Source organism: Paracoccus cavernae (assembly GCF_042430175.1).
Taxonomy (GTDB): domain Bacteria; phylum Pseudomonadota; class Alphaproteobacteria; order Rhodobacterales; family Rhodobacteraceae; genus Paracoccus; species Paracoccus cavernae.
Genome location: NZ_JBHMDZ010000002.1, coordinates 111,228 through 166,325, shown reverse-complemented (window position 1 = coordinate 166,325; position 55,098 = coordinate 111,228). Strand labels below are relative to the sequence as shown.

Genomic DNA, 55,098 nt, shown 5'->3' with positions numbered 1-55,098 from the left:
GGCCGCCCACCTGCAGGCCGCGGGTTTCGACATCCGCGCGATCCGCCCGCCCACCGTACCAAAGGGGACGGCACGGCTGCGCATTTCGATCACCGGATCGCTTGACCCCGCCGCGATCACCGCGGCTTTCCGCACAATCGCCGCGACAAGGAGCTGACATGCCCGCAATCATCGTCACCGGAACCGATACCGGCATCGGCAAAACCCTCTTCAGCGCGGGGCTGACCCAGGCGCTGAAAGCGCGATATTGGAAGCCCGTCCAATCGGGCCTCGACGAGGAAACCGACAGCGAAACCGTCGCCCGTTTGACGGGACGCCCCGTCTTGCCCGAGGCCTACCGCCTGGCCTTGCCTGCCTCGCCGCACCTGTCCGCGCGGATGGAAGGCACCGTGATCGAACCCGCGCGCCTCGCCATTCCGCCCCATTCCGGCCCTCTGGTGATCGAGGCGGCGGGCGGGCTGATGGTGCCGCTTGCGCCTGATCTGCTTTACATCGACCAGATCGCGGCATGGCGCGCACCGGCCGTCCTTTGCGCGCGTACGAGCCTCGGGACGATCAACCATACGCTGCTGTCGCTCGAGGCCCTGAAGGCGCGCGACGTGCCGGTTCTGGGGGTGGTCTTCGTCGGCATCGCCCATCCCGAAAACGAGCGCATCATCCCCGCGCTCGGCAAAACGCGGCGGCTGGGCCGGATCGATCCGCTGGCGACGATCACCGCGCAAAGCCTTGCCAAGGCCATGACCGGGATCGATCTGGCGCCCGTCAAAGCCGCGCTGGCCGATGGGGCCGCCGCATGAGCGCCCCCCTCGCCGCCCTGCCTCGACCCGCCGCACCCGAGGAGTCCGCGTCGGGCGCGCTCGCCCCCCGTGACCTCACCCCCGAGGAATTCGACCGCCGCCATCTCTGGCACCCCTATGACAGCCCGCGCGCTCCCGCGCCCGTCCACCGCATCGCCCGTGCCGAGGGGATCATGCTGCATCTGGCCGACGGCGGCCGGATGATCGATGCGATGTCGTCATGGTGGTGCGCGATCCACGGCCATGCCCATCCCGCGATCCGCCAAGCCATGCACGCCCAGATCGAGCGCATGCCCCATGTCATGTTCGGCGGGCTGACCCATGATCCGGCGATCGAACTCGGGCGGGCACTGGTCGCGCTTTTGCCGCCGGGCCTCGACCGGATTTTCTACTCTGACAGCGGCTCTGTCGCGGTCGAGGTGGCCCTGAAAATGGCGCTTCAAGCCCAGCTCGCGCGCGGCGAGCGCCGCCGCACCGGCTTTGCCACCATTCGCGGCGGCTATCACGGCGATACATGGAAGGCGATGAGCCTCTGCGATCCGGTCACCGGCATGCATGGCCATTTCGGCTCCGCGATCCGTGTCGAGCATTTCCTGCCCGCGCCGCCGGTGGACTTTCACGAGGTCTGGCCGCCCGACCCCGCCCACAACGGTCTGGCCGAAATCGAGGCGCTGTTTTCGCGCAAGGCGCACGAGATCGCGGGCTTCATCCTCGAGCCTGTGGTGCAAGGCGCGGGCGGCATGCGCTTTTACCATCCCGCCTATCTGCGCGGGTTGCGGGACTTGTGCGACCGCTACGGCATCCTTCTGATCTTCGACGAAATCGCCACCGGCTTCGGCCGCACGGGGCGGATGTTCGCGATGGATCACGTACAGGTCACGCCCGATATCCTGTGCCTCGGCAAGGCGCTGACCGGTGGCCATATCACTTTTGCCGCGACCATCGCGACGGGGGCTGTCGCCGAAAGCATCGCCTCGGCCGCACCCGGAATCTTCATGCATGGCCCGACGTTCATGGGCAACCCTCTGGCCTGCGCCGCCGCCTGCGCAAGCCTTGCGCTGCTCGGGCAGGGAGATTGGCGCAAGGATGTCGCGCGGATAGAGGCGCAGCTTGCGGAGGAGCTCGCCCCCGCCCGCAAGATCGCAGGTGTCGCCGATCTGCGCGTTCTGGGTGCAATCGGCGTAATCGAGATGGATCATCCGGTCGACACCGCCAAGGTCCATGCCGCCGCGCCGCGCATCGGCGTCTACCTGCGCCCCTTCGGGCGGCTGCTCTATACCATGCCGCCCTATGTCACCGGCGCGAAGGATCTGTCGCGCATCACCTCGGCCATGCTCGCGCTTCTCGGCGAGGGGATATGAGGGCGCGCTGGCTCAGACGCGAGGGCGCGGAGGGACTCGTCGTGATCTTCGGCGGCTGGTCCTTGGGGCCTGCCCCCTTTGCCCATCTCTCGGGCGCGCAGGATGTGCTTTTCCTCGACGATTGGCGCGAGGTCCCGCCGGATTTGGCCCTGCCGCAGGGCTACCGCGAGCGGGTCCTTCTGGCCTTCAGCTTCGGCGTTGCGGCCGCCGGTCACTGGCTGGCGCAGGCCGGACGGGATCCCTTCACCCGCAAGGTCGCGGTCAACGGCACGCTTGCCCCCGCCTGCCCGCGACACGGCATCGCGCCCGAACAGGTGCGCGCCACGGCCGACCAGCTCTCGCCCCAAAGCCTCGCGCGTTTTGCCGCGCGCGCCGGAGCCGCGCCGCCCGAGGCACCCGATCTCGATGCGTTGCGGAGCGAGCTCCACGCCACGCTTGATCGTGGTGCCGCGCCCGAGACGCGCTTCGACCGGATCCTGATCTCAAGGCGCGACCGGATCTTCCCGCCAAGCGCCATGTATCGGGCGTGGCAGTCCCAAGCGGCCGCAATCCGCGACATCGACGCCCCGCATTGCCCTTTCGCGCGATGGTCGAATTGGGCGGAGATCGCGGAATGACCGCCCTCCCGCTCGAACGGATTGCCCGCAGTTTCCACCGCCACCGCGCGAGCTACGACGATCATGCGACGCCGCAAAGCCTCGTTGCCCGCGACCTCGCGCGCCGCCTTGATCGCGCCAGCGGCACGCGGCATTTCGATAGCGTCTTCGAATTCGGCTGCGGCAGCGGCCATCTGACCCGCGCCTTGGCCGCGCGCTTTGCCATCGGGCAACTGGCGCTGAATGATCTGGTGGCCCAAGCTTTGCCGCAAGACCTGCCCTGCCCCGCGCGCTTCCGAACGGGTCCGGTCGAGGATGCCGAACTGCCCGCGCGGATCGACCTGCTTGCCTCGGCCTCGACAATCCAGTGGTTGGCCGATCCGGCGGCCACCTTGGCGCGGCTTTGCGCGCGGGTGGCGAGGGGCGGCTGGCTTGCGGTATCGGGCTTCGGCCCCGCGCAGTTTCGCGAGCTCTCGGCGCAAAACGGTGCGGGCGCCCCCTCGCTGATGACGCCCGAGGCGATGGCGCGCCTTCTGCCCGAGGGCTGGCAGGTCGCGGATTGCGGGCAAAGGGTGTTGCGGCAATGGTTCGCCGAGCCGCGCGATCTCTTGCACCACCTGCGCAGGACCGGCGTCAACGGGCTTGCGCGGCGCGGTTGGACCCGCCGCGATCTGGCCGGCTTTTGCACCGATTTGCGCGCCGCGCATGGCGATGGAACGGGGCGCGTGCCGCTCAGCTGGCATCCGGTCTGGCTGGTCGCGCAAAAGCGGGACTAGGGCCCGACCTGTCGCCCCGAGCCCTCAAGCCAGTCGCGTCAGGTGGCGTTCCAGAACCTGCGCCGCAGCTTGCGCATCGCGGTGACGGATCGCGGCCATGATGGCGCGGTGGTCTATATCCATCCGCTTGCGCCAGCGGTCGCGATAGCTGCTCAGCATATGGCGCGCGGCCAGCATCTGGAGGTTTGCGACCTCCTCGATCAGGCGCGGCATGCCGCAGGCGGCGATAGTGGCGAGGTGGAAGGCGCGGTTCATCGCCTCCCATTCGAAAATATCTCCGGCCTCGTCGCAAAGCAGGCGCAACTCCTCGGCCCGCGCGATCTGGGCGGCATCGAGATTGGGGACCGAATGGGCCAGAGCGACCGGCTCGAGCGCCTGACGCATCACCCGCAATTCCTTTTGCGCGGCATCATCGAGCGGGGCGACGCGCATGCCCTGACGCGGACGGCTGACCGCCAAACCCTTGGCCTCGAGCCGCAGCAAAGCCTCGCGCACGGGGACATGGCTCAGCCCGAAAGCATGGGCGATATGGTCCTGACGCAGCTTTTCGCCCGGGGCAAGCTCGCCGCGCAGAATTTGCAGGGCCAGCGTTTCGGTCAGCGTATCGGATGATTTTTCGGACATGGGGCCTTCGGGATTGGGCCTGCCGGAGACGGCGCGGGCAGTTCTGGTTAGGCCATCGGCCCGCGCGCGGCAAGAAGTGCAAAGCCGCGCCGCAAATCGGCCGCGCGCCCCAACTTCGGCCCCCCCGCCCCGTTCGGGCACCAGAGCCGGTTTCAGCGCTCGGTCAGCTTCAGCTCGATCCGGCGGTTCTGGGCACGGGCCTCGTCGCTGTCTCCAGCGGCAACCGGACGGGTATCGCCAAAGCCGGTCGCAGCGAGGCGGTTGGCCGGAAAGCCCAGATCATCCACCATAAAACGCACCACCGCCAAGGCCCGCGCCTGCGACAACTCCCAGTTGTCGCGGAAACGCCCCTGCCCCGAAAGCGGCTGGTTGTCGGTATGGCCGTCGACGCGGATGATCCAGTCGATCTCCGGCGGGATCTCGCCCGAGATCTGCGACAACATCCCCGTCACATTGCGGATCTGGTCGCGCCCCGCATCCGAAAGCGTGGCCTCGCCGGTCGGAAACAGCACCTCCGACGAGAAAACGAAGCGGTCGCCCACCACCTGCACCCCCTCGCGGCCCTGAAGGATCTGCGACAGGCGACCGAAGAACTCCGAACGGTAGCGCGAAAGATCGGCGGCCTCGGCCTCGGCCTTTTCACGGGCGGCGCGTTCGAGATCGCTGCGCATGCGTTCTGCCTCGCCGCGTTTGCGTTCCTCTTCGGCGGCGCGCAGCAGCGCGATATTGAGCTGCTCGCCCAGATCGCCGATGCGCAGATCGGAGGCCTTTTTCTCTTCGCCCGCCGCATCAAGCACGGCCTGAAGCGCGCCCAACTGGCCGGTCAGCTGACCGACCTGCTGGTTCAAAAGCGCGACACGGCGCTGGTCCTCGGTCGACAGCGCCTCCTGTGTCGAAAGCTTTTGCTGAGCCAGCGCCAAAAGCGCCGCCTGTTTCTCGCTTTCGCCGAGTTCGGTCTGAAGCCGGTTGCCGAGTTCGGCCTTGGCAGCCTCGGCCGCGGCCAGAATGGTCAGGGTTTCTTCGGCCTTGCGGCGTTCGTCCTCGAGGCGCATCGTCATGGCGCTCAGCTCGGCCTGCGAGCCATCAAGGCGCTTTTGCAAAAGCTCGGCTGCGGCTGCATCGGCGAGACGCGCGGCCTCGGCCTCGGTCAGGGCGGTTTGTGCCTGACCCAAGGCGCTCGCCGTCTCGGCATTGTTCTTGCGCAGATCGGCCAGCAATGCCTCGAGCGCGGCGCGACGGCTGGCTGCAAGTTCGGCCGCGGTGGTCTGACTCTCGATCTCGGATTGCGCGGCGTCGAGATCGGCCGTGGTCGCGTTCAGGCTGTCGCGCGCTGCGGCAAGATCGCGGTCGAGCCCTTCGGCGCGGCTCTGGCTGGTCGAAAGCGCACCCGAAAGCGCCGCCAGCTCGGCGCCCAATTCGTCAAGCTGGCTACCCTGATCGGTAATCTGCTCGCGCAGCACCGCCTGCACCACCATCGCGATGGTCAGGGCAAACATGATCACCATCAACAGCGTGGTGACCGCATCGACATAGCCGGGCCAGATATTGGACGAGAACCGCCCGCCGTTGCCGCGACTAAGCCTCATCGCCCTGCCCCAAACGGCGGATGGCGCGGGTCAGCGCCGCCATATCCTCGCGCAGATCGCCGATCAGATCGGCGCGGGTCGAGGCCATTTCCTCGGAGAGCCGCGCCAACTGGTTGTCGATCGAGCGCAGATGCATCTGCGATTCGTAAAGCGGCCCTTCGGCGAAACCGGCGGTCTGATCGCTTGACGGGGCGGCTTGCGGCGCGGCGAGAGCGATCAAACGCCCCTGTCCCTCGACCAGCTGCGCCAGGGCTTGGGCGGCGACATCGCTGTCGCGCCGCGCCCCTTCGATCCGCGCCAGAAGCTGTCCGGCCAGTTGCTCCTGTCCTTCGGCCAGACGGGCGAGCAGCGCCTGATCCGCGCCGCTTTGGGGGGCCGGTGCGGCGAGCCTGTCCTCGATGGTGCCGGCAAGGCGCATCTGGCCCTCCGCCATGCGTGCCAAAGCCGCACCGGCGCCTTGCGCCTCGGAGAGGCTCGCGGCCATGCCGCTTTGGATCTGCCCGATCAGCTGGTCCTGCCCCTCGGCGAGACGCGCCAAAGCGGCTGCCGCCTGCCCGTTTTCGGCGCGACCCGCATCGAGTGCCGCAGCCTGCGCGCCGGCCAGCCGCTCGCTGCCCTCGGCAAAACGCGCCAGCGCCGCGCGGCCCTCGCTCGCGTCCTGCGCCGAGGCGCGGCTTTGTTCGAGGATCTGCGCCGCCAGCGTTTCCACGCCCTGCGTCATCGCCAGCATCCGCGCCTCGGAGGCGGCGCTTTCTGCCTCGCGCGAGGCGTCGCGGGTCAGGTAATATTCGTGCAGATCGGCCATCTGTCCGGTGATCTGGTCAAGAAAGCTCGCGACCGTCGCCTGATCCAGACTTTCGCCATCCGCCCCCGTCAGACCGACACGGGTAAAGCCCGACATCCATTCTTCCAGCTCGCGGTAAAAGCGGTTCTGGCCATGGGTCGCGAAAAGTTCGAGCAGCCCCACCACCAGCGATCCCGCCAGACCCAGAAGCGAGCTGGAGAAGGCGGTGGCCATGCCGCCGAGCTGGCCTTCCAATCCGGTCATCAGCTTGTCGAAGATCTGGAGCCCGCTTTCGCCTTCCTGCGGATTGAGCGCGCGGATCGTGTCGACCACCGCCGGAACCGTGGTGGCCAATCCGTAGAACGTCCCGAGAAGTCCAAGGAATATCAGAAGGTTGGACAGATAGCGCGTGATGTCTCGCGCCTCGTCGATCCGGGCGGCAACCGAATCGAGGATCGAGCGCGAAGAAGCCGTCGAGATCACCCGACCGACCGGCCCGCGCGCACCCAAAAGTGCGGCCAGCGGCGCCAGAAGCCGCGGCGCATCCAGCGCCTCGCCCTCGTAGCCGACCGGCACGCCGTTTTGCAGCGCGTTACGGCGGCGAGCGGCGAAACGCTCGATCCAGTTGACCGAGTTGATGAGCTGCCCGACCTGCCAGAAACAGGTCACCACGCCGAGCGCGAAGACCACGAGAATGAGCCCGTTGAGATAGGGGTTCGCGTCGAAAACCGACAGGATGCGGCCATAGGCGAACCAGCCCCCAGCGATCACCAGCCCCAGCACGATCAGCATCATCACGACCTGACGGACGGGCTGCGAGAAGGCGGGTTGGTCCGAGGGATCGGCTGTGCCGGTGCTGCCCCTGATGGCGCGGATCCTCTGGTCGCGCATCTGGCCCGCGGCCTCGTTTTCGCCGGATGTGGCAGTGCCCCGGATATCGGCCTCTGACATGATCGCGTCCCGTATCAATGCTTTGGGCATAAGTGTAGAAAGCTCGCGCCCGCTTGCCAAGCAGACCTTGAAGACAGGTCGAAGGAAAGGCGGCGGGCGGCAACAAGCATTGCCGCAGGTGCCAGTTTGCGCGCGCGACCGGCTTGCGCCGCGCTCAGCCCCCGGGTTCGATCAGCGCGCGCACCTCGCGGGCCAAAAGGTCGAGCACGGGATCGGCCACTCCGATCTGGGCGAGATGGCGCGTGGTGTTGAAGAGGTAATCGGCATTCGGGCCGCGCCCGCCCACCGCACGCGCAATAATGCGCGCCTGTTCGCTGATACCGAGCTGGCCGACATATTGGCTGTGGTCGCGCCGCATCACATAGCTGACCGCATCGACGTGACGCCCGTCGCTCAGGGTGATCGGCAGGGTTTCCTCGCTATAGGCATAGGTCGCAAGCTCCCGCTCGCGCAGGCCCGCCAAGGCCTCCGACCAGTCGCGCGGCGCGACCCGCAGCGCGAGCCCGTCGCAAAAAGCCGCCGGTTCGGCATCAAGCGCCAGCACGAGGCCGGGGTTTTCCTCGGTCCCGCGATAGACCACCGACTGCATGCAGAAGCTGCGTGAAAAGCCGTTCACCCGCCCCCTCACGCATTCCGCGACGGCAAAGCCCGGATCCCACATCAACGAACCATAAGCGAAGACCCAATGTTCGGGCTCCATGCGCAGAACCATACTTTTAGCCGTTCGAACCATCTATCTCTTTAGAGAAAGTTAGGGCAGGACTTGTAGGGTTCCAAGATGGACAGAGCGGACAGGACGGGAAAGTTGCGCATATTGGTTATTCCTGCGGCAGTTCTTGCCCTGATCGGCGGTGCCTGGTTCGGGGGCGAGAGCTATCTTGCCCGTCAGGTCCAATCGGCACTGGCCCAATCCCCCGATCTCGCCGTCGAGACGGTCAGCCCCCTGCGCGATCCGACGCGCTTCGGCCTGTCCTTGGCCAATATCAGCTTCAACGACGGCCGATCCGTGCTTACGGCACCGGAAACGCGGCTTTGGATTTCGCCGCTGTCGCCCACGACCCTGCGCGCGGACCTGCCTCCGGCTCTGGAAATCGCGCCGGTTTCGGCAGTCAGCCCCGACAGCAGCCTCTCTGGCATGAGCCTTGCGCTGAGTGACGGCACGCTTTCGGCCAAGGTTTCACCGCTTCACGACCTGCAATTGACGCGGCTTGATCTGGGGACCGGCGCGGTCGCCCTGAACGGGCGGGATCTGGCGCAGGCGCTTTCGGGGCGGGCGGAGCTTGCGGCTCTGGCCCATGATTCGCCCAAAGCGGCCGGTGCGGCCTATGATCTCGATCTGGCTTTGGCCGCGCTTGATCCCGAAGGCCTGCCCGCGCTTTCGCAGCTGCGCCTGCCCGAGGGGATGATTTCGGCCGATGTCAAAGGGCGGCTCTGGCTCGAGGATGCGATCTCGCCCCTTGGCGGGAGCGCGCCGGTTCTGGTCGGGCTGCGCTCGGATCACACGGTGCTCAGCATCGGCGATCTGAAGGCGCGCATCATCGGGCGGCTGCAAGAGGACGAGGCCGGCTTTGTCGAGGGCGCGGTCATGATCTATACCGCCGATGCGCGTCCCCTGCTCGAATTTCTCGCATCTCTGGGCGTCATTCCCGAAAAGACCATCCCGCTCGGCATGACCTTGCTGCGCGGAATTTCCCGCGCCGGTGTTGGGGCGGGCTTGCCCGCGGCAAACGACGCGGCCGACAGCACGCCGGTCGAGGCAGCGCCCGAAGAAGGCTTCCCCCTGCCCGCCGCAAACGAGATCCGCCTGCCGCTTACATTTCTCGACGGCAAAGCCATGCTCGGCCCGATCGCTTTGGGACCGGCCCCGCGTTTTCCGCGCTGAGCGGGCAATTTTGACGAAAGGCCGGTAACCGGCACGGCGCGGAAAACGCGGTGCCGGTCGCCGGAGAATCCCGCTGTTCCGCATCAAGCGGCGTAACTGCGGATTGTGCGAGGCGGCGGAGCAGGCATTGCGCCCCGCCCCGCCCGTCCCTCACTCGGCTGCCGGCGTGCTCCCTGCGGCAGCGGCAGGCGTGGCAGGCGTTGCGCTACGGCCGAAGTCGGGCGCGGCGGTGTCCTGTCCCGCTTCGATAATGCCGCGACGGATCGCGCGGGTGCGGGTGAAGTAATCGTGCAGATGCTGGCCGTCACCCATGCGGATGGCGCGTTGCAGCACGAAAAGCTCTTCGGCGAAACGGCCGAGAATATCGAGCACCGCATCCTTGTTTTGCAGGAAAACATCGCGCCACATCGTCGGATCACTGGCCGCGATCCGCGTGAAATCGCGAAACCCCGCGGCGGAATATTTGATCACTTCGCTTTCGGTCACGCGTTTGATGTGATCGGCCACACCCACCATCGTATAGGCGATGAGGTGCGGCGTGTGGCTGGTGACCGCCAGAACCGTATCGTGATGGGCGGCGTCCATCGTTTCGACATTCGCGCCGATGCCGCGGATCAGACCGGCGAGACGCTCGACCTCGGAGACATCCGCGCCCTCGGTCGGGGTCAGAAGCCACCAGCGGTTGCTGAAGAGGCTCGCGAAGCCGGCGCGCGGGCCGGAATGCTCCGTCCCCGCCAGCGGGTGGCCGGGGATGAAATGGACGTTTTCGGGGATATGGGGGGCGACCGCCTCGATCACCGCCTGTTTGACCGAGCCGACATCGGTCACGGTCGCGCCCGCCTTGAGATGGGGCGCGATTTCGGCGGCGATCTCGCCCATGGCGCCGACCGGCACGGCCAGAACCACGAGATCGGCATCCCTGACGGCCTCGGCGGCGGTTTCCGCGATACGGTCGACAAGCCCGATCTCGAGCGCGGTCTGGCGCGTTTCGGCACTGCGAGCATAGCCCACCACTTCGCCCGCAAGCCCCGCCTGACGCATCGCCAGCGACATCGAACCCGCGATCAGGCCAAGCCCGATCAGCGCCACGCGGTCATAGATCACGCTCATGCGCCCGCCCCTGCCGCAGCGGCGCGCTCGGTCATGAACATGCCGATGACATGGGCGACACGGCGGCACGAAGCCTCGTCGCCCACGGTGATGCGCAGGCAATGGGGCAGCCCGTAGCCCGCGACGCGGCGCACCAGCAGACCTTCGGTCTGGAGATAGGCGTCGCAGGCCTCGGCGGTGGCGGTATCGGCAAAGCGCGCGAGGATGAAGTTCCCGCAGGAGGTATCCGAAGGCACGCCCTTTTCGGCCAGAGCCTCGGCAAGCCATGCGCGCATCCGCGCATTCTCGCTGCGGCAGCGCGTGATGTAGTCCTGATCACGCACGGCGGCCTCGGCACCTTCCAGCGCGACATTGGACAGATTGAACGGCCCGCGGATGCGGTTGAGCACGTCGATGATCTCGCGCGGGGCATAGCCCCAACCGACGCGCAAACCACCAAGCCCGTAGATCTTCGAGAAGGTCCGCGTCATGACGACATTCGGCAGTCGGCCCGCGAGTTCCGCACCGCCGTCGTAATCGTCGACGTAATCGGCATAGGCGCTGTCGATCACCAGAATGGCCTGCGGGACGGCCCGCGCCAACCGTTCGAGATCGGCCAGACCGATCATGGTGCCGGTCGGATTGTTGGGATTGGCGACAAAGATCAGCCGCGTGCGCTCGGTCGCACCGGCAATCAGGGCGTCGATATCGGTGACGCGCTCGTGCTCGCGCACGGAAACCGGCGTCGCACCGGCGGCAAGCGCGCTGATGCGGTACATGAGAAATCCGTGCTCGGTGAAAAGGACCTCGGTTTCGGGACCGGCATAGGCTTGGCACAGAAAGTGAATGATTTCGTCCGAGCCCACGCCGCAGATGATGCGGTCGGGATCGAGGCCGTGGACCTCGCCGATGGCCTGACGCAGGCTGGCATGGTCGGTATTGGGATAACGGTGGAGGCTGTGGGCGGCGCGGATGACGGCATCACGCGCCTTCTCGCTGGGACCAAAAGGGTTTTCATTCGACGAAAGTTTGATCGCATCCGTGCGACCGGCAATTTTCGCCGCACCGCCCTGATAGAGAGCGATATCCATGATGCCCGGTTGTGGGGCGATAGCATTGGCCATTGACCAGCCTCCGATTTGCAGCCCCGATTTCATAGCGGCGCACCTCGGGCAAGGAAAGGGCCGTCAACCCTCGTCGGCCAAGGCCTTCTGCAACTGTGGCAGGAAACGGTCGGTGTAATCGTCGCGGATCAGGGGACCGGCGTGGCGGTAAAGGATCTTGCCTTCGCCGTCGATGATGAAGGTCTCGGGCGGCGCGGTCACACCCCAATCGATCGCGGTGCGCCCGCGCGGATCGGTGGCAAGCGCGTGGAAGGGGTCGCCATGTTCGTCGAGAAAGGCGATCGCGCCGCCCTCGGGGTCTTTGAGATCAACGCCGTAAACCGGCATGGTTTTCGACAGCTCGGTCAGCGTCGGATGTTCGGCGCGGCAGGGCGGGCACCAGCTCGCCCAGAAGTTCACCAGTTTCACGCCCGGCTGTTTGAGGAGCTCTGCGGTGAGCTGGGTCTTTCCGGGCAGCGTGGTTTCGGGAATGGGCGGGGCCTCGCGACCGACGAAGGTCGAGGGGATCGCATTCGGATCATCGCGGAAAAGTGCGAGCCCGACCATGCCGGCAAAGCCCACGAAAGCCACAACCGGAATGACCATGAGCGGGGAAAACTTAGCCATTCTTCTCATGCGCCTCCAACGCGCGGCGGGCACGGCTGTTCGAGACGATGGTCGCGACGACCAGCCCTCCCAGCAAAGCGAAGGTCGCGCCATAGGCCGAGAGGACGACGGCGGTATATTTGCCCAGATCAATCATGAACGGTTCTCCCGCGCCAGCAATGCGGCAAGGCGCCGCCGGCGGATCTCTGTGCGCGTGCGGATCAGCATCAGCGCGACGAACAGCAAGAAAAAGCCCAGCATCGAGAGGTAAAGCGGATAGCGGTAGACCGCCGACATCCGCTCGCCCGGCGCGACCGAAAGCGAAGCCCCCTGATGCAGACCCTGGTTCCAAAAGAGCACGGCATAGCGTGACAAAAGCGCGAAGACAGAGCCGACAAGGCAGAGAAAGCCCGTCAGATCGGCGGCATTATCGGGATCTTCGACCGCGTTCCACAAAGCCATATAGCCGATGTAGAACAGGAACAGGACGAGGAAAGAAGTCAGCCTCGGATCCCATTCCCACCATGTCCCCCACATCGGCTGGCCCCAGACCGCGCCGGTGATCAGCGCGATCAGCGTCATGACCGCGCCGATCGGGGCGGCGGCCTTGGCGGCAAGGGCGCTGACATGGTGGCGCCGGATCAGCCAGATCAGCGAGGTCACCAGCATCATCAGCCAGATGTTGATCGCCATCAGCGCGGCGGGCACATGGATGAAGATGATCTTGACCGTCGAGCCCTGCCGGTAATCGTCGGGCGTCATCAGCCCCCAGGCGACGCCGCCGATCGTGCAGATGGCAGCCGCCGCGACCGTGACGGGCAGAACCGCGCCCGACAGGCGCATGAACTTCGTGGGGTTGGCATATTCCCAGATCGACATTCGTCGTCCCTATCCTTCGCGACTTGCGCGATCAAGCCCGCGAGGGGGCGCCTTCACCGTAGATTGACCCGCAATGCGCCGGCCGCCACGAAGGGTACCAGCGCGATTGTGGCCAAAGTTATTGCCGCCAGAAAGACCAGCGGACTCGAGATATCGCTTCCTGCGGCGCTACGCCGCACGGCCTCGGCCCCGAAGATCAGGGTCGGGATATAAAGCGGCAGGACCAGCAGCGACAAGAGCAGACCGCCCCTGCGCAGGCCGACCGTGACCGCCGCCCCGAATGCGCCGAGCATCGACAGTGCCGGGGTTCCCAGCGCCAGCGACAGCATCAAACCGAAATAGGCATCGCTCGGCAGATGCAGAAGAAGCCCGAAGACCGGCGCGGCCAGCACCAAAGGCAGGCCAGTCGTCAGCCAATGCGCCAAAGCCTTGACCGCGACCGCCCCCTCCAGAGGCAGCGGCGAGGTCGCCAGCAGATCGAGCGTGCCGTCCTCGTAATCCAGCGCGAAAATGCGGTCGAGCGAGAGCAGGCAGGACAAAAGCGCGCCGACCCAAAGGATGCCCGGCGCGATCTTGGCCAGCGTCCCGCCCGAGGGCCCGACGCCGAAGGGAACGAGGGTGCAGACGATCAGGAAGAAGGCCAGCGCCAGCCCGAAACCGCCACCCGCGCGGGTGGCAAGGCGCAGATCGCGCGACAGAAGACCGATCATGCGAAGGCCTCGTTGAAGCCGACCGGCCCGTCGCCGCGCGGCGCTTTGCGCGCGGGGTCGGCACGAAAGGGCGTCAGGTCGAGAATGCGGCCCTCGGGCAGGCCCAGATCGATATGGGTCGCGATCAGCGCCGCACCGCCCGCGCCCAGATGGTCGCGCAGCACGCCCGCAAACAGCGCGACCGATTGCGTATCCAGCGAGACCGTCGGCTCGTCGAGCAGCCAGACCTTGCGTCCCGTCACCAAAAGCCGTGCCAGCCCCAGCCGGCGCTTTTGTCCTGCCGAGAGCATATGCGCGGGTCGTGCCGCGAGATTTGAAAGGTTCATGCGCTCGATCGCGGGGCCGACCTCCGTCCGGCCGAAAACGCCCGCCCAGAAGCGCAGGTTCTCGGTCACGCTCAGCGCCGATTTCAGCCCGTCGGCATGGCCGGCATAGGCCAGCGCCGATGGTTCGTGGACCACCTGCCCCGCCGCGACCGGCTGAAGCCCCGCCAACGTGCGCAGCAAGGTGGTTTTGCCCAGCCCGTTCGGCCCTCGCAGGATGATCGCCTGACCTTCGGCTAGAGCGAAGCTCACGCCTTCAAGCGTGCGCAACCCCCCCCGCGCAACCGCGAGATCCTGAACGGAAAGCAGCGTCGTCATACCGGCAGAAGGGCGCAGGCGACGCGGCGGCCCTCGGAAAGGGTGACGTTGTAGCTGCGCGCGGCGCTCGGCGTGGTCATCGGCTCGATGGTGATGCCGATGGCCTCGAGCGCGGCGCTCATGGCTTTGGGAGGATAGCGCAGCTCGGTCCCCATTCCGAGAAACAGCACGTCGACCAGCCCAGAAAGCGCCAGCAGCGGGGCCAGATCCTCGAGCCCCTGCCAGTCCTTGCGCCCCGTCCCGTCGACCAGCACCGGCCCGTGATGGACCGTGCCCGCGACGCGGAAAAAGCCGGGGCCGTAGCCGTCTACCGGCACGGCCCCGTCATAATCGGAGGGGATCAGACCCGCCATCAGGGGGCGTCCCGGAATGCGGACGGAACGCCGTCCTTGTCGACCTCGGGCTTGGACCAGTCACGCTTCACGCCCAGCCAGAGCACGACGTTTTTGGCCATATAGAGCGTCGAGTAACAGCCTACGAACACGCCCCAGAGCATCGCGAGGATGAAGGTGCGGATCACGTCGCCGCCGAAGACCAGCATGGCCGTCAGCGCGATACCCGTGGTCACGGCGGTCATGACGGTGCGCGAGAGGGTCTCGTTCACCGTGAGGTTCATGACGTCGATCAGCGGCATGGTCTTGAACTTGATCAGATTCTCCCGAAGCCGGTCAAAGACCACGACCGTATCGTTGACCGAATAGCCAAGGATGGTCAGTAGTGCCGCGATAGTCGTGAGATCGAATTTGATCTGGAACAGCGAGAACAGCCCGACGGTCAGCAAGATGTCGTGGATCATCGAGACCACGGCGCCGATCGCGAACTGCCATTCGAACCGCGCCCAGATATAGATCATGATCCCGATGGTCGCCGCGCCCACCGCGTAAAGCGCGGTCTTGACCAGCTCGCCCGAGACTTTGGGGCCAACCGATTCCACCGCTGCGAAACGGATGGCGGGATCGACGACTTTCAGCGCGGCCTCGACCTTTGCCAGCTCGTCGGGGGTGACGGCGGCATCGCCCTCGCCCGCGGCAAGGCGGATCTGGGCGACATGGCGGTCGGCTCCGAAGGTCGGGTCGAAGACCTCGGTGATGACGACATCGTCAAAGCCGAGCGTATTCATCGCCTCGCGATATTCGCCGATCGAGACCGGATTGGTGCTCTCGGTGCGAATCGTGGTGCCGCCGCGGAAGTCGATGCCGAAGTTCAGCCCCATCATCATGATGACCACGACAGAGGCCACCATGAGGAAGGCCGAAATGCCGAAGGTCAGCCATTGGACGCGGAACCAGTTGATATGGGTCTCGTCGGGGACCAGTTTGAGACGGAATGCCATAACGGGTCTCCCTTACAGAACCAGAGTTTTCGGTTTGCGCCACTCGAGCCAGAGCACGATCAGCAGACGGGTCAGATAGATCGCCGTGAAGACCGAGGTCACGAGACCGATGGTGAAGGTCACGGCAAAGCCTTTGACCGGGCCGGAGCCGAGGAAGAACATCACGAGCGCGGCGATGAAGCTGGTGAGGTTGGCGTCGATGATCGCGCTCATGGCGTCGTTGAAGCCCGCATCGATCGCCTTGACGACGCGCGTTCCCTTGCGCAATTCCTCGCGGATCCGTTCGTAGATGATGACGTTGGCGTCAACCGCCGTCCCGACCGTCAGCACGATACCGGCGATACCGGGCAGCGACAGCGTCGCCCCCATGGCCGACATGATGCCGAGAATCATCGCGACGTTGACCAGCACCGCGACCGAAGCGAAGACCCCGAAGAGGCCGTAGCTCGCGATCATATAGGCGACAACGCCGACGGTGCCGATGATCGAGGCCAGACGGCCCGCATCGATGCTGTCCTGCCCCAGTTCGGGGCCGATGGTGCGCTCTTCGAGGAAGGTCATTTCCGCCGGCAGGGCACCCGCGCGCAGCAGGACCGCAAGCTGGGTCGATTGCTCGACATTCATCGCGCCCGAGATCTGGCCCGAACCCGTGGTGATCGCGCTGCGGATCACCGGAGCCGAGATCACCTCGTTGTCGAGAACGATGGCGAAGGGCTGGCCGATATTGGCCGAGGTGAAGGCACCGAAACGTTTCGCCCCTGCGGGGTTGAAGCGGAATTCGACGGCGGGCGCGCCGTTCTGGTCGAAACTCGGGCGGGCATCGGTCAGATCCTCGCCGGTCACGACCGGACGTTCCTCGAGAATGTAGAAAACGCCGGGCTCGTCGATCGAGGGAACGAGGAAATTCCCCGAACCCGGACGGGCATTGGCGTCGGTGACGCGGCCGACGACCGGATTGAAGGTCAGTTTCGCGGTGGTCCCGATCAGGGCCTTCAGCTCTTCGGCCGAGCCGATGCCGGGCACCTGGATGACGATGCGGTCGGCGCCCTGACGCACGATCGTGGGTTCGCGCGTGCCGACTTCGTCGACGCGGCGGCGAACGATTTCGAGCGTCTGCTGCACGGTGCGGTCGGCCATGGCCGATTTCTCGGCATCCGAGATCGCGACGGTCAGGCGGTTGCCCGTGCCGGTGATCGTCAGATCGTTCTGCCCCGCGCCCGCGAAAGTCGCGACCGGCGTGATATAGGTGCGGGCGATTTCGACCGCTTTGGCCATCTGGTCGGCATTGCCGATTTCGACGATCAGCTGGTCGTCGGGGCCGGCCACGCGACGGACGGAGCCGATCACGTCGCGTTGTGCCGCCAGATCGTCGCGCATTTCCGGCCAAAGGCTGTTCATGCGCGCCTTGTAGACATCCTCGAGATGGACCTGCCCCAGAAGATGGGCGCCGCCGCGAAGATCGAGACCGAGGTTCACGAGACCCGAGGGCAGCCATTCGGGCCAGCCTGCGATATCGGCCTCGATTTCGGGCGTGAAGACGCCCGTTCTCTCGACGGAGACTTTGGCGTCGTTATGAAGCTCGACGCGGGAGTAGAAAGCATTGGGCATCGCCAACAGCAGGCCAACGGCGACCAGCCCGAGAATGACAATGCGTTTCCAGAGCGGGATCTGCAGCATGCGACGCCCTATTCTCAGCTATTCGCCGCGACCGGAGCCGAGCGGACGACGACCGAGCTGATGGTGCTTTTGATGACGCGCACTTTGACGCCGGTTGCGATCTCGACCTCGACCTCGCCGTCACGGACGCCGACGACTTTGCCGATGATGCCGCCCTGGGTGATCACTTCGTCGCCCTTCTTGACCGCTTCGACCATCGCGCGATGCTCTTTCATGCGCTTCTGCTGCGGGCGGATCATCAGGAAATACATGATGACGAAGACGAGGATCAGCGGAATGAAAGAAGCCAGCCCGGCTGCGCCGGAGGTTCCGGCGGCCTGCGCGTAAGCGGGGGTAACGAACATTGATCTATCCCTGTATCAGTTCAGCTTGGGGCGAAAACTCCGCCCGGATTGGCGGGCAAACTATCGACGCTACCGGTGAAACGCAAGAAACAGCGACGCCGACCCGCAACCCTGTGATGAGCCCGCACGCGCGACGCGTCGTTGGGCGCGCATCCGCCCGCTTCCGGCAAGTCGCGTTTCGGGCCGGAGATGGACAAGCGGGGCCTGCTGTGGCAGGTCAAAAGAATGGAAATCGCATCACGGAAAGGCGCAAACGTGACCGGAAGCGGCAAGATGACACAGGCGCAAATCCAAGGCGGAGCAGCCCTCGACGGGGCAGGCAGGCTCGCGGCCATCAACGCCATCCCCGACCAGATCGAGCGTCTGCGCGCCATTATGGCGGCGCTGCGCGATCCGCAGACCGGCTGCCCCTGGGATATCGAACAAACCTTCGACACCATCGCCCCCTATACGATCGAAGAAGCCCACGAGGTCGCCGATGCGATCGCGCGCGAGGCCTGGGACGAATTCCCCTCCGAGCTGGGCGATCTGCTGCTGCAGGTCGTCTTTCAGGCGCAGATCGCCTCCGAGGCCGGTCTGTTCGATTTCGACGATGTGACGCGCAAGATCTCGGACAAGCTGATCTTCCGCCATCCGCATGTCTTCGGCGAGGAAAGTCGCGACAAATCCGCGGAGCAGCAGGTCAAGGACTGGGAGGAGATCAAGGCCCGCGAACGTGCCTCGCGCGCGGAAAAAGGCGTGCTCGACGGGGTGGCGCTTGGGCTTCCGGCGCTGACCCGCGCGGTGAAGCTGCAAAACCGCGCGGCGCGTGTCGGCTTTGACTGGCCCGGCGTCGGCGATGTTCTCGACAAGCTGGTCGAGGAGACCGCCGAAGTCGTCGAGGCCCGCGACCACCTGGGCAAAGAGGCCCTGACCGAGGAATTCGGCGATCTGATGTTCGTCATGGCCAATCTCGCGCGCCATCTCGAGATCGACCCCGAAGAGGCCCTGCGCGCCGCCAATACCAAATTCACCCGCCGCTTCGGCGCGATCGAGGCCGCGCTGGCCGCACAGGGCCGCCGTCCCGAAGACAGCGACCTGGCCGAGATGGACGCGCTTTGGGATGCGGCCAAAGCCGCAGAGCGCGCATGAGCCCGCTTGTGCCCGCCCCGATCGGCAACGGGCTTTTGCCCGATCACCCCGATCTGGCGGGCATGGTCGTGACCGAGGTCTTGCGCGACCGTCCCGGCCATGCGGTCTTTGCCGTCCGCTGGCGGGAGCGCCCCTATTTCGTCAAGGTTTTCCGCCATGCCGATGCGGCCGGTCTGGTGCGCGCGACGGTCGCGACCCTGAGCCGCGCCGCGGAGGACCTCGGTCAGGCGGAAAATGCCGTAGTCCGTCTGCGTTTGGTTCTGCCAGAGGCGGGCGTCATCGTGCTTGATCCCGTCGCGGGCGAGCAGCTCACCAATGTGCTCCTGCCCGCCACGCCCCAGCGCCGCGCGACGCTGATCGCCCGTGCCGGCTGCTGGCTGGCCGCCCTGACCCACGAACGCGAGCGCGCGGCCTTCGGGCCGCAATACTGGCTGGAGGGGCTGCGCAAGCAGCTCGGGGCTCAGGCGACAAGCGATCCCGTCCTTGTCCGCCATCTTTCCGCGATGCGCGAGGCGGGTCGGGAGATCAAGGGCATCGCGGTCGAGCGCGCGGCCTCGCACGGCGATTTCACCCCCGACAACCTTTATCTCGACGGGGCGCGCCTTGTCGGCATCGACATGCAGCGCAGCCCGCAAATGGCGGTGGCGCGGGATGTGGCACGGTTTCTGGTCTGGCTGCACAGCCGCCGCTTCGAGATGCCCGCCGTCACGCGCCACGGCGTCTCGGCTGCCGATTATGCCGCGCTGGTGTCGGTTCCGGGCCTGATTCCCGCCGATCAGGAACCGATTCTGCGCTTCATGATGGGCGAGATCATGGCGGGCTATTATCATCAGGCGCAAGGCAAGCCGCAGCGCCGCGAGCTGCTGGCCGGTGCCATGGCGCATTGGGCCAAAGCCTGAGCGCAGGCTGGAGGTATGGGCTCAGGCCGCCTCTTGCCGCGTCTGGGCAAGGGCCGCGTCATAGACCTCGATCCCGCCCTGCGAGGCCCCCTCGGAGAGCGTACGCCGCCAGCCGCGCGCACCGGCGCGGCCGTGAAACAGCCCCAGCATGTGGCGCGTGAACTGGTGGAGCCGCCCGCCGGTTTCCAGATGGCGGATGATGATCGGGCGCATGGCCAGCGCCACGTCATGGGGATCGGCAAAGGGGGCCTCGTCGCCCCACAGCGTATCTGCCGCGCCCATGATGTCCCAGGGCTGGTGATAGGCCGCGCGACCGACCATGACCCCGTCCATCACGGCCAGATGTCCGCGCGTTTCCTCGAGGCTGGCGATGCCGCCGTTGATCGACAGATGCAGCTCGGGGAATGCGGCCTTCATGCGGTGGACGAGCGGGTAATCGAGCGGCGGGATCTCGCGGTTTTCCTTGGGCGACAGCCCCTGAAGCCAGGCCTTGCGGGCATGGATCGTCAGGCGGCGGATGCCCGCATCGCGCATCGTGGCGATAAAAGCGGGCAGCATCTCTTCGGGGATCTGCTCGTCGACGCCGATGCGGCATTTGACGGTGACCTCGACCGGCGATTGCGCCTGCATCGCCTGAACGCATTCGGCCACCAGCTCGGGGCGCGTCATCAATATCGCGCCGAAACAGCCAGATTGCACGCGGTCGCTCGGGCAGCCGACGTTGAGGTTGATCTCGTCATAGCCCCAGTCCGAGGCGATGCGCGTGGCCTCGGCAAGCTGCGCGGGCTCCGAGCCGCCGAGCTGCAGCGCCAGCGGATGTTCCGCTGCGTCATAGTCCAAAAGCCGGCCGCGCTCGCCGTGAACGATGGCGGCGGCGGTGACCATTTCGGTGAAAAGCAGGCTCTTGCGGCTCATCATGCGGTGGAAGACGCGGCAATTGCGGTCGGTCCAATCCATCATCGGCGCCACCGAAAGCCGCGCTGCGCTGCGGATGTCCGAGGCGGAGAAGTGTTCGCGATTGGCCATTCGATCCCCGTTTCCCGAGCCTGCAAAGGGGCAGAAGCTCGATGCGTCCAGAAGGCGGCCTCTGCCGCAACGGGGCGCTTGGGCCCCTGCCCGCCACTTGGCGGGCCGCCCCGATATGGGGCCGGATGCGGGCTTTGTCAGCCCGCGTGGCCCAACCCCGCCCTAAGGCAGGCAAATCGGGACCCCGTCATGAAAAAACCGCGCCAGTGGCGCGGTTCATCCGGTCTTGGAACCAAAGGGCAATTACTTGATTTTGCCTTCTTTGTATTCAACGTGTTTACGAACGACCGGATCGTACTTGTTGACCGTCATTTTCTCGGTCATCGTGCGGGCGTTCTTCTTGGTGACGTAGAAGTGCCCAGTCCCGGCCGTCGAGTTCAGACGGATCTTGATCGTCGTCGGCTTCGCCATGCTTCGTTGCTCCTGCTATGGGGAGGCAGCGCAAAGCCGCGAGTCACCCCTGTAATTCCTGTGAAACAGCCTTTTAGAGACCAGACGTCCGGTGTCAACCGCAAAGCAGCCGCAAAACCGCGAAAACCCTAGCCTTCGCGCAGAATGCACAGGATCTTTGCAACCTCTCCGCGCGAATCCTCGAGCGGAACGAAGCTGATGCGCCAAAGCGTGACCTCTCCGTCATCGCCGAGACCGGGCAAGGAGACGTCATTCGACTCACCCTCGCGGGCCTGCGCCATGAGATCGCGCAGCACCGCTTCGGAGGCTTCCGGCCACAGATCGCACCAGCTGCGCGTCCGGCCGCGCGCGCCCCGCGCGAGATGGTTGGCGGCGGCGGGGTTCATATAGGTAACGCGGCCGTCGGGATCCATCAGGAAGACCGGATCGCGCAAGGCTCGCAATAACGCCAAAGCAAGGGCCGCATCGTTTTCGCCCACTTCGGCCGCGGGCAAGCCCGTCGCGCCGGCAATCGCCCCAACCATCGACATTACGCGCAGATCGGTGCCGGAAAGCGTTGACGGATCGGGAGCGGGCGAACGCGCCGCCGCCCCGTTGGCATATCCGCTCGCGATGGATTGTGCGCCCGGCCCGTCCGCTGCTGCCGTAGCCGGCAAACCGCTCTGCGCAGTTGATCTGGTCAGGCTCATATCGTCACCCACAAGTTGAAGATGGCAGTCGACAACACCTGACGATAAAGACATATTGCGTAATATGTCAACCAGCCCGACCCGCGCGGGAAGCTAGTGTTTATTAAGCTTTATGCCTGCACCGCACGCATTCCAGCCCCGGGGCGGGATGCGGAAAGGACGGTTCGGGAAAAGACGCGCGGACGGCCTGTAAGCCGGATTTTGTCCAAGGGTTGCCCCTCTGTATGACCATTCCTCTAGGCCCGCCATTACTGACGGGCTCAAGCTGCCAACCCGGATCTTTCAGGCGAAGACGGCCCTGCGGGTTGCCCCGCGCAAGATCCCTATTCGGCATTGCTCCCGGTGGGGCTTGCCTTGCCGGTTCGGTTACCCGTCCCGCGGTGGGCTCTTACCCCACCGTTTCACCCTTACCCATGCAAGCATGGGCGGTCTGTTCTCTGTGGCGCTTTCCCTAGGGTTTCCCCCGCCGGGCGTTACCCGGCACCGTGTCTTCATGGAGTCCGGACTTTCCTCGCGGGCCGAGGCCCCCGCGGTCATCCAGCCATCCGCGCATCTGCCGCATAAAGCCGCGCAGGCGGGCGGTCAAGCGCTAGTCTGACGCCGATTGTGCGGCCCGTCACCGGCATGGGGCCCGCATGGCGGTGGCCCGTTCGCGCGCCTGCCCTATCCCCGCGCCTCGGCCCGCGCTTCGGCATCCTGCCAATGCGCGGCGAAGCGGGGCATGCTTTCCTCGATCCAATCGGCAAGATCGGTGACCTTGACCGCCGCCTGCTCGCCCAAAGGCGTCAGCGAATATTCGACATGGGGCGGCACCGTGCGGAAATCATGGCGCAGCACCACCCCGTCGGCCTCGAGCCATTGCAGGGTCTGGGCCAGCATCCGTTCGCTCACGCCGCCGATGCGGTTGCGGATCGCCGAGAACCTGTGCGGCCCCTTGGCCAGCACCATCAGCACCAGAACGCCCCAGCGGCTGGTGAGATGTTTGAGCACCTCGCGAGAGGGACAGGCCGCCGCCAAAAGCTGGCCGCGTCCGTTTTCGTCTCCAAGGGAATCGGAAAGTTTCATACTTACATTCCTGTGCGTACTTACGAAAAGTTCGTATACCCATATATGGTGTTCCACAAGGCACAGATGCAAGCGGCCGACGCGCCGCAAGCCGCCATAATCGCGGGGCAACCCGCCAAACAGAATGGAGCATGTCCCATGACGATTGCAGTAACCGGAGCAACCGGCCAGTTGGGCCGCCTGATTGTCGCCGCTTTGAAAACCCGCGCCCCCGGCGAAACCCTTGTCGCTTTGGTCCGCGATCCCGCCAAAGCCGCGGATCTCGGCATCGAGGCGCGCCGCTTCGACTATGACACCAGCCCCGAGGCCGAGCTTGAGGCAAACCTTGCAGGCATCGACAAGCTCGTCCTGATTTCGGGCAACGAGGTCGGCAAACGCACCGCCCAGCACCGCCGCGCGATAGATGCCGCGAAAGCCGCAGGCGTCGGCGAGATCATCTATACGAGCCTCCTGCATGCCGATCACTCGCCCCTGAACCTCGCCGAGGAACATGTCGCGACCGAGGCCATGCTGAAGGCCTCGGGCATCCCCCACACCGTTCTGCGCAACGGGTGGTATGCGGAAAACTATACCGGCTCCATCGGTGCGGCGATCGAACATGGCGCGGTGATCGGAGCGGCCGGAGCGGGCAAGATCGCGGCCGCCGCCCGCAAGGACTATGCCGAAGCGGCAGCAGCCGTTGCCGCGGGCACTGGCCATCAGGGCAAAGTCTACGAGCTGGTCGCCGACCAGCCCTGGACGCTGGCCGATTATGCCGCCGAGATCGCGCGCCAGACCGGCAAGGAGATCGCCTATGTGAACCTGAGCGAGGCGGATTACGCCGCCGCTCTGGTCAAAGCCGGCCTGCCCGAAGGCTTTGCCGCGATGATCGCGAGCTGGGATGTCGGGGCCAGCCAAGGCGCCCTCTTCGACGAGAGCCGCGCCCTTTCGACGCTGATCGGCCGTCCGACCACGCCGCTTGCCGAAGTGGTCAAAGCGGCGCTGCAATCCGCTTGAGCACGCAAAGCCGGAACCGGCGGGAAAGACGGAACCGGCGGGAAAAACGGAAAAGGCGGCCCTTCGGGGCCGCCTTTTTCATGCGCGGACGGGGTGGCGCCCTTCAGAACGGCACATCGTCGCCGCCGGCAGAACCGATCGGCTCGACATAGCCCGCCTTGATCGTCTTGAAGCCGGTACCGAATTCGATCGTCAGCGTATCCTCGGCAATGCCCATGACGCGGCCCTTGCCGAATTTCTGGTGGAAAACCTCGTCGCCCACCGAGAATGCCGACGTGACCTTGGCGTCGATCGTCACCGGCTTGCGGATGGCGGGCGCATGATGCTGGCTGTTTTGCTGCATCCGCTTCCAACCGGGGGAATTATAGACATCGGCCTTTGCGGCGCGGTCATGGATACCCGATTGCGCGAAATGCTGGGCCGCAGCACCGTAGCCGCCGCCGTAAAGACCGGGGGGCGTCAGCACGTCGACGTGATCTTCGGGCAGCTCGTCGATGAAGCGCGAGGGCAGCGAGCTTTGCCACTGCCCGTACATCCGCCGGTTTCCGGCAAAGCTGATCGTCGCCAGTTCCTCGGCGCGGGTGATGCCGACATAGGCAAGGCGGCGTTCTTCCTCGAGGCCGCGATTGCCCGATTCGTCCATGCTGCGCTGGCTGGGGAACAGACCGTCCTCCCAGCCCGGCAGGAAGACGATCGGATATTCGAGCCCCTTGGCACCATGCAGCGTCATGATCGAGACCTGCTCGGCTGCCTCCTGCTTGTCGGTATCCATGACCAGCGAGACATGTTCGAGGAAACCCTGAAGATTCTCGAATTCCTCGAGCGCCTTCACGAGTTCCTTGAGGTTGTCGAGCCGGCCGGGTGCATCGGGCGATTTGTCGTTCTGCCACATCGCGGTATAGCCGGATTCGTCCAGAATACGTTCGGCCAGAGCGACATGGTTGGCGGTGCTGTCGATCGCATCGGCATGCCAGCGGCCCATGTTCTCGGCGAATTGGCGCAAAGCCGCGCCGCCCTTGCCGCCCATGATCCCCTCTGACACGACCGCCGCCGCGCCGAACAAAAGCGGCAGCCTCCGGTCACGCGATTCGCGCTGGATGGTCTGGACGGCTTTGTCGCCAAGGCCGCGTTTGGGCAGGTTGACGATGCGCTCGAAGGCCAGATCGTCGTCGGGGCTGACCGCGAGGCGGAAATAGGCCATCGCGTCGCGGATTTCCTGCCGCTCGTAAAAGCGCGGGCCGCCGATAACGCGGTAGGGCAGACCGATCGTCATGAACCGGTCCTCGAAAGCGCGCATCTGGTGGCTGGCGCGCACGAGGATCGCGATATCGTTGAGGCTGCGCCGCCCCATTGCGGCGCGGTGGCCGCCCTGAAAAGCCTCGATCTCCTCGCCGATCCAGCGCGCCTCGGCCTCGCTGTCCCAATGGCCGATAAGGCGGACACGCTCGCCGCCCTCGGCCTCGGTCCAAAGCGTCTTGCCCAGACGGCCCTGATTGGCTTTGATCAGCGTCGAGGCGGCCGCGAGGATATGCGCCGTCGAGCGGTAGTTCTGCTCGAGTCGGATGACCGTCGCACCGGGAAAGTCGGTTTCGAAGCGCAGGATGTTGCCGACCTCGGCCCCGCGCCAGCCATAGATCGACTGGTCGTCGTCGCCCACCACGCAGATATTGTGATGCGACTGCGCCAGCAGCCGCAGCCACAAATATTGCGCGGTATTGGTGTCCTGATATTCGTCGACGAGGATATAGCGGAAGCGGTCCTGCCACTGGCGCAAAAGGTCGGGATGGGCCTGAAACAGCGTCACGCAATGCATCAGAAGATCGCCGAAATCGACGGCGTTCAGGGTCAAAAGCCGGTCCTGATAGGCCTGATACAGCTTAACGCCATACCCGTCGAAGGCCATCGCATCCGATTTGGGCACACGCGGCGGCGTCAGGGCGCGGTTCTTCCAGCCGTCGATCAGACCGGCCAGCATTCTGGCGGGCCAGCGTTTCTCGTCGATGTTTTCCGCCGCGATCAACTGTTTCAAAAGCCGGATCTGGTCGTCGGTATCAAGGATTGTAAAGCTGGGTTTCAGATGAAGATCCGCATTGCCGATCAACTCGGCATGGCGGCGCAGGATCCGGACCGAGACGCTGTGGAAGGTTCCGAGCCAGGGCATGCCCTCGACCGCCTCGCCAACCAACCGCCCGATCCGCTCGCGCATCTCGCGCGCGGCCTTGTTGGTGAAGGTCACGGCGAGGATCTGGTTCGGCCGCGCCTTGCCCAAGGTCAGAAGATGCGCGATCCGCGTGGTCAGCGCCCGCGTCTTGCCCGTCCCCGCCCCCGCAAGCAGCAGGACCGGCCCGTCCAATTCCTCGACCGCCGCGCGCTGCGCGGGGTTGAGCCCCTCGAGATAGGGCGTGGGTCGCGCCCCCATCGCCCGCTGGGACAGGGGAACCGGCGGCGCCGAGGCGGCCTCGAATGGGTCGAAATCGTCGAATTGGCTCATGCGGTCAGCATAGCGGGCCGTTTCCCGTATGAAAAGTGAATGTTCACGCCTTGTTCACGGGCAATCCGCTAAGAACCGCCCGTAATTCGTCAGGCACGCGCCCGCTCAGGCCCGCAGACCCGAGAAAGTCGCGGGATCGAGGCTCGATTGCGCGAAGGTCGGCCCCGAGGTCAGCAGACTGACCGCATCATGGGAATGCAGGCTCTCCTGATGGCTGGCGATGACGCGGAAGTCTCCGCAGCGCGGATCGGCCAGCAATTGCTCGGCAAAGGCGCGGACCGCATCCTCGACGAAAATCGGATTGGCGGCATTGAGTTCGGCAAAGGCCTGCTCGTCCTCGCGCTTGACCATAACCTGGGTTTCGGTCGGAACGGCGGCGCGGCAAAGCGCGACCATATCCTCGAACCAGAGCTTTTCCTCGCCCTGCATCACCACCGAAATCCGCGCAACCGAACGCTGCGAATGCGGCGTCGCAAGCTGACCCCGCGTGTTGCGGGCATGTTCGGAGAGCTCCAGCGAACAGGGGCAGGTCGAACTGTAGACATAGTCGAAATGCATGATCCGCAGCCGCTGCCCCGCCTGTTCGATCAGCTCGAGCGCGATATCGTAATATTGCCAGCCCGAGAGGCCCGAGCGCAGCGAACCGACCTTCATCGGATAGCTGAACCGCATCTGGATGCGCGCGTCGAAACTGTCGAGATCGGTCTTGTAGGCATCGAGCGCCGAGGACAGCACATCCAGCGAAAAACGCTTGTCTGCATAGCCGTAAAAGCTGCGCATGATGCGGCTCATGTTGATGCCCTTGCGGTCCGCCTCGAGGCTGACGCTGCCGGTGATCGCGGCCTCCAGCTCGGTTTCGCCACCATCCTTCTTCTGGAAGCGAATCGGCAGACGGAAGTTCGAGATCCCGACATGCTGGATCGGGGCATTCGCGCCCACGATCAGGCTCGCCGGACCGTTCTGAAGATCGGGCAGCGTGTCGCGATACGCTTCATCCACCTTGAAATCGGCGGGATAGTCCCGGCTGTAGACGGGCTGGGCGGTGTTCACGGGCCGAACATGGGTCATGGCACTCTCCTCGAACGGAACGCTGAATATGGGCATTCGGGGCCGCGGTTGGAAGCCCCGAGGTTGCGACATCATACCGACGGCCCATCACGGGAACATGGCGGGCGCGGTTTCGAGCCTTCCGGCCCCGATCATGGCACAAAGGGGGCCGGAGCCCCCCTTGCATTCCGATAAGATCAGGCTTGCCCGCGGATCAATCCGCAAGGGCCTGACGCAGATCGGCAATCAGATCGTCGGCATGTTCCAACCCGACCGAGATCCGCAGCAGGCCCGCGGTGATGCCCAGAGCGAGCTTGTCCGCCTCGGGGAGGCGCTGGTGGGTGGTGGTCGCGGGATGGGTCACGATCGATTTCGCATCGCCGAGGTTGTTCGAGATCTTGGCGATCTGCAGGCGGTTGAGCGTGCGGAAAGCCTCTTCCTTGGTTCCGACATCGATCGCGATCATGGTGCTGCCGGTCCCCATCTGGCGCATTGCCAGATCATATTGCGGGTGGTTGGGCAGGCCCGGATAGACCACGCGCGAGAGTTTCGGGTGATCTTCCAGCGCCTGCGCCAGTTTGAGCGCCGAATCCGACATCGCACGGACGCGCAGGTCCAGCGTGGTCAGACCGTTCAGCATCAGCCATGCGTTGAAGGGGCTGATCGCCGCGCCGGTATGTTTGAGATAGGGTTCGAGAACCTCGCGCACGAATTGGCGCGTGCCGCAAACCACGCCGCCCAAGCAGCGACCGCCGCCGTCGACATGTTTGGTGGTCGAATAGACCACAACATCGGCGCCCTGCTCCACCGCGCGCGAAAAGATCGGCGTGGCGAAGACGTTGTCGACCACGACCAGCGCGCCGACCTCATGGGCCAGTTTCGCGACGCCCTCGATATCGGTGACTTCGAGGCCGGGGTTCGAGACGCTCTCGAAGAAGACCGCCTTGGTGTCGGGACGCAGCGCGGCCTTCCACTGGTCGAGGTCGGTGCCGTCGACATAGGTCACCTCGACGCCGAATTTCACCAGCAGATCGAGGATATAGATGCAGGAGCCGAACAAGGCCTTGGCGGAAACGATATGGTCGCCGGGCTTGGTGATCGACATGAGCACACCGTTCACGGCCGCCATGCCGCTTGCGGTGGCGAACGCATCCTCTGTGCCTTCGAGACTGGCCATGCGGTCCTCGAACATCCGGCTCGTGGGGTTGGCATAGCGCGCATAGATGAATTCTTCGGGGCCCGACTGGATGAAACGCGCCTCGGCCTGCTCGGCGCTGTCATAGACGAAACCCTGCGTCATGAAGAGGGCTTCGGCCATCTCGCCATATTGGCTGCGGCGCGAACCGGCATGGACGGCGCGGGTGCGTGAATGAAGCTCGAGAGCGGGTTGATTGGTCGTTTTATCGCTGGACATGGCGGATCCCCGTGATTGTGCAATCCGCAGTTACTCCTCGGGGTGAAGAGGTGCAAGTTCAGCTTGCCGCTTTGCGCGGCGATCGCGCGCCAAATCACGGATTGCGGGCACATCCGGCCCGACCGCGCCAGAGGGACAAGGGCGTGCGGGCGGGGGCGGCCGGCCTGCGCCCGCCCCGCGGCTGCCGGACCTCAGGCCCTGGTATCGCCGCTGCCGTCCTCGCCCTCTTTGGGCAAGGCGTAGCGCTCGAAAAGTTTGGCGTTGCCGATGAAGAAGGCGAACATGATGATCATCAGGCCGAAGGTCTTGAAATAGACCCAGGCCGACTGACTCATGGTGCGGCGCACGAATTCGTTCAAAAGCGCCATGACGATGAACAGGATGACCAGCCGGATCGTCAGGATGCGCCAGCCTTCCGGCTTCATCGGCAGCGCCTCGGACAGCACCATCTGGAGCCAGTTCTTGCGCAGGATCAGGCTGAGGCCGAGGATCGCGGCAAAGAAGAGATAAAGGATGGTCGGCTTCATCTCGAGGAATTTCGGATCATTGAGCCAGGCGGTCATGCCGCCGAAGACCACAACCAGCACCAGCGTCATGATCTGCATGGCCGAGATCTTGCCGGTCAGCCGCCACAGGACCAGCGAGGCCAGAGCCTGCACCGGCACGAAGACCATCGTGGCGATGACGAAGCCCTGATAATCGGTTCCCCAAAGCGCGATGGTCTTGTCGCGCAAGGCGATGAAGACCACGAGAAACAGCAACGCCGGTCCGAATTCGAGCGCGGGCTTCACCCAAGGTGCCATTTTGCGGGGTTCGGTCATCTTGCCTCCTTGGCGTGCGGCCTTGTGGTGCGGGCCGGTCATGCGGCCGTTCGAGCCTGCGGATCGTGCGGCCGGTTGGAGAGCCTTGTCGCGCAGCTTCGGGTCTTGGGCAAGTGTGCACCAACAGGGATGCGACACCACCGCGCCTGCGCCGCGCGCAGCTGGCCCCTGCCGACGGTCCCTAATTCAATCGCTCAGTCGAGCTTGACCGCCGCCAGAATGGCGCCCGAGGCCACGCCCTTGCGGCCGACCTGCTGCGCGAGGATCGCATGGCGGGTATCGGCGGGATAGCTCGCCCCCGAGGCGGTCGCATCCGAGACCTTGAGCCGCAGAGGCACCTTGCCGTCCCATGTCGCGATCTGGTCGACGCCGATGACGATATTGCGGTAGCTGAGCACCAGACCGTGGTTCTCGCCGGATTTGACCTCGACCTCGCGCAGGGGGGCATAGCGCACGAGCAAAATGGCTACGCCGCGCTTCATCTGGGCGCGGGGCGTCAGCTCGATCTGATAGGCATTGCCCATATCCTGCGCCGTCACCGACAGGGCGACCGGACGGGCCAGCTGGTTGTTGATCATCGCCATCAGCTCGGCGGGGCGCAGGTCGATCAGCGTATCCGTGCCGCCGATCAGGATTTGCGGCGTGTAGATCGAACGCTCGCCCGCCGCGCGCGCATATTGCTTCTGGCGCGTCGTGAACTCGGGTTTGGCGAATTCGTCGGCCCAGCCGAGATAGTCCCAGTAATCGACATGCCACGACAAGGCGAGCACATCGGGACGATCGGCCAAGCCCGCCAGCATATCGTCTGCGGGCGGACAGGACGAACAGCCCTGCGAGGTGAAAAGCTCGACCACCACCGGCGAATGCGCCAGCATGCCGAGATCGCGGCGCGTACTGCGCGCAGCCGCGACGGGCTCGGCGGGCGCCGGTACGGCCATATTGGGCGCGATCATCTCGGGCGACGCCATTTCGGGGTTCATCATCACCCCGTCGGCGGCCGCCTCCGTGCCGGCGACAACCGCGGCTGTCGGACGGGCGGCCTGCCCCTCTGCCGAAGGCAGGAAACTGTTGCCGTAAAGGCCGGGCTCGAAACCCTGCACGGGCGCTTCGGCCTCGGATGTCATGCTATAGCCGCTGCCGCCCTCGGGCGCTTTGATCACGCCTTCGGCACCATCGGGCGCGTCGAGCATCGTGCCGACCATATCGCCCGCGACATCCTCGTAACCCTCGCCGGAGAGATGGGCACCATAGGCGCTGTCGCCGCTGTAAACTTCGGGCGCGACATAGGGGGTTGCGGGCGGCGCATCGCGGGAAAAGCCCTCGCCCGACATGCTCTGGCCCATGCGGCCCGCGCCGGAATAATCGGAGGAACTGCCGATGCTCCCCGAGCCCTCGGTCTGGCGCGCGCCATGGCCTGGGCCCCCCTGCCCTTTGCCCTGACGCTCGCGGCCCTCGCCGCCTCTGCCTTCACGTCCGCTCCGGCCGTGATCACTGCGCTCGTGCGCCTCTCCACCATGTTCCTGCGCATGGGCCGAGGGCACGAAAACGGGCTGGGCCAAGGTCATCACTGCAGCCAGAGCCGCGCACCCGAACCGCAGCGACCGCCAAAAGCGACCGGTCTGGCCGTCGTTCCGAGAGTGATACAAAAGCGCCGTCATCGATCGTTATCCTGGGGGCAGTTCGCCGCGAGACATTGGGGTCAGAGAGGCCTTCTTCCTAACGCCGGCTTGTGCTGCGTGACAAATCAAGGCTTTGTTAGAAGGCCCACAAGCAGCTTGCAACGTGTCTGCATCGCAACAGCTTGCATCTGCCCCGATTTTCTTGCATACAATTGCATACATTTCACTGCCACGCCCTTGCACCAGTCCTGAAAAAGGCGCAAATGACGTGCAGACAGCCTCACAGCCACCTTAGCACCGATAGGGAGCGAGCCATGCCCATCGAAACGGGAAAAGACACTTCCAAAACCCGCCGCAGCCTTCAGGCCGCCGGGAAATCCTACGCCTATTACTCGATTCCGGCCGCGACCGAAGCCGGTCTGGGTGATTTTTCGAAACTGCCGGCCTCGCTGAAGGTGGTGCTGGAGAACCTGCTGCGTTTCGAAGATGGCGGCAAGACCGTTTCGGTCGAGGACATCAAAGCATTCGCGGAATGGGCCAAGCTTGGCGGCCAGAACCCGCGCGAGATCGCCTATCGCCCCGCCCGCGTGCTGATGCAGGACTTCACCGGCGTTCCGGCCGTGGTCGATCTGGCTGCAATGCGTGACGGTATCAAGGCGCTTGGCGGCGATCCACAAAAGATCAACCCGCTCAACCCCGTCGATCTGGTCATCGACCACTCTGTCATGATCGACGAATTCGGCACGCCGCGCGCCTTCGAGCGCAACGTCGAGCTGGAATACGAGCGCAACATGGAGCGTTACACTTTCCTCAAATGGGGTCAGAACGCCTTCAACAACTTCCGCGTGGTTCCGCCCGGTACCGGCATCTGCCATCAGGTGAACCTCGAATATCTGGCGCAGACCGTCTGGACCGACAAAGACCAGAACGGTGAGGAAGTCGCCTATCCCGACACGCTGGTCGGCACCGACAGCCACACCACCATGGTCAACGGCCTCGCCGTTCTGGGCTGGGGCGTCGGCGGGATCGAGGCCGAGGCCGCGATGCTGGGTCAGCCGGTGTCGATGCTGATCCCCGAAGTCGTCGGCTTCAAGATCACCGGCGCGCTGAAAGAAGGCGTGACCGCGACCGACCTCGTGCTCAAGGTCGTGCAGATGCTGCGCAAACACGGCGTGGTCGGCAAATTCGTCGAATTCTACGGCGAAGGCCTCGACCACATGCCGCTGGCCGACCGTGCCACGATCGCCAACATGGCGCCCGAATATGGCGCGACCTGCGGCTTCTTCCCGATCGACAACGAGACCCTTCGCTATCTGCGCCAGACCGGCCGCGAGGAAGACCGTATCGCACTGGTCGAAGCCTATGCCAAGGAAAACGGCTTCTGGCGCGGTGCCGATTACGCTCCGGTCTATTCCTCGACGCTGGAGCTTGATCAGGGCGATGTCGTCCCCGCGATCTCGGGCCCGAAACGTCCGCAGGACCACGTTCCGCTGACCAATTCGGCTGAAGAGTTCCGCAAATATATCTGCGGCACCCGCGAGCTGCCCGAGCCGACCGAAAAGGCCGAGCGTCGCTGGAAGGAAGAAGGCGGCGCCCCTGCTCCCGACTACCTGCCCGGCCACCACGACGGCTACAAGGCCGGCAATGTCGACGGCTATGACTACAAGCTGCATGACGGCTCGATCGTGATCGCCTCGATCACGTCCTGCACCAATACCTCGAACCCCTATGTGCTGATGGCCGCGGGTCTGGTCGCCCGCAAGGCGCGCGCCCTTGGCCTGACCCGCAAGCCTTGGGTCAAGACCTCGCTCGCACCCGGCTCGCAGGTTGTGGCGGAATATCTGGAGGCCGCAAACCTTCAGGAAGATCTGGACGCGCTCGGCTTCAACCTTGTCGGTTTCGGCTGCACGACCTGTATCGGCAACTCCGGCCCGCTGGAGCCCGCCATTTCGAAGTCGATCAACGACAATGATCTGGTCGCGGTCTCGGTGCTGTCGGGCAACCGCAACTTCGAGGGCCGCATCAGTCCCGATGTGCGCGCGAACTATCTGGCCTCGCCGCCGCTGGTTGTCGCTTACGCGATTGCAGGCGATATGAACATCGACCTGACGACCGAGCCGCTTGGCTATTCCAACGAAGGCAAGCCGGTCTTCCTGAAAGACATCTGGCCGTCCTCGAAAGAAGTCGCGGAACTCGTCGACACCATCGTCACCCGCGAGATGTTCCAGTCGAAATACGCCGATGTCTTCAAAGGCGACGAGCGTTGGCAGGCCGTCAAGGTCACCGACAGCGAGACCTATGACTGGCCGGCCGGTTCGACCTATATCCAGAACCCGCCCTATTTCCGCGGCATGTCGAAAGACCCGGGCGAGATCCACAATATCGACGGCGCACGCGTTCTCGCGCTGCTCGGCGATATGATCACGACCGACCACATCTCGCCGGCGGGTTCGTTCAAGCCGACCACGCCCGCGGGTGTCTATCTGACCGAGCATCAGGTCGCGCCGAAGGACTTCAACAGCTACGGCTCGCGCCGCGGCAACCATGAAGTCATGATGCGCGGCACCTTCGCCAACATCCGCATCAAGAACGAGATGCTGGACGGGGTCGAGGGCGGCTATTCCAAAGGCCCGAACGGCGAACAGATGGCGATCTATGATGCGGCCATGGCCTATGAAGCAGCGGGCATCCCGCTCGTGGTCATCGGCGGTATCGAATACGGCGCAGGCTCCTCGCGCGACTGGGCGGCGAAGGGCACGAACCTGCTCGGCGTCAAAGCCGTCATCGCCGAAAGCTTCGAGCGCATCCACCGCTCGAACCTCGTCGGCATGGGTGTCGTTCCCTTCGAGTTCACCAATGGCGACAACCGCAAAACGCTGGGCCTGAAGGGTGACGAAGTCATCTCGATCGACGGTCTGGCAGGCGACTTCAAACCGCTGTCGCTGGTCGATTGCACGATCAAATATGCCGATGGCCACACGCGCACCATCAAGCTGAAAGCCCGCGTCGATACCGAGGTCGAGATCGAATATCTCGAAAACGGCGGCGTGCTGCATTACGTGCTGCGCAATCTCGCCAAAGCCTGACCGGCGCCAAACAGATCCGGAAAGCCCCGCAAAAGCGGGGCTTTTTTTATTGGCCAAGAGGCCTGCCACCTGGGGCGCGACCTGATGCTCCGCCGGATCGATATTCCCGCGGGTCGCTACCGCAGGAAGCGCGATCCATTGACTTTTGCCCCGTCCCTTCCCGCAATCATGCCCGCGACCACCACCCTGCGGACCAGAAAAGCTGGCAGGCCCCGCAGGAGCCGTCTCGATTATAATTCCCGCTGCACACAAAGACTGAATGTCAGGGAAGCTTCGGACACACTGCGATGTCGGGCCTAGGCTCAGGACTCGTTCTGGATCACAGCCGGAACAAGACGGTTGCTGCGAGCATGATCGTCTTGTGCTTGGCCCTCTTGGCTGCAACGCCAACCATGATCCGAGCGAAGACCCCGTGTTCGTGGCTTCTCTTGAGCCGGTGGTGTTCAGCCACTCACCTCCAGCGCTTCCTGCGGCTATAGAGGACCTTGGCAGGCCCCTATTCCCTTAGCGCGTCACACCACCGCAAGCCATTGCGATTGATGAATGTTATCCCGCTGGGGACGCGGCGATCATCGACGCGGGGCCTGCCAAAACCCTTTGGAAAGAACGGCTTCAGGCGCTCCATTTGGGCATCCGTCAGCCAGTAAAGATTGCTCATTGATCAGGTCTCCCACCGGAGCCTGAATCGCGCCAAAAACCGGAAATCAGCGCCGATCTCGCCTAACAGGCCGACAGGGATCCGAGCGAAGCGGAAGTACAACCCGGGACGATCGCCAATTCAGCCTCAGCGGTTCCGGCCTCCCTGTACAAGCATTCCTCCCCCAAGGCCGACCAAGATGGCTCCCACAAAAAGGTCGATCCGGCGTTTCATACGTTGATACCCGCGCTGCAATGCGGGCGTTGCAAAGAGGATCGCCAAAAGGCTATGCCAAATCCCCGACAGGACCGTCAGACCTGTCACGGCTGCCAAATGATAGTGCAGTGTAGGCTGCAAAGGCGCGCTCAGGGCGAATGCGCTACCAAAAAAGGCCAGTGCCTTGGGATTTGTGGCGCTGGCGATGAAGCCTTTTGCAGGCGCAGATTTTCGAGAAAGGCTGATGCGTGCAGGGGCAGTCTGGCCAAACAGGCTGCTTCGTATCATGCCGAGCCCCAGCCAAAGCAGATAGATGCCCGCTCCCAGCCGGATTGCCGCCTGCGCCCAGACGACCGAGGCCAGTATCGCGCCCAATCCCATCACCGTTAAGGACGACCACATAAAAGTGGCAGCGGCCACGCCCAGAGCCACGCGCACTCCCTCCGCGCGGCCGTGATCGGCCGCGGTCGAGGCAATCAGCAGAAAAACCGGTCCGGGGCTGCAACATGCCAGAAGAAAGATCCCGCCAAGGGCGAGCAGACTTTGCGCAATGGTCATCGTGGTGCTCCTCCGCATGGAGAGGCTAACAGCGCTTCTCGGCCAGTCAACGACCGCCCCGAGAGCGAGCCTGCATCCATCCTTGTTCGCGGCCCGCCCTATGGCCACCCCCGAGGGGTGTCCTGCTCCCCTTCAAAGCCGCTCTCCGGCTGCTTCATGGCAAGGCGCAAAGCCCCCAACCCGCACAGTGGTGCAGCGGGCGCAGAAATCACGATCAGGGCGCGGTTTGAGCCGGAGGCTCCCCGGCCGCAGGCGGCAAAGGGGCGGCTCCGACCGGTGTTGCGGCATCGGGAGCGGCGGCCTCGACCGGCGGGGGTAGCGTTGTGGCCCAGACCGCGCTATCCGCCGGATCCTCGCCGGGCGCGAGGCCGAGCGGCATATCCTCTTCACGCGCGACATAGGGCTCGGGCGCGGCCAAAGGCTCGGCTGCGGTGGTGTCGGTGCCGGTCCCGTCGGCGCAATACCACAGCGCCCCGCCGGTTGCCGCAGCACCGACCAGAACCGCACCCACCGCCACGGGCGAGGAGGCAAGCCCCGCCGCAGCGGCCCCCGCCCCTTCGATCTTTCCCGCCATCGGGCCGGTCGCGGCGCTCAGGATCGCGGCACCCGGCCGTTGGGTCACAGCTTCGTAGCCAGCATTGGCTGCCGCGCGGCCCTCCTGCAGGGCGGCGGCTTTCGCGCCGTTCACACGGTGGCAGAAGGTCTTGCCGCAGACCGCGTTGGCCTTGCGCGGCCCTTTCTGCGCGCCGACGAAGGTATCGCTGGACTGGTCCCAAAGCAGACAATAGCTGCCGTCGTCGACCATCTCGTTGCGGCGCAGGATCTCGCGCAGGGTGACATAGCCCGGACACGTGACCTTGCCGAAACGCGCGAACCGCGATTCCATCTTGCCGACATTGGCGCGGTAGGCCTCGTCGCGCACATAATTGACCGAGATCCTCTCGCCCGAGAGCGAGGTGTCGCAGCTCCACAGACGCTCGTCTTCGGATTGCGCAAAGCCGGGTCCGGCAGAGGCCAGCCCCATCACCAGAAACGCCGTCACCAATCGCATGCCCGCCTCCGTCGTCCAATCGAGAACAAACTATGCCAATCCCCCACCGCGCGCCATCTTACAAGGCGCACCCGCGCGAAGTCGCGCCGGATTGATGTCGCGTGAGCCACGCCTCGCAGGCGGCGCAGAGGACTGCGTGGCGGGCAGCGCGGCGACGGGCGGGTCAGGCGCCGGAAACGCAAAAGGCCGCCCCCGAAGGAGCGGCCCGATCTTGCAACCAATCCGGAAGGATTAGTTCTGAGCGTAGAATTCGACGACCAGGTTCGGTTCCATGACCACGGCGTAGGGGACATCGCCCAGAGCCGGGGTGCGCACGAAGGTCGCGGTCATTTTGTTGTGGTCGACTTCGACATAGTCCGGAACGTCACGCTCTGCGAGAGCGACGGCTTCCAGGACGATGGCGAGCTGGCGCGATTTCTCGCGGACCGAGATGATGTCGCCTTCTTTGACGCGGTAGGACGCGATGTTCACGCGCTTGCCGTTCACTTCGACATGGCCGTGGTTCACGAACTGGCGTGCGGCAAAGATGGTCGGAACGAATTTCGCACGGTAAACGATGGCGTCGAGGCGGCGCTCGAGCAGACCGATCAGGTTTTCACCGGTGTCGCCCTTGACGCGCTCAGCTTCCGAGTAGATGCGGCGGAATTGCTTCTCGGTCAGGTCGCCGTAGTAACCTTTGAGTTTCTGCTTCGCACGCAGCTGGGTACCGAAGTCCGACAGCTTGTTCTTGCGGCGCTGGCCGTGCTGGCCCGGGCCGTATTCGCGGCGGTTGACCGGCGATTTCGCGCGGCCCCAGATGTTTTCGCCCATGCGGCGATCGAGTTTGTACTTGGCAGCTGTGCGTTTGGTCACGGCTGATCTCCTTCACAAATGTTGCTTTGACGGCGGTTCCGGGACCGGTAGCATTCCCCCGGGCCGTCCAAGCATTCGAAGGGCGTTGTCCTCTGGCTTGCGCCCGACAGGAATCCCCTTGCGGGGGCCACCAACACCAATGAAAACGCGCTTATAGCCGCGTCCGGCCCCGAGTCAAGCAGGCTTGTCGCATCGAGGCCCCCTCGTCGCCGGCAAGCGGGGTGCGCAGGCAAAGCATCACGCGACCGCCATATCAGGCACCGACACCGCCCGCAAATCGGACGCACCGCGACAGGCAACAGGGCGTGCACGCCCCCCCCCCTGCGCGTTGCCTATTTGATATCGGGGCATTACTCGGTGATTTTTCTGCGATTCGCTTACCTTTTGTTTAGCAATTCAATCTAACCTTCATTTGGTTGACGAAATCTGACAAGCGGGCAAATCTTTGTTGTTTTCCGGCAGGGAATCACCTTCGCTCCGAAAGGAATCACTATGCGCCTGACCCTTGCAGCGCTCGGCATTGCTTTCGGCGCCCATACCGGCTTCGCGGCCCCGCCCGCATGGGACGACACACCGCGGATCGCCGTCGTCTCCGCCTTTGAGCCCGAATGGCAGGCCATTCGCGCGGCGGTCGTGGCCTCGGGAAGCACCAATGTGAACGGAACGGAATTCGTGACCGGCACTTTGGCGGGCAAGGATGTGGTTCTTTATATGTCGGGCGTCTCGATGGTGAATGCCGCGATGACGACCCAGCTCGCGCTCGACCGCTACAACATTTCCTCGGTGGTCTTCACCGGCATCGCGGGCAGCGCCGATCCCGCGCTCCATATCGGCGATGTCGTGGTGCCCGAACGCTGGGGCCAGTATTTCGAGGTGATCGCCGCCCGCGACCGCGACGGGCACCTGACCATCCCGCGCTATTTTTCCTCGACCCACACCAATTTCGGCGTTTTCGTGCCGCGTGATGTCGATGTGATCTCCGCGGTTCCCGATGCGCCCGAAACCAAATTCTGGTTCGATGTCGACCCGTCCCTTTTCGAGATCGCAAAGGGCGCGGTTCTTGATGTCGAGCTGAACAATTGCAGCAAGGGCAAGGCTTGCCTGACCCATATTCCGCAGGTGCATGTCGGCGGGAACGGCGTGTCGTCCTCGGTCTTCGTCGATAATGCCGCGATGCGCGAATGGGCCTTTACCAACTATCAGGCCGAAGTGCTCGATATGGAAAGCGCGGCGGTGGCGCAGGTCGCCTGGAGCAACCAGATCCCCTTTATCGCCTTCCGCTCGGTCTCGGATCTTGCAGGCGGCGGCGCGGGGCAAAACGAGATGGGGACCTTCATGGATCTCGCCTCAGAGAACTCGGTCCGCGTCGTCAGCCGTTTCATCGAAGCCATGCCCCGATCCGGCACGCAGGCGCCGGCCAGCGCTGCACCCGCTCCGGTCGCGCCTGTCGCCGCCAATCCCTGACAGCCGCGCCGGAACCCGACTGTGCAAGGGCCGTTACAGGCCCCCTGCCCGCCTCGCCGCCTCCGACTTCGGGCTTTCCCCTTCTCGGGGCTTGAGTGCCCCAGTCCGAGGCCCTATCTTCAAAGGCACGAAAGGCGGTTTCCCATGTTTTCCATTCCCGGCAAGTCCCCCGTCACCATCACCCCCGCGGCAGAGCGCCAGATCGCCAAGCTCATGGCGGGCAAATCGGCCGTCGGGCTGCGCATCGGCCTGAAGAAGGGCGGTTGTGCGGGTATGGAATATACGATGGAGATGGCAGAGGCCCCCAACAGCGCCGACGAGGTCGTCGAACAGGGCGATGCCCGCGTGCTGATCGCGCCGACCGCGCAGATGTTCCTTTTCGGGACGGAAATCGACTATGAAACCGGCCTGCTCGAATCCGGCTTCAAGTTCCGCAACCCGAATGTGACCGAATCTTGCGGCTGCGGCGAATCGATCCGCTTCGAGCCTTTGGCCGGTGTTCCCACCGCATCCTGAGCCCCGCTTCGGCCCCTTTCCGCCATGTTGGCGCAAACAGACGAAACCATAGTCTGAAACCGGCGCGCGGCGCTTGAACGGCTGGCGCGAACCTCCTAATCCCTGATGAAAATCAGTCATGAGGGATGGATATGGCTCCGCGCAAACTGGCCGCCGGCAATTGGAAGATGAACGGGACTTTGGCCTCGCTGGCCGAGATCGACCAGCTTCTGGCCGACCACCCCGCCCCCGCCTGCGACGTGCTGATCTGCCCCCCTGCCGTTCTGGTCCATGCGATGGCGCAGCGGGCCGATGGCTCGAAACTGATGGTCGGAGGGCAGGATTGCCATGCCAAGACCTCGGGCGCGCATACCGGCGATATTGCGGCCGTCGAGCTGAAGGATGTCGGTGCAAGCCATGTCATCCTCGGCCATTCCGAGCGCCGCGCCGATCACGGCGAGAGCGATGCGGATGTCGAGGCGAAAGCCCAGGCCGCCCATGCGGCGGGCCTCGTCGCGGTGATCTGCGTCGGCGAGACCGAGGCGCAGCGCGATGCCGGCCAGACGCTCGATCTGATCGCAAGCCAGCTTGCCGGTTCGGTTCCCGCAGGCGCAAATGCGCAGAACACCGTCATCGCCTACGAGCCGGTCTGGGCGATCGGCACCGGCCGCACCCCCACCAACGAGCAGATCGCCGAGGTCCATGCCCTGATGCGCGACAAGCTTTCCGCACGTTTCGCGGATGGCGCCGATTTCTCGCTGCTCTATGGCGGCTCGGTCAAACCCTCGAATGCGGCCGAGATTTTCGCCATTGCCCATGTCGACGGCGCTCTGGTCGGGGGCGCGAGCCTCAAGGCTGCCGACTTCGGCGGCATTATTTCGGCGCTCGCTGCGTAGAATAATCTTTCAAATCAACGCAAATTTCCGCAATCCGGAACGCCATTCCCGCTTTTAACGCAAAGTAGGGATGGTGTTTCGGATATTGCCTATAGAGTCCTCTTGCAAAAGTTGACCGTGCAAGCGTAGCTCTGCGCTCATTGACAGGGTTTTGTGATGACCGAGGCTGCGGGCCGGGCTGATCCGGCGATCTCTTTCCAAGGCGTGAGCCGCCGCTATCCGCAAAAAGGCGGTGGCGGCGATGTGACGGCGCTTGACGATGTCTGGCTGGATGTGCCGCAAGGCGGCATCACCGGCATTATCGGGCGCTCCGGCGCGGGCAAATCGACGCTTTTGCGCATGGTGAACGGGCTTGAACGTCCTTCGTCGGGCAAGGTCATCGTGAACGGCCGCGATGTCGGTGCGGCCGAAGGGGCCGAGCTGCGGGCGATCCGCCGCGAAGTCGGGATGATCTTCCAGCATTTCAACCTGCTCGCCTCGCGCACGGTTCGCGACAATATCGCGCTGCCGCTGGAGATCGCGGGCGCGCCGCAAAGCGGCATCCGCGCCCGAGTCGATGATCTGGTCGAGCTCGTGGGCCTTGGCGCGCAAGCCAACCGCTATCCGGCAGAGCTTTCGGGCGGCCAGAAGCAGCGCGTCGGCATTGCCCGTGCGCTCGCCACCAATCCGCGCGTGCTGCTGTCGGACGAGGCGACCTCGGCGCTCGATCCCGACACCACGCGTCAGGTTCTGGAGCTGCTGCAAAGCATCAACAAGGAGCTGGGCCTGACCATCCTGCTCATCACCCACGAAATGGCGGTGGTGCGCGATATCTGCAGCCATGTCGCGGTGATCGAGGCGGGCCGGATCGTCGAGGCCGGCGAGACCTACGGCGTCTTCTCGCATCCCAAACATCCGACGACGCGCTCCTTCCTGACCGGCGTCACCGGCGTCGCCGTGCCGAGCTTTGTCGCCAACCAGATGCAGCCCGCACCGCAAGGCGCGGCCTCGCAGGCCGTGGTCCAGATCACCTTCATCGGCGATCACGCCACCGATCCGATGCTGTCGCGCCTTGCCGTCGAATGCGGGATCGAGACCAACATCCTTGCCGGCGCCATCGAAGAGATCGGCACCAATCCTTTCGGCAGCCTCATCGTCTCGCTGCCCGCCGCACGGACGACCGAGGCGCAGGGCTTTCTCAATGACCATGGCATGATGACCGAGGTACTTGGCTATGTCGGCTAATCTGATCAACCTGCTCTGGGTCTCGACGCTGCAAACGCTTTATATGGTCGCGCTTTCGACCATCATCGGCACGCTGATCGGCGGGCCTTTGGGGATCTTTCTCGCGACCTCGAAAAAGGGCGAGCTGTTTTCCGCGCCGCTGGTCAACCGCGTGCTCGGGCTGGCCGTGAATGCCGCGCGCTCGACGCCCTTCATCATTCTGGTTGTCGCGATCATTCCGCTGACCCGTTTCATCGTCGGGACCTCGATCGGTACCAATGCCGCGATCGTGCCGCTGACGATTGCCGCCGCCCCCTTCATCGCACGTCTGGTCGAAGCCTCGATCCGCGAAGTCGACAGCGGCCTGATCGAGGCCGCGCGCTCGATGGGGGCAACGCCTGCCCAGATCGTGCGCAAGGTTCTGGTCGCAGAGGCCATGCCGGGCATCGTTTTGGGCCTCACCTTGGCCGTGGTCAGCCTGATCGGTTATTCGGCCATGGTCGGCGCAGTCGGCGGCAAGGGATTGGGCGATCTCGGGATCCGCTACGGCTACCAGCGCTTCATGCCCGAGGTGATGCTGGCCGTCGTCGTGATCCTGATCGTCATGGTCCAGCTGGTGCAATCGGCCGGTGAATGGATCGCCGCCCGTTTCGACAAACGCGCGCCCCGCAATCAGGGCCGCTGACAGAGTTTTTCATAGGAGAGAGCACATGAAAAAGCTTCGCTTCACTGCTATGACCGCTGCAATCGCACTGGTCGCTGGTATGGCTTCGGCCGAAGACATCAAGGTTGGTGTCTCGGTCGGCGAACATGCCGAGATCATGGAACAGGTGGTTCCGGTCGCCAAGGAAAAGGGCCTGAACATCGATCTGGTCGAGTTCACCGATTACGTCATGCCGAACCAGGCTTTGGCGGATGGCGACCTCAACGCCAACATCTTCCAGCACAAGCCCTATCTCGACCAGCAGATCGCGGATCGCGGCTATGATCTGACCCCGATCGGCCTGACCTTCACCACCCCGATGGGCGCCTATTCGGAAAAGCTGAAATCGCTCGAGGAACTGCCCGAGGCCGGCAAAGTCGCGATCCCGAACGATCCGACCAACGGCGGCCGCGCGCTTTTGCTGCTGGCCGACAAGGGCGTGATCACGCTGAAGGACGGCGTCGGCCTGACGCCGAGCCCGCTGGACGTCGTCGACAACGCCAAAAAGCTCGAATTCCTCGAGCTGGACGCAGCCCAGCTGCCGCGCTCGCTGGCGGATGCGGATGTCGCGATCATCAACACCAACTTCGCGATCGAAGCCGGTCTTGATCCGAACACCGACGCAATCGCGATCGAGAACGCAGAAGGCCCCTATGCCAACCTGATCGTCGTGAAAACCGCCGACAAGGATGCCGAATGGGCCAAGCAGCTCGTGGAAGCCTATCACGACGCGCGCATCAAGACCTTCATCGAAGAGAAATACAAAGGCTCGGTCATCCCGGCTTTCTGATCCTTCACAGGTCGTCCGAATGAAAACGCCCCGCGGTTTGCGGGGCGTTTTGCGTTCGGTGATTATGCCTCGGGCTGCATCGAGCCGGTGCGGCGGAGCCGGTCGTGCCAGCTCAACGCCTCTTCGAGCAGATGCGGAGTATGGCCGCCGCGCGCCACTGCGCGCTCGAAGTAGTCCGAGATCTGTCCGCGCCATTCGGGATGGACGCAATTGGCGATCACAAGCCGCGCACGCTCGCGCGGGGCAAGGCCGCGCAGATCGGCCAGCCCTTGTTCGGTCACCAGAATATCGACGTCATGCTCGGTATGGTCGACATGGCTGACCATCGGCACGACCGAAGAAATCCTGCCGCCCTTGGCCACGGATTTCGTCACGAAAATCGACATGAAGGCATTGCGTGCGAAATCGCCCGAACCGCCGATCCCGTTCATCATCTGCGTGCCCATGACATGGGTCGAGTTGACGTTGCCGTAAATGTCGAATTCGAGCGCGGTATTGATCGCGATGATGCCCAGACGGCGCACGATCTCGGGGTGGTTCGAGATCTCCTGCGGGCGTAGCATCAGGCGCGATTTGTACTCGTCGAGCCGCGGCATGACCGAGGCGCTTTTCGCGGGCGAGAGCGTCATCGACGAGCCCGAGGCAAAGACCATCTTGCCCGCATCGAACAGATCGAAGGTCGAATCCTGCAAGACCTCGGAATACATGGTCAGATCGTGGAAGGGGCTGTCGATCATCCCGTGCAACACGGCATTCGCGATCGTGCCGATCCCCGCCTGAAGCGGCTGGAGCTGGTTGGTCAGACGGCCGGCCGCCACTTCGCTTTTGAAAAACTCGACCAGATGGCCGGCAATCGCGCGGGTCTCTTCGTCGGGTTCGAGAATGTTCGAGGCGCTGTCGTGCTTTTGCGAGATGACGATGGCCGCGATTTTCTCGGGCGGGATCGGGATATAGGGCAGGCCCACACGGCTTTGCGGCGCGACCACCGGCACCGGCATCCGCGCGGGGCGATAGGTCGGGATATAGATGTCGTGCATCCCCTCCAGCGTCAGAGGCTGGCTGGTGTTGATCTCGACGATGACCTTGGGCGCGAGGATCGCGAAACTGGCCGAATTGCCGACCGAGGTCGTCGGAATGATGCCGCCCTGCTCGTTGATCGCGACCGCCTCGATGATCGCTATGTCGACAGCGGGAAGCTGGTGGGTGCGCAGCTGCTCGACGGTTTCCGAGAGGTGCTGGTCGATGAACATGACCTCGCCCGCATTGATCTCGCGGCGCAAGGCGGGGTCGGATTGAAAGGGAATGCGGCGCGAGAGCGCATGGGCCTCGGCCAGGGTCTTGTCGAGATCATTGCCCAGGCTCGCGCCGGTCATCAGCGTCACCTTGAGCGGATCGCGCTTTGCGCGTTCGGCCAAAGCCATCGGCACTGCCTTGGCCTCGCCCGCACGGGTAAAGCCGCTCATGCCCAGAACCATCCCGTCCTTGATCAGCGCGGCAGCCTCGTCGGCGCTGACGACGCGGTCACGCAAGGCGTGGTTTCGGATGCGTGAAAGATAATCCTCGGCCATGGCACTCCTCCGGCTTTTTCAATCCAAAAAATGAATGAATCCTTCCCAATTCTTTCGGCTTACGGCTTTCGGATGAAGGTGACAAATCAAGGCAGTCATGCCCCCAACGCAAAGCGGCAAACAAAAGGGCCTTTAGCGTTGCCGCCAAAGGCCCTTTTCCATTGGAATATCCGCGCCTTCGCAGGGATTTCAGCCCGGTTTGCGTTCCAGAACGAACCGCGTCCCCCAAGGATCGCGCAGATCTTTTTGCACGGCCGCGTCATAAAGCGCGGGGTCGAGCTGCAATGTGACCGAAGCCAGTCCCGCCTCGCCCTCGGGACGGGGGCTGTTGTTCACCCCCCAGGCATTGACCGCGAGATGGTGGTGATAGCCGCCCGAGGCATAAAACATCGAGCCGCCGTCGCCCTGAACGATCTCCATATTCAGGGGGCCGGTGATGAAATCCGTCGCGGCCTCGATCCCGCCGACCTGCATATGGACATGGCCCACCACGGTCTGTTCGGGTGCGCCGCGCCAAACGCCCGCCGCATCATCCGCAACCGCCCGCAGATCGAGCCCGCGCGCGTACATCGCGATACGGCCGTTGCGGCGCGGCCAGAGTTCGCGCGGGGTATCGGCCGTGACCTCGATCCCGTTGCCCTCGGGGTCGCTGAAGTAAAGGGAATCGCTGGCACCGTGATCCTCCGCCGCGCCAAGGCGGTGACCGAGCGCGGTGAAATGGCGCAGGAAGGCGCCCAGATCTCCGCGGCCCGGTACAAGGAAGGCCGTATGGTTGAGGCCCGAACCACCGCGCGAGCGCCTTGCGGCCTTGTCGCCCCGCAGCTCCAGCAGCACCCGACCGCCCGCCCCCAGACGGATCGTCCCGCGATCCGCCGACAGCTCTTCGAGACCCACGACCGAGCGGTAGAAATCGCCCAACTTGTCGAGATCGCGCACGATCAGGGCCACATGGCCCACCACCACCGGTGCGTCGTTCGTTGCCATCAAACCACTCCCTTAGTTACCCTTGGTTACCGCGAAGCGCCCCCCGCCCAGAGCCGCCAGCGCGACCATCACGATCGCCCAGAAGACGGGATATTCCCAACCACCGCCGGGATTGCCGAAGCCGAAGCCGTTGGCGACATGGCCGAACCAAGCCGCGCCCAGCAAAACCAGAGCCATCACCAGCGAAACGGCGCGCGTCGCCACCCCGAGAATAAGGGCAAGGCCGCCGAGGATTTCAACCGTCATGGTCAGATAGCCGAGCGCGCCGGGCAGGCCGAGCGATTGGAAATAGCCCGCAGTCCCCGCCGGCGTGAACACGAAAAGCTTGGTCAGGCCGTGGATCAGGAAAAGCCCGCCGGTCGAGACCCGCAGGATCAGCGCGGCAAGATCGCTCGAATTGGTATCAACAGTCGTATCGGACATGATTTGTGCTCCATTCATCATTGGAGCGAAGATGGCACTTCTGATATCCCTCGATAACGGATATATTGAGCGAAATATTGCCGCCATATTGTGGATAGTCATGGACAGGATCGACCGTATCCGCGCCTTTGTCACCGTTGTCGATGCGGGCTCTTTTACGCAGGCCGCCGCGCGGCTGCGGCTCTCGAACAAGCTGGTGAGCAAATATGTCGCCGCGCTCGAGGCCGATCTCGGGGTGACGCTGCTGCACCGCACCACCCGCGCACTGTCGCTGACCTCTGCCGGAGAGCGCTATCTCGAGGGGGCGCGCCGTTTGCTGCGCAGCTATGACGAACTCGAGGCCGGACTTCACGCCGAAGACAATATGCTGAGCGGCCGGCTGAGGATCACCGCCCCCACCACATTCGGCGAGATGTTCATCACCGAGCTGACCCATGCTTTCGTCGAAAAGTACCCGCGCGTCACCATCGATCTCGACCTGACCGACCGCTATATCGACCTCGCGGCCGAGGGGTTCGATGTCGCGATCCGCATCGGCAATCTGCGCGATTCGAGCCTGATCGGGCGGCGCCTAGGGCGCACCCGCTCTTGGGTCGTGGCCTGCCCCGCCTATCTCGCGGCCAATGGGCAGCCCCAAAGCCCCGCCGATCTGAGAAGCCACCGCGCCATCCGCGACAACAATGACGCCCAGCTCAACCGTGCGGCTTTCATCATCGACGGCGCGCCGGTCAGCGTCGGTCTGCATAGCCGGATCGCTGTGAACAGCGCCGAGGCGGTGCGGCGGCTGGCGCTGGCGGGCGAAGGCATCGCCTTTACGCCGCGCTTTGTGGTCGAGGAGGACGTGGAGGCGGGCCGGCTGATCCGGCTCTTCCCCGAGATCGCGACGACGCCGATGGACATTCAGGCACTGCAGCTGCCCCAACCCTTCCCCGTGCCGCGCGTGAGCGCCTATCTCGACCATCTGCGCGCGGTTTTGCGCCCGCGCCTCAGTCCCGACCAGCCGCCAGAACCGCGCCCGGATTCATGATCCCCAAAGGATCGAGCGCCGCCTTGATCGCGCGCATCGTGGCAAGCCGGACCGGATCGCCCCAACGCGCCAGCTCGCCGACCTTGAGCCGGCCGATCCCGTGCTCCGCCGAAAAGGATCCGCCGCGCGTCACGACCATCTCGTGGACGGTCGCGGACAGACGCGCGCGCTCGCCGTCATAATCCTCGCGCTTGCGGCCGGCGGCGGGAAAGAGGTTGTAATGCAGATTGCCGTCGCCGAGATGGCCGAAACAATGGACCCGCATGTCGCCCTGCGCCGCCAAAGCCGCGCCGGCATCCCTGATGAACCCCGCGATCTCGGACAGAGGCAGGCTGATGTCGTGGCTCGCGATCGCGCCGATCTTGCGGTTCGCCTCGGGCAGGCTTTCGCGCAGGGTCCAGAAATCCGCTGCCTGCGCGCCCGATTGGGCGATGACGCCGTCCAGAACCAGACCGCGCTCCATCGCTTCGACCAGCAGCCCCTCGAGCGCATCCGCCGGATCGAGCCCTTCGGGCAGGCCGACTTCGAGCAGGACCGACCATTGCGCGCGCGGCAGGGGCTGGCGCAGCTCGGGCATGACCTCGGACAAAAAGGCCAGCCCCTGCCCCGAGATCAGCTCGAAGGAGGTCACGCCGCCCGCCAGATGCCCCTCGGCCAAAGCCAGAAGCGAGAGGGCCGCCGCAGGGTCCGGCACCTGCAACATCGCGGTCCCGACACCCGCCGGCGGCACGATCAGGCGCAGCGATGCGGCGGTGATGATACCGAGGCTGCCTTCCGCCCCGATCAGCAGATCGCGCAGATCATAGCCGGTATTGTCTTTGCGCAGCCGCTTGAGATCGCGCAGGATGCTCCCGTCTGGCAAAACCGCCTCGATCCCCAGACACAGCGCCCGTGCCGTGCCGTGGCGCAGCGCGGTCACTCCACCCGCATTGGTCGACAGGCACCCCCCGATCGCGGCGGTGCCCTGCGAGGCCAGAGACAGCGGAAAGACCCGCCCCACCCCTTCGGCCGCCTGCCGCACGCCCGCAAGCGTGACACCGGCCTCGGCGATCAGGACATTCTCCTCGGGCCAGAGCGCGCGCACCGCAACCATGCGCTCGAGCGACAAGACAAGCGGCGCGGGACCGGTCTCCATGACCTGCCCGCCAACCAGACCTGTGCCGCCGCCACGCGGAACGATCCCCACACGCGCCTCGGCGCAGGCCCGCACCACCGCCGCGACCTCCTCGACCGAGCGCGGCGCGGCAACCAGCCCCGCCTGCCCGTGATAGCGCCCGCGCGGCTCGTCGAGATAGCGTTCCTGAACCGGACGCAGAACCCCTTCGGGAAGCCGCGCCGCCAAGCGCCCGTCTGCCGCCTCAAGCATCAACCCGTTCCTCGCTTTGACAGAAATACCTTGGGGGTGCGGGGGCCAGCCCCCGCTTTGTCACAAATCCCGCGCCGCGCCTGCCCCATCCTGCACCTGCCTCAACCGGCATCGGTGCGGCCGCGCCGGTCGCCGCGCAGATTGGAGTAAAGGATGTGGTTGCGCCAGCGCCCGTTGATCTGGAGATAGCTTTGCGCAACGCCTTCATATTTGAAACCGCTCTTTTCCAGGACCCCGCGCGATGCGGCATTCTCGGGCAGGCAGGCCGCCTCGATCCGGCTCAGGTCATGTTCGGTAAAGGCGTGATGGACGACCGCACGGATCGCCTCGCGCATATAGCCGTGCCGCGCGAAGGGCTGGCCGATCCAATAGCCGATCGTCGCACTTTGCGCCGGACCGCGCCGGATATTGTCGAGCGTGATCGCCCCCAGCAAAACCCCGTCATGGCGGACCATGAACAAGGGCACCGAGGTCCGCGCATGGCTGGCGCGCTGCGCCCAATAGACGCGGTTGGTAAAACTCTTGCGCAGAAGATGGTCGGCAGCCCAGGTCGGCTCCCAAGGCGTCAGGAAGGCGCGGCTTTCCTGACGCAGCGCCGTCCAGGCCTGAAAGTCGCCATGCGCCGGAAGACGCAGCACCATCCGCTCGGTTTCAAGGCGAGGCGGACGGCGCCGCCCCAGCATCAGGCGGCCAACCATTCTGCCAATCGGTCACGCTCGGGCGCAGCCGTCACCGGCCCGTAAAGCGCCAGCGCCGGTCGGGCGGCAGCCAAAAGCCGCGCTGCATGGTCGCGCACCTGCGCCACCGTAACCGCATCGATACGCGCCGCGACATCTTCGGCATCGGGAACCTTGCCCCAGATCGCCAGAGACCGCGCCATGCGCTCGGCCTGACCCGAGGGGCTTTCCAGCCCCATCAGCATGCCTGCCTTCATCTGGACCTTGGCACGGTTGACCTCGGCCTCGCTCAGATCCTCGGCGCTGCGCTTGATCTCGTCGATGGTGATGCGCGACAGTTCGGCAACCTGCTCGCCCGAGGTGCCCGCATAGATCGTCACCATGCCGGTATCATCGTGAAAGCCCGATTGCGCGAAGATCGAATAGCACAGGCCACGCTCTTCGCGAACTTTCTGGAACAGGCGCGAGGACATCCCGCCGCCAAGCGCATTCGTCCAGATCTGCGAGGCGAAGTAATCGGGATCGCTATAGCCCGGCCCCTCCAGCGCCAGCGCGAAATGCGCCTGCTCGAGGTCCTTGACGCGGCGCGCTTCGGCACCCTGCCAGCGGGCCGCTTCGCGCGTGACTTTGACCAGTGGCGAGAGCGAGCCGAAAATCCCGCTCACCTGCGCGAGGATCGCGTCGTGATCAACCGCGCCCGCAGCCGCGACGATCATCTGGCCCGGCCCGTAATGCTCGCCGACAAAGCCCGCGAGATCCTCGCGGGTAAAGCTGCTGACCCGTTCCGCCGGACCCAGAATGCTGCGGCCCATCGGCTGGTCGGGATAGGCGGCCTCCTGCAGCCAGTCGAAAATCACATCGTCCGGCGTATCGAGCGACATGCCGATTTCCTGCAAGATCACCCCGCGCTCGAGATCGATCTCGCGCTGGTCGAAGACCGGATTGAGCACGATGTCGGAGATCACGTCCAGCGCCAGCGCGACATCATCCTTGAGAACGCGCGCGTAATAGGCCGTCACATCGCGCGACGTATAGGCGTTGAGATAGCCGCCGACATCCTCGAGCGCCTCCGCGATCTGGAGGGAGCTGCGCTTTTCGGTCCCCTTGAACGCCATATGCTCGAGGAAATGCGCGATGCCGTTCTGCTCGATCCGCTCGTCGCGACCGCCCGCATTCACCCAAAGCCCGACCGAGGCAGAATGCAGCCCCTCCATGCGGTGGGTGACGATACGCAGCCCGTTGGCGAGTGTGGAAATCCGGATATCGTTCACGCGTTGGACCTCCGTTCGCGGATCAGGGCCTTGATGTGTTCGACATCGTTGGGAACGCGGGTGATGCGCTCGGCACGTTCGAAAAGATCGGCCATATGGGGCGGCAGCGGCGGGCGGATGCCGAGGGCATTCTCGACCGCATCGGGGAATTTCGCGGGATGGGCGGTCGAAAGCGACACCATCGGCACGCCATCGCGCAGGTTCTCGCGCGCGACCTTCACCGCCACGGCGGTATGGGGACAGATGATTTCGCCGGTCTCGGCGCGGATGGTGCGGATCATCGCGGTGGTCTCGTCTTCCGAGGCGCGGCCCGAGACATAGATCTCGCGCAGATGCTGCAAGGCGCCCTGACTGATGGTGAAACCGCCGGTTTTCAGTTCTTCCATCAGCTGGCGGATTGCGGCCGCATCGCCGCCATAGGCCAGATACAGCGCGCGCTCGAAGTTCGAGCTGACCTGAATATCCATCGAGGGCGAGATCGAGGGCTCGACCGTGCCGGTCCGGTACTCGCCGCTCAAAAGCGCGCGGTGCAGGATGTCGTTCTGGTTGGTCGCGATCACCAGACGGCCGATCGGCAGCCCCATCGCCTTTGCGATCGAACCTGCGAAAATATCGCCGAAATTGCCGGTGGGCACGGTGAAGTCGATCTCGCGCTGCGGTGCGCCAAGGCTGACGGCGGCGGTGAAATAGTAAACCACCTGCGCCAGAACCCGCGCCCAATTGATCGAGTTGACGCCGGCCAGACCGACCTCGTCACGGAAGGCGTGATCATTGAAGAAATCCTTCAGACGGGCTTGCGCATCGTCGAAATGGCCGTCGATCGCCAGAGCATGGACATTGGCCTCGGCGGGAGTCGACATCTGGCGGCGCTGGACTTCGCTGACGCGGCCATTCGGATAAAGAATGAAGACATCGACGTTCGAGAGGCCCTTGAAAGCCTCGATCGCCGCCGAGCCGGTATCGCCCGAGGTCGCACCGATGATGGTGATGCGTTCGCCGGTCCGCGCCAAAGCGATCTGGAACAGCTGGCCGATCAGCTGCATCGCGAAATCCTTGAAGGCAAGCGTCGGGCCGTGGAACAGTTCAAGCAGGTGATGGCCCGCATCCAGCTGGACAAGCGGCGCACGGGCGACATGGCCGAAATGGCCGTAAGCCTTGTCGATGGCCTGACGCAGCTCGGCATCCGAGAAGCTGTCGCCGACGAAAGGCGCCACGACGCGGCGCGCGACCTCGCCGTAAGGCAGGCCGGAAAGCGCCGCGATTTCGTCGGCGGTAAAGGTCGGGATGGTCTCGGGCAGGTAAAGGCCGCCGTCGCGCGCCAAGCCGGTCATCATCGCCTGATCAAAAGTCAGCGCCGGGGCCTGACCGCGGGTCGAAACGTATTTCATCATCATCCCTAGAATTTACGCTGCCTGATACGCCAGATCAGCCCTACTGTCATTCCTGCCCAAATCACAGCGAGCATGAACCAGGTCGCTGCATATTCGAGGTGATTGTTCGGCACGCCCGAGATCGAAATCGGTATCGGCTGCACGCCTTGGGTATCGCCGCCCACGCGCGAAACAACGACCAGAAGCGGTTCGGTGTCGAGAACCTTCGCCATTGCCGGCACGTCGCGGGCGAACCAGATCCCCTCGTCGAGGTTCGGCTCGGGGGTCGAGCTGTTCTTTTCCTCGGGCCAATGCAGGTTGCCCTGAATGCGCAGATCGACCGGCGGACGCGGGGCATGACGGTCGTCTTGCGGCACGAAACCGCGGTCGATCATGATGCGGCGCCCGTCGGCGGTCTCGAAGCCCGAGATCACCTGATAGCCCCCGCCCAGATCATGGGTGCCCGAGAGGATCAGGATTTCCTCGCCGGTGGTGCGGCCGACAAAATCGACCGGCTCGTATTTCATCTCCGGCGCGAAAGCGGCGGGCAGCGCTTTGGGCGGGCTGTCGATGCGCAGCTGGATCTCGGCCAGCATGGCCTCCTTCCAGGCGAGACGGCGCATTTGCCACGTCCCGAGGCTGATCAGGATCGAAAAGCCGAGAATGCCGATGACGAGGGGAAAGAGATAGCGGCGCATTGAGGTTCTTCCGAAAGGCTGCAGAGAGGATGGCTGGCTCGAAACGTCCCGAGCGCCATCAGCCCGGCGGCGATCCCAAGGGGGTCCGATATCGCGAGGGGATCGTCAAGGGGGTGCGGCCCCGTCCACGCGGTTTTGCCTGCGGATGTGCCCGCGGTTTTGTCCCGGGCTTCGGCGGCCTCGGTGCCTGATGCCCTGCCCCGATGCCCGCCATGAAAAAAACGCGCGAGGTCGGGCCCCGCGCGTTTTCGGTCTTTCTTGGTGATCCTGACAGATCAGCGACCCCAGACGTAGATCGCGAAGAACAGGAACAGCCAGACCACGTCGACGAAGTGCCAGTACCAGGCAGCCGCCTCGAGGCCGATGTGGTTTTCCTGGGTCATCTGGCCGCGCATCAGGCGGATGAGGCAGACGAACAGGAAGATCGTGCCGATGATGACGTGGAAGCCGTGGAAGCCAGTCGCCATGAAGAAGACGCCGCCGTAAACGGTATCCGACAGGCCGAATGCGGCATGGCTGTATTCCAGCGCCTGCAGGCCGGTGAAGAACAGGCCCAGCAGCACTGCAACGGCCAGACCGTTGATCGCGGTCTTGCGGTCGTTCTCATGTGCGAAAGCATGGTGCGCCCAGGTCACGGCAACGCCCGAAAGCAGCAGGACCAGCGTGTTGATGAAGGGCAAGTGCCACGGATCGAAGGTCACGATGCCTTCCGGCGGCCAGATGCCGTCCTTGATCGGGCTGTCAGGCCCCATCGGATACATCGCGTTCTTGAAGAAGGCCCAGAACCAGGCGACGAAGAACATGACTTCCGAGGTGATGAACAAGATCACGCCATAGCGCAGACCGATGCGCACGACCGGCGTGTGATCGCCCTCGTTGCCCTCGTGGGTGACATCGGCCCACCAGCCGAACATGACGTAGAACACGCCAATCAGGCCGATCAGGAACATCCAAGGCCCCTCGACCGGCATGCCGAGGAAGGTGACCCCCCGCATCCATGCCACGCCGCCAACCAGCATGACAAAAGTAGCAACCGCAGCTGCAACCGGCCAAATGGACGGGGGCAAGATGTGATAATCGTGGTTCTTAGCGTGCGCCATTGTCAAATCCTGGCTGTTGGTTCGTCATCGTGTAGCGGGGTTAGTTTACAGTCGGTTGGACTGTAACGTCCAGAGCGGCCTGTGCCTTTGCGGGCGGATCGGTCCGGTGGAACGTATAGGACAGGGTAATGTCGCGGATCCGGCCTGCGTCAGCATCTTTGACCAGCTCGGGGTCGACAAAGAAGTTGACGGGCATCTCGACGCGCTCGCCCGGTTGAAGCGTCTGCTCGGTAAAGCAGAAGCATTCGATCTTGTTGAAATAGTAGCCGGCGATATCGGGGGCGACGTTATAGCTCGCGGTGCCGGTGATCGGCTCGTCCGAGATGTTGATCGCCTCGTAGAAGGCCATTGCCTCTTCGCCGATGCGGAGCGTCATTTCTTTCTGCATCGGGCGGAAGGTCCAGCCCATATCGGTATCGACGTTGGAATCGAAACGCACGCGCACCAGCTCGTCGAGCACCACATCCGGCGCCACGGTCGAGACGTTGGTCGTCCCGCCATAACCCGTCACGCGGCAGAACCACGAGTAGAACGGCACGGCCGCCCAGGCGAGTGCGCCCATGACGAACACCACGCTGAGAAGGGTGATGACCGTTTTCGAATTGCTCTTGTCGTTGGTGCTGCTCATTGCTGCGTCTCCGTTCCTTGCGCCTGCGGAGAGACCTGAGGCGCGGAGGAAGGCGTATCCACAGGCGTCACTGCCGGTTGGGCAGGTGTCGCGGCTGTCGGATCAGTCGACGCATTCGGCGCGGGCAGCGGCTCCGTAATGGGCAGGGCCGAGGCGCGCAGCGTATGGTCGAAACCCTCCATCAGATCTCCCTGGGTGATCTTGACCACCGACAGCGCAAAGACCAGTGCGACAAAGAGAAGCAGCACCGCCAGCAGCCCGAGATTGCGGCTGCGGCGACGTTTGTGAAGCTCGTGTTCGACCTGAAGTGCCATTACCAGCCCCCGACCCAGTGCTGCACCATGAGTGCGAGGAAATGGAGGAAGGTGTAATAGAGCGAGAGTTTGAAAAACTGACGTTCGACCTTGTAGCCATCAGCCTCGGCCGCAGCATCGTCACGGCGCAGGATTTTCCAGCCGCCGTGGATGAACAGAACGTTCAGCACCACCGCCACACCCATGTAGAGCGGGCCGCCGACCGAGGTTACCCCCAGCCAAAGCGCGAAAGGTGCCAGAACAAGCGTATATGCAAAGATGTGCCGGCGCGCCGAGGTGCGACCATGGGTCACCGTCAGCATGGGAACGCCCGCATCCGAATAATCGGCCTTGGTGAACAGAGCCAGCGCCCAGAAGTGCGGCGGTGTCCAGA

General features: G+C 64.5%; 56 protein-coding genes, 1 other RNA gene and 1 pseudogene (2 of these 58 running past the window's edge). 17 read left to right on the top strand and 41 right to left on the bottom strand.

Translation table 11 applies throughout. From position 1 onward, the window contains the following. The 5 genes in view from ACFFUC_RS04450 to ACFFUC_RS04430 are tightly spaced (at most 1 nt apart) and all read left to right on the top strand, a layout consistent with a single transcriptional unit that may run on beyond the window. Positions 1-157 carry the end of an 8-amino-7-oxononanoate synthase gene (locus ACFFUC_RS04450; protein WP_377683923.1) on the top strand. Its footprint begins 968 nt before the window's first position, so only the last 157 of its 1,125 coding nucleotides appear in the window; its start codon lies beyond the left edge, outside the window; its stop codon occupies positions 155-157. A 1-nt stretch (position 158) separates the two neighbouring features. Continuing rightward, a complete protein-coding gene (gene bioD, locus ACFFUC_RS04445) occupies positions 159-797 on the top strand; it encodes a dethiobiotin synthase (RefSeq protein WP_377683921.1) in 639 nt (212 codons plus the stop codon). Continuing rightward, positions 794-2,158: an adenosylmethionine--8-amino-7-oxononanoate transaminase gene (gene bioA, locus ACFFUC_RS04440; RefSeq protein ID WP_377683920.1), complete on the top strand. Its 1,365-nt coding sequence runs from the start codon at positions 794-796 to the stop codon at positions 2,156-2,158. Before bioD ends, bioA begins: the two co-directional genes overlap by 4 nt. Beyond that, on the top strand, positions 2,155-2,775 hold the full coding sequence (locus ACFFUC_RS04435; protein WP_377683918.1) for a pimeloyl-ACP methyl esterase BioG family protein: 621 nt from the start codon (positions 2,155-2,157) through the stop codon (positions 2,773-2,775). Before bioA ends, ACFFUC_RS04435 begins: the two co-directional genes overlap by 4 nt. Further along, positions 2,772-3,530, top strand: a complete 759-nt coding sequence (locus tag ACFFUC_RS04430) for a methyltransferase domain-containing protein (RefSeq protein ID WP_377683916.1) — start codon at positions 2,772-2,774, stop codon at positions 3,528-3,530. Before ACFFUC_RS04435 ends, ACFFUC_RS04430 begins: the two co-directional genes overlap by 4 nt. Positions 3,531-3,554: 24 nt before the next feature. On the opposite strand, the gene ACFFUC_RS04425 is transcribed toward ACFFUC_RS04430, so the two are convergent. From ACFFUC_RS04425 to ACFFUC_RS04410, 4 genes are all read right to left on the bottom strand, one after another. Further along, positions 3,555-4,154 (bottom strand): GntR family transcriptional regulator, encoded by a 600-nt coding sequence (locus ACFFUC_RS04425; RefSeq protein ID WP_377683915.1) that lies wholly within the window; start codon positions 4,152-4,154, stop codon positions 3,555-3,557. Between the two features lie 152 nt (positions 4,155-4,306). Then, entirely contained in the window at positions 4,307-5,740 is a 1,434-nt protein-coding gene (locus tag ACFFUC_RS04420) for a peptidoglycan -binding protein (RefSeq protein WP_377683914.1), read from the bottom strand. Then, positions 5,730-7,475 (bottom strand): HlyD family secretion protein, encoded by a 1,746-nt coding sequence (locus tag ACFFUC_RS04415; RefSeq protein ID WP_377683912.1) that lies wholly within the window; start codon positions 7,473-7,475, stop codon positions 5,730-5,732. The genes ACFFUC_RS04420 and ACFFUC_RS04415 overlap by 11 nt, the downstream gene beginning before the upstream one ends. Positions 7,476-7,629: 154 nt before the next feature. Next, complete coding sequence (locus ACFFUC_RS04410; RefSeq protein ID WP_377684156.1) at positions 7,630-8,175, bottom strand: gamma-glutamylcyclotransferase; 546 nt, start codon at positions 8,173-8,175, stop codon at positions 7,630-7,632. A 105-nt stretch (positions 8,176-8,280) separates the two neighbouring features. Here ACFFUC_RS04410 and ACFFUC_RS04405 point away from each other — a divergent pair, with 105 nt between their 5' ends. After that, positions 8,281-9,357 (top strand): DUF2125 domain-containing protein, encoded by a 1,077-nt coding sequence (locus ACFFUC_RS04405; protein ID WP_377683911.1) that lies wholly within the window; start codon positions 8,281-8,283, stop codon positions 9,355-9,357. A 150-nt stretch (positions 9,358-9,507) separates the two neighbouring features. Here ACFFUC_RS04405 and ACFFUC_RS04400 read toward each other — a convergent pair whose 3' ends face one another. The 11 genes from ACFFUC_RS04400 to yajC form a co-directional block, all read right to left on the bottom strand. Continuing rightward, positions 9,508-10,467, bottom strand: a complete 960-nt coding sequence (locus ACFFUC_RS04400; RefSeq protein ID WP_377683909.1) for a prephenate/arogenate dehydrogenase family protein — start codon at positions 10,465-10,467, stop codon at positions 9,508-9,510. Further along, positions 10,464-11,570 carry a histidinol-phosphate transaminase gene (gene hisC / locus ACFFUC_RS04395; protein WP_377683908.1) on the bottom strand — a complete coding sequence of 369 codons (1,107 nt, stop codon included), beginning with the start codon at positions 11,568-11,570 and terminating at the stop codon, positions 10,464-10,466. The genes ACFFUC_RS04400 and hisC overlap by 4 nt, the downstream gene beginning before the upstream one ends. A 63-nt stretch (positions 11,571-11,633) precedes the next feature. Further along, complete coding sequence (locus ACFFUC_RS04390; RefSeq protein WP_377683907.1) at positions 11,634-12,176, bottom strand: DsbE family thiol:disulfide interchange protein; 543 nt, start codon at positions 12,174-12,176, stop codon at positions 11,634-11,636. Beyond that, positions 12,169-12,312 carry a heme exporter protein CcmD gene (gene ccmD / locus ACFFUC_RS04385; RefSeq protein ID WP_377683905.1) on the bottom strand — a complete coding sequence of 48 codons (144 nt, stop codon included), beginning with the start codon at positions 12,310-12,312 and terminating at the stop codon, positions 12,169-12,171. The genes ACFFUC_RS04390 and ccmD overlap by 8 nt, the downstream gene beginning before the upstream one ends. Then, positions 12,309-13,034: a heme ABC transporter permease gene (locus tag ACFFUC_RS04380; protein WP_377683903.1), complete on the bottom strand. Its 726-nt coding sequence runs from the start codon at positions 13,032-13,034 to the stop codon at positions 12,309-12,311. The genes ccmD and ACFFUC_RS04380 overlap by 4 nt, the downstream gene beginning before the upstream one ends. Before the next feature lie 53 nt (positions 13,035-13,087). Then, positions 13,088-13,744, bottom strand: a complete 657-nt coding sequence (gene ccmB / locus ACFFUC_RS04375; RefSeq protein ID WP_377683902.1) for a heme exporter protein CcmB — start codon at positions 13,742-13,744, stop codon at positions 13,088-13,090. Further along, complete coding sequence (ccmA, locus tag ACFFUC_RS04370) at positions 13,741-14,385, bottom strand: heme ABC exporter ATP-binding protein CcmA (protein WP_377683900.1); 645 nt, start codon at positions 14,383-14,385, stop codon at positions 13,741-13,743. The genes ccmB and ccmA overlap by 4 nt, the downstream gene beginning before the upstream one ends. Then, the gene (locus tag ACFFUC_RS04365) at positions 14,382-14,738 is read right to left on the bottom strand and encodes an Mth938-like domain-containing protein (RefSeq protein WP_377683898.1); all 357 of its coding nucleotides are present in this window, start codon (positions 14,736-14,738) and stop codon (positions 14,382-14,384) included. The genes ccmA and ACFFUC_RS04365 overlap by 4 nt, the downstream gene beginning before the upstream one ends. Continuing rightward, positions 14,738-15,718 carry a protein translocase subunit SecF gene (gene secF / locus ACFFUC_RS04360; protein ID WP_377683896.1) on the bottom strand — a complete coding sequence of 327 codons (981 nt, stop codon included), beginning with the start codon at positions 15,716-15,718 and terminating at the stop codon, positions 14,738-14,740. The genes ACFFUC_RS04365 and secF overlap by 1 nt, the downstream gene beginning before the upstream one ends. Positions 15,719-15,730: 12 nt before the next feature. After that, positions 15,731-17,395: a protein translocase subunit SecD gene (gene secD, locus ACFFUC_RS04355; protein WP_377683894.1), complete on the bottom strand. Its 1,665-nt coding sequence runs from the start codon at positions 17,393-17,395 to the stop codon at positions 15,731-15,733. A 14-nt stretch (positions 17,396-17,409) separates the two neighbouring features. Then, the gene (yajC, locus tag ACFFUC_RS04350) at positions 17,410-17,739 is read right to left on the bottom strand and encodes a preprotein translocase subunit YajC (protein ID WP_377683892.1); all 330 of its coding nucleotides are present in this window, start codon (positions 17,737-17,739) and stop codon (positions 17,410-17,412) included. A gap of 273 nt (positions 17,740-18,012) precedes the next feature. On the opposite strand from yajC, the gene mazG reads away from it, so the two are divergent. After that, complete coding sequence (mazG, locus tag ACFFUC_RS04345) at positions 18,013-18,870, top strand: nucleoside triphosphate pyrophosphohydrolase (protein WP_377683890.1); 858 nt, start codon at positions 18,013-18,015, stop codon at positions 18,868-18,870. Continuing rightward, positions 18,867-19,769 carry a phosphotransferase gene (locus tag ACFFUC_RS04340; RefSeq protein WP_377683888.1) on the top strand — a complete coding sequence of 301 codons (903 nt, stop codon included), beginning with the start codon at positions 18,867-18,869 and terminating at the stop codon, positions 19,767-19,769. The genes mazG and ACFFUC_RS04340 overlap by 4 nt, the downstream gene beginning before the upstream one ends. A 21-nt stretch (positions 19,770-19,790) precedes the next feature. On the opposite strand, the gene dusA is transcribed toward ACFFUC_RS04340, so the two are convergent. From dusA to ACFFUC_RS04315, 5 genes are all read right to left on the bottom strand, one after another. Further along, complete coding sequence (gene dusA / locus ACFFUC_RS04335; RefSeq protein ID WP_377683886.1) at positions 19,791-20,795, bottom strand: tRNA dihydrouridine(20/20a) synthase DusA; 1,005 nt, start codon at positions 20,793-20,795, stop codon at positions 19,791-19,793. A 243-nt stretch (positions 20,796-21,038) separates the two neighbouring features. Further along, entirely contained in the window at positions 21,039-21,206 is a 168-nt protein-coding gene (gene rpmG, locus ACFFUC_RS04330; protein ID WP_011750518.1) for a 50S ribosomal protein L33, read from the bottom strand. A 128-nt stretch (positions 21,207-21,334) separates the two neighbouring features. Then, on the bottom strand, positions 21,335-21,895 hold the full coding sequence (locus ACFFUC_RS04325; RefSeq protein WP_377683884.1) for a PAS domain-containing protein: 561 nt from the start codon (positions 21,893-21,895) through the stop codon (positions 21,335-21,337). Positions 21,896-22,069: 174 nt separating this feature from the next. Continuing rightward, positions 22,070-22,444, bottom strand: an RNA gene (gene rnpB, locus ACFFUC_RS04320) — RNase P RNA component class A. A 114-nt stretch (positions 22,445-22,558) separates the two neighbouring features. Further along, the gene (locus tag ACFFUC_RS04315) at positions 22,559-22,960 is read right to left on the bottom strand and encodes a winged helix-turn-helix transcriptional regulator (protein ID WP_377683882.1); all 402 of its coding nucleotides are present in this window, start codon (positions 22,958-22,960) and stop codon (positions 22,559-22,561) included. 138 nt (positions 22,961-23,098) lie between these two features. Between ACFFUC_RS04315 and ACFFUC_RS04310 the strand changes: the two genes are divergently transcribed. Next, positions 23,099-23,956, top strand: a complete 858-nt coding sequence (locus tag ACFFUC_RS04310) for an SDR family oxidoreductase (protein ID WP_377683880.1) — start codon at positions 23,099-23,101, stop codon at positions 23,954-23,956. 103 nt (positions 23,957-24,059) lie between these two features. On the opposite strand, the gene ACFFUC_RS04305 is transcribed toward ACFFUC_RS04310, so the two are convergent. The 5 genes from ACFFUC_RS04305 to ACFFUC_RS04285 form a co-directional block, all read right to left on the bottom strand. Beyond that, positions 24,060-26,447, bottom strand: a complete 2,388-nt coding sequence (locus tag ACFFUC_RS04305) for an ATP-dependent helicase (protein ID WP_377683878.1) — start codon at positions 26,445-26,447, stop codon at positions 24,060-24,062. 105 nt (positions 26,448-26,552) lie between these two features. Beyond that, entirely contained in the window at positions 26,553-27,515 is a 963-nt protein-coding gene (gene folE2, locus ACFFUC_RS04300; protein ID WP_377683876.1) for a GTP cyclohydrolase FolE2, read from the bottom strand. A 193-nt stretch (positions 27,516-27,708) separates the two neighbouring features. Next, positions 27,709-28,908 (bottom strand): O-succinylhomoserine sulfhydrylase, encoded by a 1,200-nt coding sequence (gene metZ / locus ACFFUC_RS04295; protein ID WP_377683874.1) that lies wholly within the window; start codon positions 28,906-28,908, stop codon positions 27,709-27,711. Between the two features lie 191 nt (positions 28,909-29,099). After that, positions 29,100-29,729 (bottom strand): inner membrane-spanning protein YciB, encoded by a 630-nt coding sequence (locus ACFFUC_RS04290; protein WP_377683872.1) that lies wholly within the window; start codon positions 29,727-29,729, stop codon positions 29,100-29,102. A 194-nt stretch (positions 29,730-29,923) separates the two neighbouring features. Further along, on the bottom strand, positions 29,924-31,387 hold the full coding sequence (locus tag ACFFUC_RS04285) for a DUF1223 domain-containing protein (RefSeq protein ID WP_377683870.1): 1,464 nt from the start codon (positions 31,385-31,387) through the stop codon (positions 29,924-29,926). A gap of 275 nt (positions 31,388-31,662) precedes the next feature. Between ACFFUC_RS04285 and acnA the strand changes: the two genes are divergently transcribed. Further along, a complete protein-coding gene (acnA, locus tag ACFFUC_RS04280) occupies positions 31,663-34,434 on the top strand; it encodes an aconitate hydratase AcnA (RefSeq protein ID WP_377683867.1) in 2,772 nt (923 codons plus the stop codon). Positions 34,435-34,765: 331 nt separating this feature from the next. Here the strand turns inward: acnA and ACFFUC_RS04275 are convergent. The 4 genes and pseudogenes from ACFFUC_RS04275 to rpsD form a co-directional block, all read right to left on the bottom strand. Further along, a pseudogene (locus ACFFUC_RS04275) lies at positions 34,766-35,092 on the bottom strand (transposase); the annotation flags it as partial. Between the two features lie 126 nt (positions 35,093-35,218). Next, complete coding sequence (locus ACFFUC_RS04270; RefSeq protein ID WP_377683865.1) at positions 35,219-35,845, bottom strand: LysE family translocator; 627 nt, start codon at positions 35,843-35,845, stop codon at positions 35,219-35,221. Between the two features lie 214 nt (positions 35,846-36,059). Further along, positions 36,060-36,896 (bottom strand): hypothetical protein, encoded by an 837-nt coding sequence (locus ACFFUC_RS04265; RefSeq protein ID WP_377683863.1) that lies wholly within the window; start codon positions 36,894-36,896, stop codon positions 36,060-36,062. Positions 36,897-37,127: 231 nt separating this feature from the next. Next, positions 37,128-37,748, bottom strand: coding sequence for a 30S ribosomal protein S4 (gene rpsD, locus ACFFUC_RS04260; protein ID WP_377683861.1), 621 nt, complete (start codon positions 37,746-37,748; stop codon positions 37,128-37,130). A 492-nt stretch (positions 37,749-38,240) separates the two neighbouring features. On the opposite strand from rpsD, the gene ACFFUC_RS04255 reads away from it, so the two are divergent. The 6 genes from ACFFUC_RS04255 to ACFFUC_RS04230 all read left to right on the top strand — a co-directional run bounded on the left by ACFFUC_RS04255 (position 38,241) and on the right by ACFFUC_RS04230 (position 43,299). Beyond that, positions 38,241-39,212 (top strand): 5'-methylthioadenosine/S-adenosylhomocysteine nucleosidase, encoded by a 972-nt coding sequence (locus tag ACFFUC_RS04255; protein ID WP_377683860.1) that lies wholly within the window; start codon positions 38,241-38,243, stop codon positions 39,210-39,212. Positions 39,213-39,356: 144 nt separating this feature from the next. Further along, entirely contained in the window at positions 39,357-39,728 is a 372-nt protein-coding gene (locus tag ACFFUC_RS04250; protein WP_377683858.1) for a HesB/IscA family protein, read from the top strand. A 131-nt stretch (positions 39,729-39,859) separates the two neighbouring features. Then, positions 39,860-40,603, top strand: a complete 744-nt coding sequence (tpiA, locus tag ACFFUC_RS04245; protein ID WP_377683856.1) for a triose-phosphate isomerase — start codon at positions 39,860-39,862, stop codon at positions 40,601-40,603. 156 nt (positions 40,604-40,759) lie between these two features. After that, entirely contained in the window at positions 40,760-41,827 is a 1,068-nt protein-coding gene (locus ACFFUC_RS04240) for a methionine ABC transporter ATP-binding protein (protein WP_377683854.1), read from the top strand. Continuing rightward, positions 41,817-42,491, top strand: a complete 675-nt coding sequence (locus ACFFUC_RS04235) for a methionine ABC transporter permease (protein ID WP_377683851.1) — start codon at positions 41,817-41,819, stop codon at positions 42,489-42,491. Before ACFFUC_RS04240 ends, ACFFUC_RS04235 begins: the two co-directional genes overlap by 11 nt. Before the next feature lie 25 nt (positions 42,492-42,516). Then, positions 42,517-43,299 carry a MetQ/NlpA family ABC transporter substrate-binding protein gene (locus tag ACFFUC_RS04230; RefSeq protein WP_377683849.1) on the top strand — a complete coding sequence of 261 codons (783 nt, stop codon included), beginning with the start codon at positions 42,517-42,519 and terminating at the stop codon, positions 43,297-43,299. Between the two features lie 62 nt (positions 43,300-43,361). Here the strand turns inward: ACFFUC_RS04230 and scpC are convergent, their stop codons facing one another. From scpC to ACFFUC_RS04215, 3 genes are all read right to left on the bottom strand, one after another. Then, positions 43,362-44,867 (bottom strand): succinyl-CoA:acetate CoA-transferase ScpC, encoded by a 1,506-nt coding sequence (scpC, locus tag ACFFUC_RS04225; protein WP_377683847.1) that lies wholly within the window; start codon positions 44,865-44,867, stop codon positions 43,362-43,364. A 189-nt stretch (positions 44,868-45,056) separates the two neighbouring features. Continuing rightward, a complete protein-coding gene (locus ACFFUC_RS04220) occupies positions 45,057-45,851 on the bottom strand; it encodes a VOC family protein (protein WP_377683846.1) in 795 nt (264 codons plus the stop codon). Positions 45,852-45,863: 12 nt separating this feature from the next. Further along, a complete protein-coding gene (locus ACFFUC_RS04215) occupies positions 45,864-46,274 on the bottom strand; it encodes a DoxX family protein (protein WP_377683844.1) in 411 nt (136 codons plus the stop codon). Positions 46,275-46,374: 100 nt separating this feature from the next. Between ACFFUC_RS04215 and ACFFUC_RS04210 the strand changes: the two genes are divergently transcribed. Further along, a complete protein-coding gene (locus ACFFUC_RS04210) occupies positions 46,375-47,301 on the top strand; it encodes a LysR family transcriptional regulator (RefSeq protein WP_377683842.1) in 927 nt (308 codons plus the stop codon). On the opposite strand, the gene ACFFUC_RS04205 is transcribed toward ACFFUC_RS04210, so the two are convergent. The 9 genes from ACFFUC_RS04205 to cyoE form a co-directional block, all read right to left on the bottom strand. Beyond that, on the bottom strand, positions 47,261-48,667 hold the full coding sequence (locus ACFFUC_RS04205) for an FAD-binding oxidoreductase (protein WP_377683841.1): 1,407 nt from the start codon (positions 48,665-48,667) through the stop codon (positions 47,261-47,263). The genes ACFFUC_RS04210 and ACFFUC_RS04205 overlap by 41 nt on opposite strands. A 101-nt stretch (positions 48,668-48,768) precedes the next feature. After that, positions 48,769-49,350: a GNAT family N-acetyltransferase gene (locus tag ACFFUC_RS04200; RefSeq protein WP_377684154.1), complete on the bottom strand. Its 582-nt coding sequence runs from the start codon at positions 49,348-49,350 to the stop codon at positions 48,769-48,771. Beyond that, positions 49,350-50,615, bottom strand: coding sequence for a M16 family metallopeptidase (locus ACFFUC_RS04195; RefSeq protein WP_377683840.1), 1,266 nt, complete (start codon positions 50,613-50,615; stop codon positions 49,350-49,352). The genes ACFFUC_RS04200 and ACFFUC_RS04195 overlap by 1 nt, the downstream gene beginning before the upstream one ends. Then, on the bottom strand, positions 50,612-52,003 hold the full coding sequence (gene thrC, locus ACFFUC_RS04190; RefSeq protein ID WP_377683838.1) for a threonine synthase: 1,392 nt from the start codon (positions 52,001-52,003) through the stop codon (positions 50,612-50,614). The genes ACFFUC_RS04195 and thrC overlap by 4 nt, the downstream gene beginning before the upstream one ends. A gap of 8 nt (positions 52,004-52,011) precedes the next feature. Next, complete coding sequence (locus ACFFUC_RS04185) at positions 52,012-52,683, bottom strand: SURF1 family protein (protein ID WP_377683836.1); 672 nt, start codon at positions 52,681-52,683, stop codon at positions 52,012-52,014. A gap of 275 nt (positions 52,684-52,958) precedes the next feature. After that, complete coding sequence (locus ACFFUC_RS04180; RefSeq protein WP_377683834.1) at positions 52,959-53,783, bottom strand: cytochrome c oxidase subunit 3; 825 nt, start codon at positions 53,781-53,783, stop codon at positions 52,959-52,961. Between the two features lie 40 nt (positions 53,784-53,823). Beyond that, complete coding sequence (locus tag ACFFUC_RS04175) at positions 53,824-54,411, bottom strand: cytochrome c oxidase assembly protein (protein WP_377683832.1); 588 nt, start codon at positions 54,409-54,411, stop codon at positions 53,824-53,826. Continuing rightward, positions 54,408-54,725 (bottom strand): cytochrome c oxidase system small membrane protein, encoded by a 318-nt coding sequence (locus ACFFUC_RS04170; protein ID WP_377683831.1) that lies wholly within the window; start codon positions 54,723-54,725, stop codon positions 54,408-54,410. The genes ACFFUC_RS04175 and ACFFUC_RS04170 overlap by 4 nt, the downstream gene beginning before the upstream one ends. Then, positions 54,725-55,098, bottom strand: the 3' portion of a protein-coding gene (cyoE, locus tag ACFFUC_RS04165; protein ID WP_377683828.1) for a heme o synthase. Its footprint extends 544 nt past the window's final position; the window shows 374 of its 918 coding nt (coding positions 545-918); its start codon lies beyond the right edge, outside the window; it ends in the stop codon at positions 54,725-54,727. Before cyoE ends, ACFFUC_RS04170 begins: the two co-directional genes overlap by 1 nt.

Coding starts and splice junctions, on each gene's coding strand:
- ACFFUC_RS04315 (WP_377683882.1), bottom strand. CDS start 22,960: ATGAAACTTTCCGATTCCCTTGGAGACGAAAACGGACGCGGCCAGCTT.
- ACFFUC_RS04175 (WP_377683832.1), bottom strand. CDS start 54,411: ATGAGCAGCACCAACGACAAGAGCAATTCGAAAACGGTCATCACCCTT.
- ACFFUC_RS04210 (WP_377683842.1), top strand. CDS start 46,375: ATGGACAGGATCGACCGTATCCGCGCCTTTGTCACCGTTGTCGATGCG.
- ACFFUC_RS04410 (WP_377684156.1), bottom strand. CDS start 8,175: ATGGAGCCCGAACATTGGGTCTTCGCTTATGGTTCGTTGATGTGGGAT.
- metZ (WP_377683874.1), bottom strand. CDS start 28,908: ATGTCCAGCGATAAAACGACCAATCAACCCGCTCTCGAGCTTCATTCA.
- rpmG (WP_011750518.1), bottom strand. CDS start 21,206: ATGGCGAAGCCGACGACGATCAAGATCCGTCTGAACTCGACGGCCGGG.
- secF (WP_377683896.1), bottom strand. CDS start 15,718: ATGGCATTCCGTCTCAAACTGGTCCCCGACGAGACCCATATCAACTGG.
- ACFFUC_RS04250 (WP_377683858.1), top strand. CDS start 39,357: ATGTTTTCCATTCCCGGCAAGTCCCCCGTCACCATCACCCCCGCGGCA.
- ccmB (WP_377683902.1), bottom strand. CDS start 13,744: ATGATCGGTCTTCTGTCGCGCGATCTGCGCCTTGCCACCCGCGCGGGT.
- ACFFUC_RS04290 (WP_377683872.1), bottom strand. CDS start 29,729: ATGACCGAACCCCGCAAAATGGCACCTTGGGTGAAGCCCGCGCTCGAA.
- secD (WP_377683894.1), bottom strand. CDS start 17,395: ATGCTGCAGATCCCGCTCTGGAAACGCATTGTCATTCTCGGGCTGGTC.
- tpiA (WP_377683856.1), top strand. CDS start 39,860: ATGGCTCCGCGCAAACTGGCCGCCGGCAATTGGAAGATGAACGGGACT.
- dusA (WP_377683886.1), bottom strand. CDS start 20,795: ATGGCCAATCGCGAACACTTCTCCGCCTCGGACATCCGCAGCGCAGCG.
- ACFFUC_RS04235 (WP_377683851.1), top strand. CDS start 41,817: ATGTCGGCTAATCTGATCAACCTGCTCTGGGTCTCGACGCTGCAAACG.
- ACFFUC_RS04205 (WP_377683841.1), bottom strand. CDS start 48,667: ATGCTTGAGGCGGCAGACGGGCGCTTGGCGGCGCGGCTTCCCGAAGGG.
- mazG (WP_377683890.1), top strand. CDS start 18,013: ATGACACAGGCGCAAATCCAAGGCGGAGCAGCCCTCGACGGGGCAGGC.
- ACFFUC_RS04270 (WP_377683865.1), bottom strand. CDS start 35,845: ATGACCATTGCGCAAAGTCTGCTCGCCCTTGGCGGGATCTTTCTTCTG.
- folE2 (WP_377683876.1), bottom strand. CDS start 27,515: ATGACCCATGTTCGGCCCGTGAACACCGCCCAGCCCGTCTACAGCCGG.
- ACFFUC_RS04365 (WP_377683898.1), bottom strand. CDS start 14,738: ATGGCGGGTCTGATCCCCTCCGATTATGACGGGGCCGTGCCGGTAGAC.
- ACFFUC_RS04415 (WP_377683912.1), bottom strand. CDS start 7,475: ATGTCAGAGGCCGATATCCGGGGCACTGCCACATCCGGCGAAAACGAG.
- ACFFUC_RS04215 (WP_377683844.1), bottom strand. CDS start 46,274: ATGTCCGATACGACTGTTGATACCAATTCGAGCGATCTTGCCGCGCTG.
- ACFFUC_RS04305 (WP_377683878.1), bottom strand. CDS start 26,447: ATGAGCCAATTCGACGATTTCGACCCATTCGAGGCCGCCTCGGCGCCG.
- ACFFUC_RS04285 (WP_377683870.1), bottom strand. CDS start 31,387: ATGACGGCGCTTTTGTATCACTCTCGGAACGACGGCCAGACCGGTCGC.
- ACFFUC_RS04325 (WP_377683884.1), bottom strand. CDS start 21,895: ATGAGCCTGACCAGATCAACTGCGCAGAGCGGTTTGCCGGCTACGGCA.
- ACFFUC_RS04435 (WP_377683918.1), top strand. CDS start 2,155: ATGAGGGCGCGCTGGCTCAGACGCGAGGGCGCGGAGGGACTCGTCGTG.
- ACFFUC_RS04170 (WP_377683831.1), bottom strand. CDS start 54,725: ATGGCACTTCAGGTCGAACACGAGCTTCACAAACGTCGCCGCAGCCGC.
- ccmA (WP_377683900.1), bottom strand. CDS start 14,385: ATGACGACGCTGCTTTCCGTTCAGGATCTCGCGGTTGCGCGGGGGGGG.
- ACFFUC_RS04380 (WP_377683903.1), bottom strand. CDS start 13,034: ATGTCGATCTGGGAATATGCCAACCCCACGAAGTTCATGCGCCTGTCG.
- acnA (WP_377683867.1), top strand. CDS start 31,663: ATGCCCATCGAAACGGGAAAAGACACTTCCAAAACCCGCCGCAGCCTT.
- bioD (WP_377683921.1), top strand. CDS start 159: ATGCCCGCAATCATCGTCACCGGAACCGATACCGGCATCGGCAAAACC.
- ACFFUC_RS04255 (WP_377683860.1), top strand. CDS start 38,241: ATGCGCCTGACCCTTGCAGCGCTCGGCATTGCTTTCGGCGCCCATACC.
- ACFFUC_RS04420 (WP_377683914.1), bottom strand. CDS start 5,740: ATGAGGCTTAGTCGCGGCAACGGCGGGCGGTTCTCGTCCAATATCTGG.
- ACFFUC_RS04185 (WP_377683836.1), bottom strand. CDS start 52,683: ATGCGCCGCTATCTCTTTCCCCTCGTCATCGGCATTCTCGGCTTTTCG.
- ACFFUC_RS04200 (WP_377684154.1), bottom strand. CDS start 49,350: ATGCTGGGGCGGCGCCGTCCGCCTCGCCTTGAAACCGAGCGGATGGTG.
- ACFFUC_RS04310 (WP_377683880.1), top strand. CDS start 23,099: ATGACGATTGCAGTAACCGGAGCAACCGGCCAGTTGGGCCGCCTGATT.
- ACFFUC_RS04265 (WP_377683863.1), bottom strand. CDS start 36,896: ATGCGATTGGTGACGGCGTTTCTGGTGATGGGGCTGGCCTCTGCCGGA.
- ACFFUC_RS04240 (WP_377683854.1), top strand. CDS start 40,760: ATGACCGAGGCTGCGGGCCGGGCTGATCCGGCGATCTCTTTCCAAGGC.
- ACFFUC_RS04430 (WP_377683916.1), top strand. CDS start 2,772: ATGACCGCCCTCCCGCTCGAACGGATTGCCCGCAGTTTCCACCGCCAC.
- thrC (WP_377683838.1), bottom strand. CDS start 52,003: ATGAAATACGTTTCGACCCGCGGTCAGGCCCCGGCGCTGACTTTTGAT.
- ccmD (WP_377683905.1), bottom strand. CDS start 12,312: ATGATTGATCTGGGCAAATATACCGCCGTCGTCCTCTCGGCCTATGGC.
- ACFFUC_RS04180 (WP_377683834.1), bottom strand. CDS start 53,783: ATGGCGCACGCTAAGAACCACGATTATCACATCTTGCCCCCGTCCATT.
- scpC (WP_377683847.1), bottom strand. CDS start 44,867: ATGGCCGAGGATTATCTTTCACGCATCCGAAACCACGCCTTGCGTGAC.
- yajC (WP_377683892.1), bottom strand. CDS start 17,739: ATGTTCGTTACCCCCGCTTACGCGCAGGCCGCCGGAACCTCCGGCGCA.
- ACFFUC_RS04230 (WP_377683849.1), top strand. CDS start 42,517: ATGAAAAAGCTTCGCTTCACTGCTATGACCGCTGCAATCGCACTGGTC.
- hisC (WP_377683908.1), bottom strand. CDS start 11,570: ATGGCCAATGCTATCGCCCCACAACCGGGCATCATGGATATCGCTCTC.
- ACFFUC_RS04400 (WP_377683909.1), bottom strand. CDS start 10,467: ATGAGCGTGATCTATGACCGCGTGGCGCTGATCGGGCTTGGCCTGATC.
- bioA (WP_377683920.1), top strand. CDS start 794: ATGAGCGCCCCCCTCGCCGCCCTGCCTCGACCCGCCGCACCCGAGGAG.
- ACFFUC_RS04220 (WP_377683846.1), bottom strand. CDS start 45,851: ATGGCAACGAACGACGCACCGGTGGTGGTGGGCCATGTGGCCCTGATC.
- ACFFUC_RS04340 (WP_377683888.1), top strand. CDS start 18,867: ATGAGCCCGCTTGTGCCCGCCCCGATCGGCAACGGGCTTTTGCCCGAT.
- ACFFUC_RS04425 (WP_377683915.1), bottom strand. CDS start 4,154: ATGTCCGAAAAATCATCCGATACGCTGACCGAAACGCTGGCCCTGCAA.
- ACFFUC_RS04390 (WP_377683907.1), bottom strand. CDS start 12,176: ATGGCTAAGTTTTCCCCGCTCATGGTCATTCCGGTTGTGGCTTTCGTG.